Origin of the sequence: Streptomyces europaeiscabiei, from assembly GCF_001550375.1 — a bacterium.
GTDB classification, from domain to species: Bacteria; Actinomycetota; Actinomycetes; order Streptomycetales; family Streptomycetaceae; genus Streptomyces; species Streptomyces europaeiscabiei.
The window spans coordinates 1-57,671 of record NZ_LRTR01000820.1; the positions used below are offsets into that span (position 1 = coordinate 1).

The 57,671-nt window shown below is 68.8% G+C and carries 37 protein-coding genes, 1 other RNA gene and 5 pseudogenes (1 of these 43 running past the window's edge); 21 read left to right on the forward strand and 22 right to left on the reverse strand.

The genetic code is table 11. The features are described 5' to 3' along the window. The first annotated feature begins 25 nt into the window (after window positions 1–25). The gene (locus AWZ10_RS54625; RefSeq protein ID WP_341846117.1) at window positions 26–1,171 is read left to right on the forward strand and encodes a bifunctional RNase H/acid phosphatase; all 1,146 of its coding nucleotides are present in this window, start codon (window positions 26–28) and stop codon (window positions 1,169–1,171) included. Here the strand turns inward: AWZ10_RS54625 and eda are convergent. Both eda and yaaA read right to left on the reverse strand, forming a co-directional pair. Next, on the reverse strand, window positions 1,146–1,820 hold the full coding sequence (gene eda / locus AWZ10_RS40825) for a bifunctional 4-hydroxy-2-oxoglutarate aldolase/2-dehydro-3-deoxy-phosphogluconate aldolase (protein WP_060893603.1): 675 nt from the start codon (window positions 1,818–1,820) through the stop codon (window positions 1,146–1,148). The two genes, AWZ10_RS54625 and eda, sit on opposite strands and share 26 nt — an antisense overlap. A 91-nt stretch (window positions 1,821–1,911) precedes the next feature. Then, window positions 1,912–2,694 (reverse strand): peroxide stress protein YaaA, encoded by a 783-nt coding sequence (yaaA, locus tag AWZ10_RS40830; protein ID WP_060893604.1) that lies wholly within the window; start codon window positions 2,692–2,694, stop codon window positions 1,912–1,914. A gap of 200 nt (window positions 2,695–2,894) precedes the next feature. On the opposite strand from yaaA, the gene AWZ10_RS40835 reads away from it, so the two are divergent. Next, complete coding sequence (locus AWZ10_RS40835) at window positions 2,895–4,370, forward strand: RNB domain-containing ribonuclease (protein ID WP_060893605.1); 1,476 nt, start codon at window positions 2,895–2,897, stop codon at window positions 4,368–4,370. Here the strand turns inward: AWZ10_RS40835 and AWZ10_RS40840 are convergent. Together AWZ10_RS40840 and AWZ10_RS40845 are read right to left on the reverse strand one after the other, a co-directional pair. Then, a complete protein-coding gene (locus AWZ10_RS40840) occupies window positions 4,321–4,947 on the reverse strand; it encodes a hypothetical protein (protein WP_046705441.1) in 627 nt (208 codons plus the stop codon). The genes AWZ10_RS40835 and AWZ10_RS40840 overlap by 50 nt on opposite strands. After that, window positions 4,944–5,723 (reverse strand): MerR family transcriptional regulator, encoded by a 780-nt coding sequence (locus tag AWZ10_RS40845; protein WP_060893606.1) that lies wholly within the window; start codon window positions 5,721–5,723, stop codon window positions 4,944–4,946. Before AWZ10_RS40845 ends, AWZ10_RS40840 begins: the two co-directional genes overlap by 4 nt. Before the next feature lie 182 nt (window positions 5,724–5,905). Between AWZ10_RS40845 and AWZ10_RS40850 the strand changes: the two genes are divergently transcribed. The 4 genes and pseudogenes from AWZ10_RS40850 to rnpB all read left to right on the forward strand — a co-directional run bounded on the left by AWZ10_RS40850 (window position 5,906) and on the right by rnpB (window position 8,780). After that, complete coding sequence (locus tag AWZ10_RS40850; RefSeq protein ID WP_046705439.1) at window positions 5,906–6,487, forward strand: Uma2 family endonuclease; 582 nt, start codon at window positions 5,906–5,908, stop codon at window positions 6,485–6,487. Between the two features lie 63 nt (window positions 6,488–6,550). Then, window positions 6,551–7,381 carry a helix-turn-helix domain-containing protein gene (locus tag AWZ10_RS40855; RefSeq protein ID WP_060893607.1) on the forward strand — a complete coding sequence of 277 codons (831 nt, stop codon included), beginning with the start codon at window positions 6,551–6,553 and terminating at the stop codon, window positions 7,379–7,381. A gap of 133 nt (window positions 7,382–7,514) precedes the next feature. Then, window positions 7,515–8,231 (forward strand): annotated as a pseudogene (locus tag AWZ10_RS56075) (DMT family transporter); the annotation flags it as partial. A 136-nt stretch (window positions 8,232–8,367) separates the two neighbouring features. Continuing rightward, an RNA gene (rnpB, locus tag AWZ10_RS40865) (RNase P RNA component class A) lies at window positions 8,368–8,780 on the forward strand. Window positions 8,781–9,025: 245 nt separating this feature from the next. On the opposite strand, the gene AWZ10_RS40870 is transcribed toward rnpB, so the two are convergent. After that, window positions 9,026–10,201, reverse strand: a complete 1,176-nt coding sequence (locus AWZ10_RS40870; protein ID WP_060893609.1) for a DUF6907 domain-containing protein — start codon at window positions 10,199–10,201, stop codon at window positions 9,026–9,028. A gap of 473 nt (window positions 10,202–10,674) precedes the next feature. Here AWZ10_RS40870 and AWZ10_RS40875 point away from each other — a divergent pair, with 473 nt between their 5' ends. The 6 genes from AWZ10_RS40875 to AWZ10_RS40900 all read left to right on the forward strand — a co-directional run bounded on the left by AWZ10_RS40875 (window position 10,675) and on the right by AWZ10_RS40900 (window position 17,566). After that, a complete protein-coding gene (locus AWZ10_RS40875) occupies window positions 10,675–11,064 on the forward strand; it encodes a DUF6507 family protein (RefSeq protein WP_060893610.1) in 390 nt (129 codons plus the stop codon). Continuing rightward, window positions 11,064–13,562, forward strand: coding sequence for a hypothetical protein (locus AWZ10_RS40880; protein WP_159058540.1), 2,499 nt, complete (start codon window positions 11,064–11,066; stop codon window positions 13,560–13,562). Before AWZ10_RS40875 ends, AWZ10_RS40880 begins: the two co-directional genes overlap by 1 nt. 13 nt (window positions 13,563–13,575) lie before the next feature. Beyond that, entirely contained in the window at window positions 13,576–14,442 is an 867-nt protein-coding gene (locus AWZ10_RS40885; RefSeq protein WP_244172718.1) for an immunity 49 family protein, read from the forward strand. Next, window positions 14,439–15,884, forward strand: a complete 1,446-nt coding sequence (locus AWZ10_RS40890) for a DUF6177 family protein (protein WP_060893612.1) — start codon at window positions 14,439–14,441, stop codon at window positions 15,882–15,884. Before AWZ10_RS40885 ends, AWZ10_RS40890 begins: the two co-directional genes overlap by 4 nt. A gap of 144 nt (window positions 15,885–16,028) precedes the next feature. Further along, window positions 16,029–16,781, forward strand: coding sequence for an IS5/IS1182 family transposase (locus tag AWZ10_RS40895; protein WP_060893613.1), 753 nt, complete (start codon window positions 16,029–16,031; stop codon window positions 16,779–16,781). Window positions 16,782–16,864: 83 nt separating this feature from the next. Beyond that, the gene (locus AWZ10_RS40900; protein WP_244172719.1) at window positions 16,865–17,566 is read left to right on the forward strand and encodes a hypothetical protein; all 702 of its coding nucleotides are present in this window, start codon (window positions 16,865–16,867) and stop codon (window positions 17,564–17,566) included. 41 nt (window positions 17,567–17,607) lie between these two features. On the opposite strand, the gene AWZ10_RS40905 is transcribed toward AWZ10_RS40900, so the two are convergent. Then, a complete protein-coding gene (locus AWZ10_RS40905; RefSeq protein WP_060893615.1) occupies window positions 17,608–18,546 on the reverse strand; it encodes a hypothetical protein in 939 nt (312 codons plus the stop codon). Window positions 18,547–18,674: 128 nt separating this feature from the next. Here AWZ10_RS40905 and AWZ10_RS47005 point away from each other — a divergent pair. Next, a pseudogene (locus AWZ10_RS47005) lies at window positions 18,675–19,186 on the forward strand (transposase family protein); the annotation flags it as partial. Next, window positions 19,132–19,806 (forward strand): annotated as a pseudogene (locus AWZ10_RS40915) (SWIM zinc finger family protein); the annotation flags it as partial. The pseudogenes AWZ10_RS47005 and AWZ10_RS40915, both read left to right, overlap by 55 nt. A gap of 47 nt (window positions 19,807–19,853) precedes the next feature. Here the strand turns inward: AWZ10_RS40915 and AWZ10_RS40920 are convergent. The 4 genes from AWZ10_RS40920 to AWZ10_RS40935 form a co-directional block, all read right to left on the reverse strand. Further along, window positions 19,854–22,133, reverse strand: a complete 2,280-nt coding sequence (locus AWZ10_RS40920; protein ID WP_060893616.1) for a UvrD-helicase domain-containing protein — start codon at window positions 22,131–22,133, stop codon at window positions 19,854–19,856. Beyond that, complete coding sequence (locus AWZ10_RS40925; RefSeq protein WP_060893617.1) at window positions 22,130–29,083, reverse strand: DEAD/DEAH box helicase; 6,954 nt, start codon at window positions 29,081–29,083, stop codon at window positions 22,130–22,132. Before AWZ10_RS40925 ends, AWZ10_RS40920 begins: the two co-directional genes overlap by 4 nt. 98 nt (window positions 29,084–29,181) lie before the next feature. Further along, on the reverse strand, window positions 29,182–29,790 hold the full coding sequence (locus AWZ10_RS40930; protein WP_060893635.1) for a hypothetical protein: 609 nt from the start codon (window positions 29,788–29,790) through the stop codon (window positions 29,182–29,184). A 38-nt stretch (window positions 29,791–29,828) separates the two neighbouring features. After that, complete coding sequence (locus tag AWZ10_RS40935; RefSeq protein ID WP_244172720.1) at window positions 29,829–31,013, reverse strand: AAA family ATPase; 1,185 nt, start codon at window positions 31,011–31,013, stop codon at window positions 29,829–29,831. Window positions 31,014–31,337: 324 nt separating this feature from the next. On the opposite strand from AWZ10_RS40935, the gene AWZ10_RS40940 reads away from it, so the two are divergent. Beyond that, entirely contained in the window at window positions 31,338–32,399 is a 1,062-nt protein-coding gene (locus AWZ10_RS40940) for a beta family protein (RefSeq protein ID WP_060893619.1), read from the forward strand. Window positions 32,400–32,460: 61 nt separating this feature from the next. On the opposite strand, the gene AWZ10_RS40945 is transcribed toward AWZ10_RS40940, so the two are convergent. Beyond that, the gene (locus AWZ10_RS40945; RefSeq protein ID WP_159058541.1) at window positions 32,461–34,521 is read right to left on the reverse strand and encodes a hypothetical protein; all 2,061 of its coding nucleotides are present in this window, start codon (window positions 34,519–34,521) and stop codon (window positions 32,461–32,463) included. A gap of 444 nt (window positions 34,522–34,965) precedes the next feature. On the opposite strand from AWZ10_RS40945, the gene AWZ10_RS54640 reads away from it, so the two are divergent. Together AWZ10_RS54640 and AWZ10_RS40955 are read left to right on the forward strand one after the other, a co-directional pair. Beyond that, on the forward strand, window positions 34,966–35,940 hold the full coding sequence (locus AWZ10_RS54640; RefSeq protein ID WP_244172721.1) for a matrixin family metalloprotease: 975 nt from the start codon (window positions 34,966–34,968) through the stop codon (window positions 35,938–35,940). 16 nt (window positions 35,941–35,956) lie between these two features. Then, complete coding sequence (locus tag AWZ10_RS40955) at window positions 35,957–36,385, forward strand: DUF6281 family protein (RefSeq protein WP_060893621.1); 429 nt, start codon at window positions 35,957–35,959, stop codon at window positions 36,383–36,385. A 136-nt stretch (window positions 36,386–36,521) separates the two neighbouring features. On the opposite strand, the gene AWZ10_RS40960 is transcribed toward AWZ10_RS40955, so the two are convergent. Beyond that, the gene (locus AWZ10_RS40960; RefSeq protein ID WP_060893622.1) at window positions 36,522–36,980 is read right to left on the reverse strand and encodes an ATP-binding protein; all 459 of its coding nucleotides are present in this window, start codon (window positions 36,978–36,980) and stop codon (window positions 36,522–36,524) included. 147 nt (window positions 36,981–37,127) lie between these two features. On the opposite strand from AWZ10_RS40960, the gene AWZ10_RS40965 reads away from it, so the two are divergent. Continuing rightward, entirely contained in the window at window positions 37,128–37,991 is an 864-nt protein-coding gene (locus AWZ10_RS40965; protein WP_060893637.1) for a helix-turn-helix domain-containing protein, read from the forward strand. Continuing rightward, window positions 37,988–38,188: a DUF397 domain-containing protein gene (locus AWZ10_RS49235; RefSeq protein ID WP_079104645.1), complete on the forward strand. Its 201-nt coding sequence runs from the start codon at window positions 37,988–37,990 to the stop codon at window positions 38,186–38,188. The genes AWZ10_RS40965 and AWZ10_RS49235 overlap by 4 nt, the downstream gene beginning before the upstream one ends. Before the next feature lie 80 nt (window positions 38,189–38,268). On the opposite strand, the gene AWZ10_RS40970 is transcribed toward AWZ10_RS49235, so the two are convergent. The 7 genes and pseudogenes from AWZ10_RS40970 to AWZ10_RS54645 form a co-directional block, all read right to left on the reverse strand. Then, window positions 38,269–43,419 (reverse strand): Eco57I restriction-modification methylase domain-containing protein, encoded by a 5,151-nt coding sequence (locus AWZ10_RS40970; protein WP_060893623.1) that lies wholly within the window; start codon window positions 43,417–43,419, stop codon window positions 38,269–38,271. Between the two features lie 13 nt (window positions 43,420–43,432). Further along, the gene (locus AWZ10_RS40975; protein ID WP_060893624.1) at window positions 43,433–46,420 is read right to left on the reverse strand and encodes a DEAD/DEAH box helicase; all 2,988 of its coding nucleotides are present in this window, start codon (window positions 46,418–46,420) and stop codon (window positions 43,433–43,435) included. A 108-nt stretch (window positions 46,421–46,528) separates the two neighbouring features. Further along, window positions 46,529–47,836 (reverse strand): serine/threonine-protein kinase, encoded by a 1,308-nt coding sequence (locus AWZ10_RS40980; RefSeq protein ID WP_060893625.1) that lies wholly within the window; start codon window positions 47,834–47,836, stop codon window positions 46,529–46,531. Between the two features lie 149 nt (window positions 47,837–47,985). Then, complete coding sequence (locus AWZ10_RS51980; protein WP_159058542.1) at window positions 47,986–48,156, reverse strand: hypothetical protein; 171 nt, start codon at window positions 48,154–48,156, stop codon at window positions 47,986–47,988. A gap of 231 nt (window positions 48,157–48,387) precedes the next feature. After that, window positions 48,388–48,840 carry a hypothetical protein gene (locus AWZ10_RS40985; RefSeq protein ID WP_060893626.1) on the reverse strand — a complete coding sequence of 151 codons (453 nt, stop codon included), beginning with the start codon at window positions 48,838–48,840 and terminating at the stop codon, window positions 48,388–48,390. A 94-nt stretch (window positions 48,841–48,934) separates the two neighbouring features. After that, complete coding sequence (locus AWZ10_RS40990) at window positions 48,935–49,147, reverse strand: NucA/NucB deoxyribonuclease domain-containing protein (protein WP_046707227.1); 213 nt, start codon at window positions 49,145–49,147, stop codon at window positions 48,935–48,937. Beyond that, window positions 49,120–49,353, reverse strand: a pseudogene (locus AWZ10_RS54645) (maleylpyruvate isomerase N-terminal domain-containing protein); the annotation flags it as partial. The pseudogene AWZ10_RS54645 and the gene AWZ10_RS40990, both read right to left, overlap by 28 nt. Before the next feature lie 165 nt (window positions 49,354–49,518). On the opposite strand from AWZ10_RS54645, the gene AWZ10_RS40995 reads away from it, so the two are divergent. Beyond that, complete coding sequence (locus AWZ10_RS40995; protein WP_060893627.1) at window positions 49,519–50,751, forward strand: TolB family protein; 1,233 nt, start codon at window positions 49,519–49,521, stop codon at window positions 50,749–50,751. Between the two features lie 80 nt (window positions 50,752–50,831). Here the strand turns inward: AWZ10_RS40995 and AWZ10_RS49250 are convergent. Then, window positions 50,832–50,967 (reverse strand): annotated as a pseudogene (locus tag AWZ10_RS49250) (VOC family protein); the annotation flags it as partial. Between the two features lie 422 nt (window positions 50,968–51,389). Continuing rightward, window positions 51,390–52,820: a glycoside hydrolase family 43 protein gene (locus tag AWZ10_RS41005; protein ID WP_060893629.1), complete on the reverse strand. Its 1,431-nt coding sequence runs from the start codon at window positions 52,818–52,820 to the stop codon at window positions 51,390–51,392. Between the two features lie 677 nt (window positions 52,821–53,497). Here AWZ10_RS41005 and AWZ10_RS41010 point away from each other — a divergent pair. Further along, window positions 53,498–56,860, forward strand: coding sequence for an alpha-L-rhamnosidase-related protein (locus AWZ10_RS41010; RefSeq protein WP_079104647.1), 3,363 nt, complete (start codon window positions 53,498–53,500; stop codon window positions 56,858–56,860). Window positions 56,861–56,931: 71 nt separating this feature from the next. Here AWZ10_RS41010 and AWZ10_RS41015 read toward each other — a convergent pair whose 3' ends face one another. Further along, window positions 56,932–57,671, reverse strand: partial view of an LLM class F420-dependent oxidoreductase gene (locus AWZ10_RS41015; RefSeq protein ID WP_060893630.1) — the 3' portion only. Its footprint extends 118 nt past the window's final position; only the last 740 of its 858 coding nucleotides appear in the window; its start codon lies off the right edge, out of view; the stop codon is at window positions 56,932–56,934.

The following is a 57,671-nucleotide window of genomic DNA, read 5'->3' on the forward strand; positions in this document are numbered from 1 at the left end:
CGGTGCCGCGCGGGCGCGGGCGGCGCTGGCGGGAGCGCGAGGCGAGACCAAGGCCAAGGGTCACGCGGCGACGTCGCCCCCGGCGAGCGCCGTCGAAGCCGCCCCGGACCCCCGTCTGTTGCCCGATGTTCCCGACGTTCCCGGCGACGCCTCGGCTGCTTCCGCCGGCCTGCCGGGTGATGCCGAGGTTCCGGCTGCCCCGCCTGGTGTTGGTGAGGTTCCGGCTGCCTCGCCGGGCGCCGCCGAGAATCCGGCTGCCTCGCCGGGCGCCGCCGACGCTGTGAGGGCCTCCCCCTTCTCGGCTGCGCATCCTCGCGACGCGACGTCTTCCACCGGTTCGTCCGCTGCACCTGCCGGTTCGTCCGCTGCACCTGCCGGTTCGGCCGGTGCACCTGCCGTTTCGTCCTCGGCGCCTGCCGCCTCGTCCGCAGCTCCCGTTCCCACCCCGGCCGACCGCGCGGCGGAGCGCGGTGGTGGCACCCGGTCGGCCAAAGCCGCCGCCGACAGCCGTGCCGCCAGGAACGTCGCTTCCACCGCCCCCGACCTCGGAACCCCCGCCACCTTCGTGCTGCTCCGCCACGGCGAGACCCCCCTCACCCCGCAGAAGCGGTTCTCGGGGAGCGGCGGGTCGGACCCCTCTCTGTCCGACATCGGCCGTTATCAGGCGGAGCGGGTCGCCGCTGCCCTGGCCGCCCGCGGGACCATCCAGGAGATCGTGTCGTCGCCGCTCGCCCGCTGCCGGGAGACGGCGGGCATCGTCGCGGCCCGGCTCGGGCTCGGGGTGACGGTCGAGGACGGGCTGCGGGAGACGGACTTCGGTGCGTGGGAAGGGCTGAGCTTCGGCGAGGTGCGGGAGCGGTACGCGGACGACATGACCGCCTGGCTGACCTCCCCCGACGCCGAACCCACCGGCGGCGGCGAGAGCTTCGAGGCCGTCGGCCACCGCGTCGCCGCCACCCGCGACGAGCTGGTCGCGGCGCACCGGGGCCGTACCGTCCTGCTCGTCAGCCACGTCACGCCGATCAAGACCCTCGTGCGCCTGGCCCTCGGCGCACCCCCGGAGTCCCTGTTCCGCATGGAACTCTCGGCGGCGTCCCTGTCGGCCCTGGCCTACTACGCGGACGGCAACGCCACCCTCCGCCTCCTCAACGACACGTCACACCTGCGCTGAAAGCCGCTCGCGAAAGGCCCGCCGCCTGACGCGCCAAACCCTCGATCCGCCCCCAGTCCCGCGCGGCCACGGCAGCCTCCGGCAGCATCCAAGTGCCGCCCACGCAACCGACGTTGGGGAGGGCCAGATACTCCGGCGCGTTGCCTGCGCCGATCCCCCCGGTCGGGCAGAAGCGCGCCTGCGGAAGCGGCCCGGCCAGCGACTTCAGATACGCCGTACCGCCCGCCGCCTCCGCCGGGAAGAACTTCATCTCCCGCACCCCTCGCTCCAACAGCGCCACGACCTCCGACGCGGTCGACACCCCCGGCAGGAACGGCACCCCGGACGCCCGCATCGCCTTCAGCAGTACGTCCGTCCACCCCGGACCGACCAGGAAGCGCCCGCCCGCCGCGACGGCCTCCGTCACCTGCGCCGGGGTGACGACCGTACCCACTCCGACCACCGCCGCCGGAACGTCCGCGGCGATCGCCCGTACGGCGTCCAGCGCGCCCGGCGTCCGCAGGGTCACCTCGATCGCCGGCAGCCCGCCCGCGACCAGCGCCCGCGCGAGCGGCACGGCGTCGGCGGGGTCGTCGACGACCACCACCGGCAGCACGGGTGCCAGGTCGAGGACGGAGACGTACGACGACGGGGGCAGCGATGAGGGCATGCCGTCATCCTGCCCGGGAGCCACAGCATGCACAACGCGCGTTGCGCATGTTGCAACGTCGAGGGAGCGGGAGAGGGGCAGCGGGGGAGGGTCAGTGGACCTCGTCCACCAGCACGTCCAACGCCCACGCCTTCCCGGCCCCCGCCGGAGGCTCCACCTCCACCACGTATCCGAGGTCCCGCAGGGCCTCCACCAGCTCCGCCGGGCCCTTGGGCGCGATCCCGGCCGACAGCAGGCTCCGTACGATGCGGCCCTTGGTCGCCTTGTTGAAGTGGCTGACGACCTTCCGGGTGGGTGCGTGCAGTACCCGCACGGAGGCGGTCCGCCCCGCCACCTCGCCCTTCGGCTTCCACGCGGCCGTGTACGCCGAGGACCGCAGGTCCAGGACGAGTCCGTCACCGGCGGCCTCGGGGAGCGCCGACGCCATCGGCGTACGCCAGTGCGTGCCGAGCGCGCCGACGCCGGGCAGCTTGACGCCCATCGAGCAACGGTAGGAGGGGATACGGTCCGTCACGCGGACCGCGCCCCACAGCCCCGAGAAGACCAGCAGCGAGCGAGCGGCCCGCTGCTTGGCCGCGGTCTCCAGGGTGGCCAGGTCGAGGGCGTCGTACAGCACCCCCGTGTAGACCTGCCCGGCCGGCCGCGTCCCGGCCGTCAGCAGCTCCGCGTTCTTGGCGACCTCCCCGCGCAGCCCCTCGCTCAGCCCGAGCACCTCACGCGCCTTGTCCTCGTCGCCGGCACACAACTCCACCAGCTCACCGATCACCGCCTCCCGCGCCCCGGTGAGCGCCGGCAGCGAAAGCCCCTCCAGCTTCAGCGGAGCGCCACCCGCGGAGGGGGCCTTGCCTTCGGACGGGGGCAGCAGGACGAGCACGGGCACTCCTTGTTCTCGGGGGGTCTCGGGGCTGCGCAAAAGCGTACGGGGTGGGGAGAGGGGGACCCGCCAGGGCCAGGCCAGGCGAGGGCCAGGGGACGTGGGCGTGCGGGCCTCCGGCCAAGGTGCTCCTGGTGTGCGGCAGACCAGGATGCCGCCGCCGGGGTGCCGTGCCGCCCACCCCGCCCTACGCTCGACCCATGCCCAGCCGCCATCTCCGCGTCAAGGGCGCCGCAGACGCTCCCCTGCGGGCGGCCCTGCGCGCGCTGCGCGGGGACCTCGGTGTCCCGGACGTCTTCCCCCTCCAGGTCCTCGTCGAGGCGGAGCACGCCGCGAAGTCACCGCGCCTGCCGTCGTACGACGCCACGGACATCCCCCTCTTCACCATCGACCCGCCCACCTCCACCGACCTCGACCAGGCCATGCACCTGTCGCGGCGGCCGGGCGACGGAGGGCATGGCGGCTACCGCGTCCGGTACGCCATCGCCGACGTCGCCGCCTTCGTCACCCCCGGCGGCGCACTCGACGCCGAGGTCCACCGCCGGGTGACGACCCTCTACTTCCCCGACGGCAAGGTCCCCCTGCACCCCGCCTGTCTCTCCGAGGGCACGGCCAGCCTCCTCCCGGACCACACCTGCCCGGCGGTCCTGTGGACACTGGACCTCGACGCGGACGGCCGCACCGAGACCGTCGACGTCCGCCGAGCCCTCGTACGCAGCCGTGCCAAGCTGAACTACGCCGGCGTGCAGCAGCAGATCGACGCGGGCACCGCCGAGGAACCCCTCGCCCTGCTCAAGGAGATCGGCGAACTGCGCGAGCGCCTGGAAGTCGAACGGGGCGGCATCTCCCTCAACGTCCCCGAGCAGGAGATCGTCGAGCACGGCGCCCCGGGCGACGGCGGCGAGAGCTACGAGCCGGTCTACCGCACCCCCCTCCCCGCCGACGGCTGGAACGCCCAGATCTCCCTCCTCACCGGCATGGCCGCGGCCGAACTGATGCTCGCCCACGGCACCGGCGTACTGCGCACCCTCCCCGCCGCACCGGATGGCGCGGTAGGCCGCCTCCGCCGCACCGCCAAGGCCCTGCGCATCGACTGGCCGCACCACGTCTCGTACGCGCGGCTCGTCCGCTCCCTCGATCCGCACGACCCCCGCCACGCCGCCTTCCTCCTGGAGTGCACGACCTTGCTCCGCGGCGCGCACTACACGCCCTTCCGCGACGGCCGCCTCCCCGACATCACCACCCACTCCGCCGTCGCCGCCCCCTACGCCCACTGCACGGCCCCGCTCCGCCGCCTCGTGGACCGCTACGCCTCGGAGATCTGCCTCGCGGCGGCCACCGGCACCGCGACCCCCGACTGGGTCCTGGCGGCCTTCGACACCCTGCCCGACGAGATGGCCGAGGGCACCCGGCGGGCCGGACGCGTGGAGCGCGAGTGCGTCGACATCGTCGAGGCAGCGCTGCTCAGGGACCGCGTGGGGGAGGTCTTCGAGGGGTGCGTGGTGGACGTGGAGGAGGACCGGCCCACCATCGGAACGGTGCAGTTGGAGTCTCCGGCCGTCATCGGCCGCGTGGTGGGAACCCCCGGCGGCCGGCTGCCGCTGGGGGAGCGGCTGCGGGTACGGCTCACGCAGGCGGAACCGGGAGTGGCGAAGGTGCGGTTCGTTCCGGCGTGAACTCCCGCAGCAGGCGTACGAGCTGATCGGACTCGTCGGCGTGGAAGCGCACCAGGCGTACTTCCCTGCGACGGCCGAAGAAGGTCAAGTACGCGACGGGCTCGTCCAGTTCGACGGTGACGGTGGTCTGGGAACCGACCTCCATGTTGAGCTCGCCGTCCCGCTTGTCGTGCGTCGTACGCAGCTCACGGCGCACCGACGCCACAGCGGTGAGCGGTACGCACAGATCCACGGTGGCGAAGCGGCGCAGGCGCAGGGTCGTGCCGGCGAGGACGTGGGGGCGGGTCACGGAGGCCGCGTGGAGCCCGACGACGATGAGGATCGTGTAGAGGTCGAGGACGAGGAAGACCTGATGTACAAGGGGAAAGCCGTGCAGCAGGACGGACATGGTCACGGTCTCGACGACACACACGAAGCCGAACCCGAACATCATGGCCCCCTGACCCCGCGCGTACCCGAACGCCCGCCCTCCTTCGCCGAGCCCGTGCGGTCGACGCGCGATCCAGCGCAACACGCTCCCCAGCAACAGGAGTTCATGACGTACGAGAGAGCGGACGATCCGGTGGGCGCTTCTCATCGGCGGTCCTCCATCAGTATCCGGAGCGAGCGGCGGATGGCCTCCGCCTGGGCCGGGGCGAAGTCGGCGTAGAAGGCGCGCAGGAAGCTGCCGGTGCCGCTGTTGCTGCTGTCGAGGTCGATGTCGGTGCCCGGCGGGACCATCTCCGGCGGGATGAGACCGGCCAGCACGCGGGCCGCCTCCGCCACTCGGGGGTCGTCGGGCTCGGCGTCGGCGAGCGCGTCGAGCAGCGCGTACGCCTCGTGCGCCCGCTCCACCGCGCCGGGGACCGCCACCATGCTCTCCAGTCCGGCGAGCATCCCCGCCCGTACCTCTGCCGTAGCGGTCGTCTCCAGGAACGCGAACACCTCCCGGTCCCTGGCGGCCATCGGGGACTGCGGCGCGGGCCCGAACTTCCCGAAGAGGGCGGCGAGTTCCGGGGACACAGGGCCCTCGGCCGGCAACCGCCCGGCACGCGCGTCCTCCATCAGGACACGCAACCGCCCCCGCCGCTCCCGGATCTCCGTCTCCTGTCGAGCCAGATCCTCGTCCAACTCCCCGAGCACCTCGACGAGTTCACGTCCGGCATCGTCCGCGAGCACGTCCCGCACCTCTGCCAGCCCGAGCCCCAACTCCGTCAGCCGCCGAATCCGCGCCAGCACGACCGCGTGCCGCAACGTGTAGTCCCGATACCCGTTCGCCCGCCGTTCCGGTTCCGGCAACAGCCCGAGGTGGTGGTAATGCCGCACGGCCCGCGGGGTGACCCCGACAGTCGCGGCGAGTTCTCCGATCCGCATACGACCAGTAGAAACGTTGACGCTGCGGCAGGGTCAAGCGACGGGCCGGGGGACTGATTGGTGACCGCGATCAGTCACCACGGTGATCAGGTGCCACGTTCGAGGGAACGGTCCCGATCTCATGGCCAAAAGATCAACCGATGTCTCAGTCTGGCGAGCGACAGAGGACGGAGGGATGTGACATGGCTGCCGTGGCCCGCAAGCCGCTCATGCAGGAGGCGGAAGTCCTGTTGGAGGGCTTCCTCGCCCTACGCACCCCGGAGGGTCTCCGGGCAGAACTGATCGAGGGGGAGATCGTAGTGACAGCGCCGTCGGACGGGGACCACGAGGACTGCATCGGTCTGATCGTGAGCCAGGTGATGAAGCGGTCGCGGACCGAAATGCAATTCTCCGGGAACAAGGGGCTGCGGCTGGGGAAGGCGGACGGATGCCCGAAGGACTACGTGATCCCGGACGGCACTTTCGCTGTCCAGGCACTGCGGCTCTACCGGGGCGCGGACCCCTGGATGCCTTGCCAAGGCGTGTCCATGGTTCTGGAAGTGACCTCCACCAGGCCCGAGGTCGACCGCGAGGTCAAGCGCCGCTGCTACGCGCGCGCCGGGACCCCGTTGTATCTGCTCGTCGACCGCGACGCCTCCGCGGTGACGCTCCTCAGCGATCCACGTCAGGGCGACTACCGTGAGCGCCACACCGTCCCCTTCGGCAAGCCGATCGCCCTCCCCGAGCCCTTCACCTTCGACCTGGACACGGCGGACTTTCTCTGAGTCTCTGACCACGGTATGGAAGCGTGACCCCCAGGTGTTGCCCCCTTACAGTCATCGGAAGGGGTGCGTCAGGTGGGCGGCGGCGGACAGGAACAGACCCGGTGGACCCGTGCCACCCTCGGCCGCCCCGACCGCCCCCTCGACCTCCTCACCGCCCGCTTCGACCACCACCGCTACGCCCCGCACACCCACGAGGAATTCAGCATCGGCATCTGCGTCCTCGGCGCCTCGTGCATCGACTACCGGGGCGGTGGCCTCAGGGTCGGGGAGGGCTCGATCGTCGTCCTGGCCCCCGGCGAGGTCCACACCGGAGAGTCGGCCTACGGCACCTACGCCTACCGCGCCCTCTACCCGGCCCCCGCCCTCCTCACCGACGGCATCCTCGGCGGCACCCCGCACTTCCGCGACCCCCTCGTCCACGACCCCGAACTCGCCGCCGCCCTGCGCACCACCCACACCGAGCTGAGCACCTGCCCCGACCCCCTGGAGGCTGAGTCCCGCCTCCCCTGGCTGCTCACGGCCCTGGCCCGCCGCCACTCGACGTCCCGCGCAGCCCCCGACGCGATCCCCGGCGCCGGCACGATCGCCCTCGCCGTACGCGACCGTCTGGCCGACGAACTCCTCGCCCCACCCTCCCTCGCCGACCTCGCCACGGACCTGGGCCTCTCCCGCTACCAACTCCTGCGAGCCTTCCGCACGACGATGGGCATGCCCCCGTACGCCTGGCTGGCCCAGCACCGGGTGAGCCGGGCCCGGGGGCTGCTGGAGGCCGGCGCCCGCCCGGCGGAGGTCGCCGGCCAGGTGGGGTTCGCGGACCAGGCCCACATGACGCGCTGGTTCAGACGGGTGCTGGGGGTGACGCCGGCGGCGTACCGGACGAGCGTGCGGCCGTAGAGAAGCCGGGGGCAGTGGGCGCGCAACAGCGTTCAAGACGGATGGCGCCCCCTGCCTAGAAACTCACCCCATGACTGCACGCGGCTGGTTCCTCTTCTCCCTGATGGGAGTCCTCTGGGGCATCCCCTACCTGATGATCAAAGTGGCGGTGGACGAGGTCTCCCCGTCCATGGTCGTCTTCGTACGCTGTGCCCTGGGCGCGGCCCTCCTGCTCCCCTTCGCGATGCGCCAGGGAGGGCTGATCCCCGTGGTCAGGCAGCACTGGCGTCCGATGCTCGCCTTCGCCGTGATCGAGGTCATCGGCCCCTGGTGGACGCTGACCGACGCCGAACGCCACCTCTCCAGCTCCACGGCCGGCCTCCTGATCGCGGGCGTACCGATCGTGAGCGTCCTCCTGGCCCGCTTCTTCGGCGACACGGAACGGCTGGGAGCCCGCCGCACGACAGGCCTGGCCCTGGGCCTGGCGGGCGTGGCGGTCCTGACCGTCCCGCACCTCACCGGCGGCAACGTCCTCTCCCTCACCGAGGTCCTGATCACGGTGATCGGCTACGCCACGGCCCCCCTGATCATGGCCCGCCACCTCAAGCAGGTCCCCACCCTCCAGCTGATAGCCCCGGTCCTGCTCCTGTCGGCCGTCGTCTACGCCCCGGCGGCCGCCCTCACCCGCCCGTCCACCCTCCCCTCGACCTCCGCCCTGGTGTCCCTCGCGGCCCTGGGCGTGATCTGCACGGCCCTGGCCTTCGTGGGCTTCCTGGAACTGATCCGAGAGGTGGGCCCGACACGGGCGACGGTCTTCACGTACGTCAACCCGGCGGTGGCGGTGGCGGCAGGCGCGCTCTTCCTGGACGAGCGCCTCACACCCGGAATCCTGGCGTCCTTCGCCCTGATCCTGGCGGGCTCGTTCCTGGCGACGGCCTCGACGGCCTCGACGGCCTCGACGGGACAGAGGACTGGTGGGCGCCGGGTAGCATGGTCGACACGGCAGACGAGCCGGGCGGACGGCCGCGTGAAGGTCCTCACGGACCTCCCCGAGGAACGTCCGGGCTCCACAGGGCAGGGTGATGGCTAACGGCCACCCGGGGTGACCCGCGGGACAGTGCCACAGAAAACAGACCGCCCAGCGCTCAGGCGCTGGGTAAGGGTGAAACGGTGGTGTAAGAGACCACCAGTGCCCAGGGCGACCTGGGCAGCTAGGTAAACCCCACCCGGAGCAAGGTCAAGAGGGGCCACCTCTTCGCAAGAAGGGTGACCCTGCGCGGACGTTCGAGGGCTGCCCGCCCGAGTCCGCGGGTAGACCGCACGAGGCCGGCGGCAACGCCGGCCCTAGATGGATGGCCGTCTCCCCGGCCGCCGCGAGGCGACCGGGCGACAGAACCCGGCGTACAGCCCGACTCGTCTGCCGCTACCTGCGGCTTTGCCTGGGAAAGGGCCTCTGATCTGCGATGGAGGCCCTTTCCGATCTTTCAGGAGCTTGCCGTGTTAGGCGGCAAAAAGTCCCTCGGAAGTCCCTCGGACAGAGCTGAAAGTCCCTGAAAAGTCCCTGGAGCGGAGGGGCGGGCGACGCCTCTGAGCTGGGTGTTCGCGACAGCTGTTGGAGCATGGCGCTGGAGCCGCGGGCATCGTGGCGGTCCTGGCCCGGCGGGGTTACGCGGCCTCGGCGTCGGCCGTCGTGTCGTTCCGCGCGGCCCATTCGGCGCGGGCTGCGGTGAGCCGAGGGTGCATGGCGCGAAGCTCTTCCAGCTGCCCGGCCACCGTTTCGATGAACTCGGCCAGCTGGTCCGGACCCATCGGGCGGGTGTACATGTCGGCGGCTACTTCGACCAGTACGTGCGGGACTCGGTAGGCCGGGCTGCCTGTCGAGTCCGGACTTACGGCGAGGTGTGCGCAGAGCACCTGCCAGGACTCGTACTCCTCGGTGTATTCGGCAGAGGCCACAGCGCCGTACATCTGGTGGTGTACGTCGGCGGGGTGGGGCCTGCCCTTCATTTCAAAGGTGTGGTCCGTCGTGCACCAGGACGGGCAGGTGACGGTGTGCCGGGTGCCGTATCTGTCGTCGTACATCCAGGTGCGGTCAAGCGCTGCGGCCGTCTCGCCGGTCCGCCCGGATACCAGGCACGCGAGCTGCGTACGTGCGGCCCGGAGCTTCGCCAGGTGCGCGCTCATGTCGCTGATCAGTTCGTCGACCTCTCCGAGGTCGAGCGTCGGCCAGTCGCCGCCGGCCACGAAGTCCTGGCCGGGCGTTTCGTCGTCGACCTGGGACAATTGGAACGCCATGATGCCGTCCCTGCGCTGACAGGCGTAAGGGCGGTGAGCACCCATGGCGATTAGCGGGCCGTGGTGAAGGTGTTCGCGCGGGTCCTCGTGGTCCCTGGGGTTTCCATCGCAGAACGAGACGCCGGCGGGGCAGGCGGTCATCTGCGGAGTGCCCGATGGCTCGTGGCTGGCGGAGACCTCCACCTTGTCCGCGAGGGTCTCGAGCTCGTCGGCGAACCTGCGAAGCTCCGTCGCCTTGACGCGGGCCTCGGCCGCAGTCGTGTCCGTGTCGCCCAGACCGATGATCGGCTTCGAACCAGACAGATCCAGAAGGTACGCATTCAGCAGCTCCCGGCCGTCATTGCCCTTGACGGTGTGCAGGGTTCCGAAGTGGTCGTAGTGGTTGCCGGTTTCTGTGCACCAGTCTGGGTGGACAGTGCACGGCTGCCGGTCACTGGGCTCGAGGCTTGCCTCGGTCGGGGGCATCGAGGGGGCGTCGGCAAGTTGGAGGGCCCGGGCGGGGAAGTCCTCGTCGCTCTCAGTGGCTGTCGTTGCGATGATGCTCACGCTTCTCTCCTTGTTGCGGAAAGGCTGGGGCAGAGACGTTGGCCTGTGGGCGCGACTGTCGAATGCACGGTTGCTCTGCTGCTTCGGTCCTCGTGGTCGCCCAGCCTCGCCAAGGTCAGGCACCTGCCTCTCCGTTCGGGCGGCACTTGCCTCAGAACTGGCTGCTCGGCGGTACACTGCGCGGCTTTTGCGGCGAAGCGGAGCACGGTGGGGCGCTGTGTAGACAACGTGATGTCGGCGAAGTAGTGGCGACGCTTCGGTTGAAGGGGGGCGAGCAGGCGCCCGTCCTCGCCGTGTGAAGTGACTGGTTCCAGCCTCATGCCGCAGCACGATGTTGTGTCCGCAGTGGCGTACGCGAGAGCATGTTCGATGATCGATGAGACGTTCGTCTTGTCGGGACAGTCGGTGCGGCGGCAGGGGCTGACGCTCTGTATCGGGTGGCTCTTGGCGTGTACGGGGGTTGGGAGAGCGGTGTGACGGGGTGGGACATAGACCCGGTCGGGGTGCGCGGTGTTCTGGAGACGTCGGGTACGCATGGGAAGAACCTGTCGGAGGCGGGTTCGGCGATGCAGGGCAACCTGGAGGAGGCCGCCTCGGCGGCGGGGATGATCACCAGTCAGTACGGGCCCTACACCAGCACCGTTGGCGTGGTGGGCGCGGCGCTGGGGGAGTTTCTGCAGCAGTGGAGCCATGACCTGCTCTATATCGCCGAGCGGGCGTCCAAGTCGCTGAGCGGGGCTGCGGAGGCCACCGGGCACTACGTCGAGGGCGACCTGACTCTGGCGGCCAACGCACAGCGTGAAGCGGCCAAGGAACCGAAGGTCGAGCTGCCTGGGGTCGATTCGCCGGCCAAGGGTCAGTGATGGCGGACGAGGCGAAGCTGATCGACCCGTCGGGGATACCGCAGTTCCTCGGGGATCTGTCCACCCTTGGCATCGACGTGATGTTGCTGTACGCGAACGCGGGTCAGTTCCGGGCTTCGGGCGCGGATCTGCACACCGCCTTCCAGGGGTTGTCGGCCTTCTACCGTGCCCCGGAGGCCCATGACCTGTTCTCCTCCACGCAGCCGGTGAAGGCGAAGGCGGACGCGTTCGCGGACGATCTGGAGAAGGTCGCTGGCGCGTTGGATGAGTATGGTGTCGAAGTCAGGCCGCTGGTGGAGAAGTTGGCCACCCTGAAGGCGGACGCGCGGACGTTCGTGGACTCGGTCGCGGGGGACGACGACTGGCGCAAGGACAAAGACAAGGTCGACACCAACAATGGCTTATGGCGCGAGGTCAACCAGACAGTCGCCGCCTTCCAGGCCGCTGAACGCGCCTGCCACAACAAGATCACCGCCCTCGTCGGCGGCACCACGCTCACCGTCGATGACGGTTCGCACGGCGAGAACATGTACGGCTATCGCGCCGAGGACCTCGATCACGCCGGGGAGACCCCGTGGGGCGCGGCTGTCGAGCAGGAGTACGAGGGCTGGGACTGGTTCACGCACACGTCCGGGCAGGTCTGGGACGGTTTCTGGACCGACGGTGTGATGGGCACGGTCCATGGCGTGGGCACCCTGTTCGGCGCGGACGGCTCGGACGCGGCGGGCGAGGCGTGGACGGGCCTGGCCAAGCTCGGCACTGCCTCCTTCCTGACCAGCGCCACCCTCGGCACCTGGTGGCTGGTGCCCGACGACAAACTCCCCTCGTGGCTGCGCGATTCCCGCACCACCTACAAGCAGACCGTCAAGGGATTTGTCGCCTGGGACACGTGGGAGAGCAACCCGGCCCGGGCTGCTGGCGCCGTCAGCTTCAACGTCCTGGGCCTGCTGGGCACCGAAGGGGCGGGCGCGGCGGCCACCGGTGCCGGCCGGACCGGAGCGGCCGCTCGTGCCGTGTCGGTCGTGGGCAAGGTCGGCCGGGCCGTCGACCCGTTCACGTATGTCGGCAAGGCGGGCAAGTTCGCCTACGTCAAAGTCGGTGACGCCTTCAGCACATTGAAGAGACTGGACTCCGGGGCAACACTGGACCTGCTCGAGCGAGGCGATGCCCTCCGGTCGCCCAAGGTTCCCGACAACGCGATCCCGTACGTCGACGACGCGACCGGAAGGGTCGTCTACCTCACCGACAAGGGCCACCTGCTCAACGCCGACGGCACCCTTCACCAGCACGCCTCCCAGGCCAAGGCCGAGCCGTCGGCCGCCGCCCGCGCCGGGGACGACTCCACGTCTCGCGCCCCGGTAACAGGAACCCGGGAGCCAGAACTCGTCGGTGCTCACGCGGGGACGAATTCCGTCGCCGACGTGGGCCGGACGGGCGAGCGCGCTCCGGGCAACGGTGTCGGGCATGGTTCGGGAGACGGTCCGGGAACGGGCAGGGGGACCCCAACCGGTTCCGGTCCTGGACATGGCGGGCCGCATGACCGCGCCACACGGTCGGCAGGGCCCGATGAGCATCGGGCGGACGGCGACGGCTCCCGGGACGAAGGACAGCGGAAGCTGACTCCGGCCGAGCGCAAGGCCATTCAGGACGAGCATGTCCGGAGGGCCAACGAAGACCCCGAGTGGCGCAAGAAGCACTACGACACCCTCGGACGCAGGAGACCCCATATCGGGCTGGTGGACGGCGTCGAACTTCCCCAGCTCGCGAAGGATGCTCAAGGGCGCTTCGTGGCCAAGCACGACCTGCCGAGTGGTCCGTCCGAAACCCGGTTCGGCGCGAAGCCGCTTCCGCGGAGTACCGCCCCCGACGACGTTCTTCCGAGGCTCGACAGAAGGACCGCCGACCGTCGCGCCTATATGGACCTCATGAACGCGCAGAAGGCCTTCGACGAGACGCCCTCGACATCGAACCGCGAGGCCCTTGCCGCTGCTCAAAAGGCCTACGGAAAACAGCTCGGAGACGTGCCTCCGAACAGCAAGATCTCCGAGAAGCTGGGTGAGGACGCCTCCAGGCTCCACGCCATTCGACGCGAGTTCCCGGCCGCTCAGGAGATCGACCTCCCCAAGACGCCCACCGGGGCCCACATGTTTGATGGCGCATACAGGCTTGAGGACGACAAGATCCTGATCGTTGAGGACAAGGCGCCGGGAAACGATCTCCAATGGCGACAGGGGCGAGCCGACCCCGAGGATCCTGCGCGACCGCACGTCGGCGACGACGGCGGGGCGGCCGGTATGCGAGTGAAGCAAGGAACGCATCTGTACCTGCGGACCATCCTGGGCGAGATGACGAAACGTGGCGGTCGGGACGCCGAACTCGCGCGAGAGTTCAGACAGGCGCTCAAGGACAGGAAGTTGCAGTACGTCCTGGTCAAGGTCCAGGAGCCGGACGGCACCCTCTATGCTGGCGTCGTGATCGAACACATGAAAATCAACTGAGAAAGGGAGGCGCGTGGTCATCCATATTCCCCGTCACGACTTCCCCGTGGACAACGTGGCCGAAGCCATGGCGCCGATCGTCCAAAGCAACGACGAAGCACTTGCTGAACTCGAAACATCAGAGTTCGACCGCTTCGACGCCTTGGACTATTCACTGACTGTCGCCAAATGGAACTGCCTGACGGATCCCTCGGGCGAGGAATTTTCGACGTGGGAGACCTGGGTCACCGCGATGCAGGTCGGATCGGGCCTGTTCATCTCTGGAGCGGCTGCGGAAGGCCCTGTCCCATGCCGTATCGGAAGCAAAGGTGAGACCAAGAACCTTCCAGCAACCGGCCCGCAGGAATATCTGCACGCCGGCAACTGGCTCACCACGTACTACTTGGCGGTGATCTGCCGGGAGAACGAGCGTCTCGACCAACTCGCCCGTGTACCCGTCTCATTCCTGCGCGCATCAGGTGTGGAGTTCGACGAGTACATCTACGCCTGGGTGGAGACCCTGCAGAATGCCTGGTTCGGCCGCCCGGAAACCTGGAACACCCTGGCCGCCGCGATTGATGGGACGGACCCCGAAGCCCCCCACATTGCCAGTGCCGAACTGATGCTGAAAATTCTCTACCCGCCGCTGGAGATCTTCCACCGCTACCAGCGGCAGGAGCCGGAGCCGTTCAACACCGCTCTTGCGGAAGCACTCACCTGGCATCGCGAGTACTGGACCGAGAACGAGACACGGTCAAAGAGCAGCGAAGGCCTGGTGGCTCTGGCCCCATTGGCCGTCGCCTGCATGGCGTTCGACGCGGACATCCCGGTCGACGTCGAATCCGCGTACCTGCCCAAGCACCTCCTCGAACGTTCCTGGGTGGGCGAGTTCCCGACGTGACCAAAGACGTCATAGCCCTCACCCCGAAGATGCCGGACACCCGCTCCTTGATCGCCGGCCTCTCAGCAGGCGGCCTCGACCTGGGGCTGACCTCTACCGGTGACGGCGGCGTCCTTCAGCTGTGCACAAGCGTTGGCCGTCCGCTGGTCTCCGTCGAGGCGCCGCTCCTGGTCCACATACCCGGCGAAGCGGAACGCCTCCTCGGCCCCGATGTGTCAGCGCCCCCGCCGCCGTACTGGTGGACCGAGACGCGCGCCTCGACCTCGGTACCCGAAGCAGAAGCTCTCGCTGAATCGTTGTGCGGACGCCTGACCACGCTGCTCGGCGGGACAGTGTGGCCACGCGCCGCAGGTACGACACGCGTGGTGGCCATCCCGCAGGACCAGTCGGCCGATGACGCACAGGAGGTCGTCGCCCCCTCCGCTCCCACCGTTCCCTCGGTCGACGTCCTGACCGACTCCACGGCGGTCGTCATCTCCGACCGCCCCGTCCTCGCCTTCACCACCTGGCTCTCCGAAGTACTCCGCACCACGAGCGCCACCAGCCGAGCCCTGCACCTGGTCACCCCGCCCCAAGCCCGGCTCACTCTCCCCCTGCGCACGGCGCTGCGGGGCGCCCCCAACCGGTGGGTGGTCCAGGACCCGGCCGGCGGTTACTACGACGGCCTGTCCGGTGTCCCCCTCGCCTGGCAGCAGGGCACATTTCTCCCGACCGGCACCACGGTCGCCGACGCGTTCACCCGCCACACCGAGCCCACCCCGGAACGCCAGCTGACCCTCACGTTCCGCACGCTCCACGCCCCCACCGCCGACCTGGTCCTCGGCCGCGGTCTGGAGACCGCCTGGCGCCATCTGACGGGCTCGGCGCCGTTGGGGTGGAGTACGTCGGAGCCGGTCAACCTGCCCTGGTCACCGCGCCAGTTGACGGATCTGGCCCGCGACCGGTCGCCTGCTCCGACTCATCTTGTCGCGATCGGCGCAGCGGATCATCCGTCCATCGCCACCCTCCGCACGGCGCGTACGAAGGCCGGCGTCGCCCAGGACATCACGCTCACCCTCGGATACACGTCCGCTGCGGACGTCCCTCTGGACGCCGTCGAGTCCCTTGCCGCCGCGCTGGTCGACGAGGACGGCCTGGTGTCGATGCTTACCACGCTCCGAGCAGCGCGCGCGGACCTGACGCTGACCCCGCGTCTGGAGGCCCCGCCCATCCCGGTGTCCTTCACCCTCGGCGCCCGAGACCTCAAAGCGATCGGCCTCATCCACGCCCGAAGACCACCCCTCGCCCCGCGCCCGCGACAACTCGGCACACACACGCACCCAGCCCTCTACTACCGCTTGGGCGACGGAACCGACGCCGACGCATGGACTGTGCTCCAACATCTCACCGCCCACCTCAAGGCCACTCCTGGAGCGGAGCGAATCGGCCTGATGTTGAAATGAGTGAGCGCGACCGAGCGCAATATAGGTAGTGAACCTCTTCCAACCTCACGGGTGGTTGGGCCGGCAGCCCCGGCGGCGGACATGAAGAAGGCTCCTGGTAGACGGGTTCACGACCAAGATCACCAGTCCGCCAGGAGCTTTCGCGTGCTTGTCTACCCGTCCGGCATCGATCTGTCCAGCCGCACTCTGGGGCATCTCTCCGGTCTTCTCGCAGGTCACCGTCGTCGGATCGGTTCACGCTGGCGTCGCCTGACCTGTGGCCGGCAGGCCCTGCTCGTCCTGGCACACCTGCGCTCCGGCGACACCTACGCTCGCCTTACCGCGGGCTTCCGCATCGGGATCGCCACGGCCTACCGCTACATACGTGAGGCCGTCGACCTGCTGGCCGCCCTCGCGCCCACGCTGGAGCAGGCCATGACGATCGTCCGGAAGAAGGCGTACGTGATCCTCGACGGCACCGTGCTACCAATCGACCGCATCGCCGCCGACCAGCCGCACTACTCCGGGAAGAAGAAGCACCACGGGATGAACGTGCAAGTCCTCGCCGATCCCGCGGGACGCCTGATCTGGGCCTCGGACGCACTGCCGGGAGCCACACACGACCTGACCGCGGCCCGCACCCACGGCATGCCCGCCGCCCTCGCCGCAGACGACATCAAGTGCTGGGCCGACAAGGCGTACCAGGGCGCTGGCTCTGCGATCCGTGTCCCGATCCGTGGCAAGCACCTGCGCGGCTGGCGACGACGCCACAATCGCGATCACGCCAAGATCCGCAGCCTTGGCGAACGCGCCATGGCCATCCTCAAGTCTTGGCGGCTCCTGCGGAAACTCCGCTGCAGCACCCCCCGGATCACAGTCGCTGTCCGTGCCGTCGTTGCCCTCGAACTCGCCACCTGATCAGGATGGGAAGGGCTCCCTGCGCCGATGGCTGGCCGGCGCGGCGACGGTCCGCTCGCAGGATGCTCGTAGGCTTGCATGCCATGACGACGCGGATAGCGGGGGATCAGGTGCTCAATCCGTGGACCCGCACGACCAGGAACGCACCGTACGCGGTCCCCGAAGACCTGCCGCACTTGCAAGCCCTCGCTGACACCCAAGTCCACCCCTCGCACGCGCCGTACCAGCTCAACCTGACACTCCCGCCGGAACCGTTCATCGGCCTCCACGACGCGCCCCTGGTCATGCTGCTGGCCAACCCGGGCGTGAGCGACGCAGACCCGGCCGCCTACGCCCGGCCCGGCGTGACCGAGCGAACCCTGCAACACATCGCGAACGCCGGCGGGACCCCCAACCACTTCCTGACGTACCCCGACAAGGACCATCCAGGACTCCGGTGGTGGTCCCGGACCCTGAACGGCCTGACGAAGCAGGGGCACAGTCACGACGAACTCGCCCGGCAGATCCTTGCCGTGCAGTTCCACGGCTACCATTCGCAATCGTGGTGGCCGATCCCGTACACACTGCCCTCCCAGTCCTTCGCCTTCTACCTGGTGCGCCGCGCCATGTCCCGTGACGCGGTGATCGTCCTCGGGCGCATCGCGGCCACCTGGAAGATCGCCGTGCCGGAGTTGGCGTCGTATCCGAATGTGGTGACGCCGAAACAAAACCGGAGCGTGCAGATTAGCCGGGGCAACTTCAGCCCTGAGGACTTCGAGCGGATCGAGCAAGCCCTCAAGAGCTGAGCACGCGCCGCGGTGCGGTGCGCGCCCAGCGGGAGGGGCGGTCAGAGGTTGGCACGCGCTTCGGCCAGCTTCACGTCCGCCGCCCGCATCTCCCCGCATGCCTGCGGGTGCTTCTGCTCCATCTCCTCAAGCCGTACCGGGGACTTGGACAGAGCCGTGGTCGCCTTCAGGTCCAGTTCGGCGTCGAACTCGTACGGCTTTTGCGAACCGGCCGGCGCCGGTCGCGGCGGCGACTTCACATGCGCCATCGCCGCGATCTTTCCTTCGACCCCGCCGAAGTAGATCCACAGCCGGTCGCCGTCCCTCATCCGCTTCAGCGGCTTCCCGAGCCACCACTCGGTCGGACCGGAGTCTTCGCGCGCCAACCTCGCGACCCGCGCTGGGGTGGAGGGGCCGTTCTCGATCGTGTCGCGCTCCGGGTCCAGGCAGTACAGCCAGTCCCGAGGGCCGACGACCTGGTAGACGGCGCGTCCGCCTCGGTTCGGAATCTTTTCCAGCACCTCCTGCTCGGTCAGCATCCGCAGCAGTGCGCGGGCCCGCTTGTCGTCGGTCTCCCAGCCGTAGCTGTTCATGGTGGCGACGACGCGGGCCGGGTCCCACTCTCCCTCCTCGCCTGTCACCCGGCTCTCCAGCACCTCCACCTGGGTCAGCCGTGTCTGATTGCGTGGCCGGCCGTGCCGTTCCAGCAGGTCGTACAGCTTTGCCGCGCCCATGCTCGCGGCGATGCCGAGGGCGCTCCGGTCCACGGTGCCGCTTTCGTCGACCGCCACGATGGCCCTCTCCCGCCATTCCTCCAGGCCCTCCAGCAGTCTGGTCACGGCTTCGATGTCCCGCCACAGGTCATGAGGCGCGGCCTGCTCCGACAGCAGCACCTTGTCTTGCAGTGCGGCGCGCACCACTCGGGCGAGCTGGTCGGAGGAGATCACGATGCTCTCCTGGCTTCCGTCGTCACCGAAATTAAAGTCAACCCGCGTCGCCATGGCGACTCCTCTTCTCTGGATTAGAGAGGAGGTTACATCCTGCTTCTGTCGGCGCGCCACCGCTTTGACAGCATTGGGCAGTTGGGCATACCGAAGCGTCCGGTCAGGTCGTGGGCGTGGCCCGGCGTGAGGCCATCGAGGTCCTGGCCGCCGCCCCGACCCTGGCCGAGGCCATGAAGACCGCCACAGCCAAGGCGTGCGTCATCCTGGACGGCACACTGCTGCCGATCGACAAGATCACCGTCGAAACCCCGTACTACTCGGGCAAACACAAACGGCACGGCATGAACGTTCAGGTCCTCACGTTCGGCCGACTGCTGTGGGCTTCCCCGGCCCTGCCCGGCTCCACCCAAGACCTGACCGCTGCCCGCTAGCGCGGGATCGTCGACGCACTCGCCGCCGCGGGACTGAAGTGCTGGGCGGACAAGGCGTACCAAGGCGCCGGACGGCACATCCGAGTCCCCTTCCGGGGTCGTCGGCTCAAGCGCTGGAAGCGACGGCGCGCAACAACAGCCACGCCAAGATCCGGGGCGTCGGCGAGCAGGCCATGGCCGTCTTGAAGGGCTGGCGCCTCCTGCGGAAGCTCCGCTGCTCATCGCCCGCGAGCTGGACACTGCCCGGCGCCCCGACGAGGCCCTGACCTGGGCTGAGCGTGGCGTCCAGGAGATCCAGGACCTCGCCGCCGTCGACACCGCCCTCGTCGACCACCTCTGCGAACGCTACGCACAGGCGGCCCGGCTCCCCGACACCGTCGCCCTGCGCCGCGACCACTTCGGCGCCCGCCGTTCCCTGCTGACCTACCAGCAACTGCGCGCCGCCGCACGGGCCGCCGACTGCTGGCCGGCCGAGCGCGAGGGAGCGCTGGCTGTGCTGCGCGCCGACGCGGAGCGGCAGCAACAGGGCCGGTACGGCGGTTCCGTCCTGGTCGACGCCTTGCTCGACGACAAGGACGGGGCCGCCGCGTGGCAGGCCGCCGTGGAGACCGGCGCCCACGACAGACAGTGGCTCACTCTCGCCGACCAGATCCGTCCCAACCGCGCCGCCGACGCACTCGACATCTACCTCCGCCTGGCCGAGCCGCTGTCCACGCAGACCGGCAACACGGTCTACCAGCAGCTCGTCGCCCTGCTGCTGAGCATCCGGGACTGCCACGACCGCCTGGGCACACCGGACATGTTCACCGCGTACGCCGCCGCCCTGCGCGCCTCCCAGAGACGCAAGCGGAACCTGATGGGGCTGATGGACGATCAGGGGCTGTGAGCTGGGGCCCCGCAACGGCGGAGCCACCCGTGGTGTGTGGCCACAGCTCACGTCGCCGATGTGTTGGGGCCCGCCTCTTCCCACGACTCGTTGAGAAGCGGGCTCGGCTTTCCATGCCAGAACACGTCCACACTGTCGCGTGCTCTTGTCGCCGCCACGAACAGCAGGGACCGAGCCCGTTGGATCTCCTGCCGGTGGCGGACCGGGTCCGTATCACGCAATCTGTTGACGGCCTCGCGGGGTACGAGTCCGGCCGCGACGCCCGCGATGATCATTCGCTGGTACTCCAGCCCCTTGAACCGGAACATCGTGCCGATGTGTACGCCGGTAGAGCCGTGCGGGCCGTCCGAACGGATCTCCACCGAGTCGATACCGTTCAGCTTGAGGGTGTAGGCCATCTCGGCCGCCATCTGATTGGTGGGCACGCAGATCGCGATCTGCTCGTGCGGAATGGCCAGGTCCTGGCCGGCGTCCCACTCCTTGATGAGCGCGGCCACGCCTTCCCGCTCGGCGGCCCAGTCCGGGAACGAGTGCCCGGCCGGGGGCTTTCCGCTGAGCACCGACCGATAGCCGGCCAGCGTTTCCTCGCTGCCGTCGAGGTCGTCGTACTTCGTCTCGCCCAGCACGCCGAGGGCGGAGCGCAGGATCTGTCGTGTCGTGCGGTAGCTGAGGCTCAGTTTCGAGGACCGGCCTCGGATGTTGATGCCCAGGCTGCCCAGCGTCACCTGGTTCTTGTAGATGCGCTGGTGGGTGTCGCCGACCAGGAACAGGTCGTCGGCGCCGCGAGGGGCCATCGCGCGCAGCATCTTCCAGTGGGCGGGGCGGAGGTCCTGCGCCTCGTCCACCACGATGTGCCGGTACCGGTGGCGCAGCCAGCCTCCTGAACCGTCCTGGAGGTGGATGTTGTCGAGGCCGCCCGCCTCCTCCTGCTGTCGGGCGATGTTCTGGATGCGCTGTTCGCGGCCGATCTCCAGCCGTGCGGCACGCTCTGCCACCTGGTCCCAGGTCTGCCGCCCGAGCCGGTCCAGCCGCTGGGTGAAGCGCTCGGCGAGCTGCCAGATCTCGGCGCGCTCGGCGCGGCCGATGCTCCTGCCGCGTCCGGCGCGCCGGGCCCTGAAGTAGTCGGTGCGGGTACCGACGGCCTGGCCGAGGATGACCTGCGTCCACTCGTCGTGCAGGAACTCCGCGTCCCAGCCGTCCTCCCCCAACTCGTCCAGCAGCCCGCGCCATTCGCGTACGGCCTGGCTGTCGTCGATGGCCTGCTTGCCGCTGCCCGGTTCTGCCTCGCGGACGATGCGCAGCGCCAGCTGGTCGACGTGGCTCACCTCCACCCGGCTCAGCAGCTCCTCGCCGCCAAGTTCCAGAAGCCGGGAGCGCAGGTCGGCGGCGAGGTTCTTGTTGTACGTGGTCAGCAGGACCGGCTTGTCCCGGCCCGGGGGAAGCTGCCGTACGAGATGCCGCACCCGGTGCAGGGCGACGATGGTCTTGCCGGTGCCGGGGCCGCCGCCCACCCGGGCGGGGCCGTTGTAACGCCGTTCCACCAGTCTGGCCTGGGTGGGGTGGAGGAAGACTTTCCAGCGGCCGAAGTCGCCGCTCTCCAAAGCCTCCCGCAAGGCGTCGTCGGTTGTGGTGACGACCGTCGCCGGCCGCCCGGCGGCGGCCTCGAAGTCGTCCGGGTCGACCGGCTCGGTGGCGGAGACCGGCCGGGTCACCTGGTCGAGGACGTCGTCGTACGACGCCCCGTCGAACAGGGCGAGGAGCACTTCGCCGGTGAGCTGCGGTGCGTACTCGACGAGTCCCAGCAGCTGGTCCTCGGTGGCGAGGGTGCGGATGACGGGCAGCAGGGGTTCGGCGACACCGAGGTCCGACAGTTGCTGGTCGGACCAGTCCGCGAACAGGGGACGGGTCGGCTCGGGCCGCGCGGGCGTGGATGGTTCGACGGTCGTCGGGGCTTGTGCGGGCGGGGCGGGGAGGCGGCGCAGGACGCTGTCCTCGACCACCTCAAGGTCCACGTACTCGATGCCGCCGGTGACCTGGTTGACGCCGTACGACAGCCGGTTGTAGACGTCCTTGCGGTGCTTGACGGAGACGATCAGCCAGTCGTCGTCGGCGAGCCGCAGCAGCAGCGCCCGGTACTCGTCGTTGACGCGGGCCGACCAGAGCCTGCTGTCGCCCTTGAGCTGCTGGAGTTTGAGCCCGGTGGTGTGGGGGTTGCTCCGGAACTTGTGCTGGAAGTCGAAGAACGCGCCTTTGACCGTGCGGGGGAGTTTGAGAATTTCCTTGTCGGCCTTGTCGAGCAGGCGCAGTGTGACGCCCGAGGTGTTCATCGCTTCGGCTCCCCGTCCCTGATGGTGTCGCTGTCGTGCTGTCGTTCCGTGAGCCGGGCGATCATCGCCGCCGGGTCCCATTCGGCGGCGGTGTGGACTGTCCAACCCGCCGCCGAGAACGCCTTGTCCCGGTCCTGTGCCTCGTAGTCCGGCTCGTGGCCGTCCGCGCGGGGTGCGAGGACCACGCCGATCCGGGCGGCGGGCCACGCCAGTTCGGCCTGCCAACCGTGGCCGTCGAGTTCGTAGCCGTCGTGAGGTGCCGACACCGCTGCGGTGGCCAGTGCGTGGGCGAGGTCGGCGAGCCCCGGCTCCTCCGGGTCGAGGTGTTCGATGACCCGGTCCCAGCCGGGATCCCGTACCGGTTCCACATCGCCGGCCACCGCGCCTGTCGAGTGCGTCGGTGGGACCGCCGCACCGCTTCCCATGGCAGGCACCGAAGGCGCGGGGACGACGCCGACGGAGGTGAGGTCGTCCACGGGCGAGGGCACCGGCGTACGTGTCGACGTCAGCCAGCCCTCCCCACCGGTCACGGTGAGCACCTCGGGGGCGAAGCCGTCGAGCATGCTCGACGTCAGCTGGGCACTGTCACCACCGCCGTGCTCCAGGAACTGCAGCACGTTGCTCCAGTACAGCCAGGCACGCCAGCGCCGCTTGTGGGTCGGCTCGTCGGCGAGGGCCGCGTCACCGTCGTCCAGGACGGTGAGCCCCGTCCACACGGGCGGGGTGCGTCTGCCGTCGGCGGCCAGCACCAGACGGCAGCCCGACGCGTCGGGGCCGGACAGCAGCCGAATGGGTCCGGTGCCCCCGGCGGGCATGCCGCCGCGCAGCGCTGTCCGGAGGCTCTCGCCGACGCCTTCGCCGGTGAGCGCGGTGGCACGGATCCCGTCCGCCCCGCTGATTCCGGCGGCAGCCGCCTCCGCTCGCCGCCTCCAGCGCTCCGGTTCGGGAGAGCGCAGATAGGCCAGCAGCAGCCGGGCCGGATTGACCCACACCGTCTCGGCGAGTTCACCGGGCAGGCCCCGGCCCACGCGGTCGTAGTAGTCGCGGGCCCGCTGCTGTCCGGGCGTGCCATAGGGCTCCCACACGGGGTCGGCCGGTCCGGCCCCCGCGTACCCCGTGTCCTTGATCCGCTGACGCCACTGCTTGACGTCGTGGTAGGTCAGCTGGAACACGCGAAGGCCGTCCGCCCGGAGCCGGGTGCGCTTCGTCGCATCGTCCGCAAGCCGGTTGTGCTCACGGGTGGCGTGGTACGCGTAGCCGTCGAGGTACAGGGCTACGCGCGGGCCGGGGGTGTCCAGCCGTTCGAGGAGTATGTCGGGCCGGGTGCCGTCCAGGGCGCGCTGCTGGGAGACACGCCAGCTCACGGTGGACCCGTCGGCCGCTGTGAGCCGCAGGTCGAGGGCGTACGTACCGGCGGAGGTGGTGTACGTGTCCGCCGCGGCCTTCGACTCGGCCAGTTTCGCCCAGTCCTGGAGGGTGTCGATGAAGAGGATCTCCAGGTCGCTCTCGGCCTGTCGTTGCAGCGGGATATGACGTGTCGTCGCCACCGGCGAGGTGCGCCACCCCTCACCGTCGGCGCCCAGCAGCTCGTCCAGCATCTGGCGGACCTCGCCCCGGCTGACCTTGTCGTAGTCGGCGGCAGGTACGCGCCGCAGCAGGCACTGGTGGCAGCCGTCGAGCCCCTTCTCGCGGCACGCGCAGCCCTCGATGACGTCCCGAGCCCTGAGCAGTACCTCCCGGAAGCCGTCGGCGGAGGCCAGCCGGTGCAGGTAGCCCGTGCCGCCCGGCAGCCGGTCGTAGACGACGAGGAAGCGCCTCGGCCAGTCCGCGTCCAGGTCGCCCGCGTGGTCGGGCATGGTCGCCTCGGCGATGTCGATGTGGTCGGGATCGCCGCCGTAGCGAGCCGCGATCCCCACGAACAGGGCGGCGGTGAACGACGCGAGCCGCTCCTTGACGCGTGCCACCGACGCGGGCAGCAGGATGCGCACGGCCTCGGTGGTCAGCTCGTGGGCGAGCAGCAGCGGCACGTCCTGGCCCTTGCCCTGCTGTTCGCCCGCACCGGTCACCGGCTTTCGGACGCGGCGGCGCGGGCACCACAACTGATGGTGCTGGGCGGCCGGCGTGCTCGCCGCCACAGACTCGGTGAGCGCGTGCTGCGGCATGTCCACCACCGGTCGGCCGTCGGCCGTGGCGCCGCCGCACTCGGTGCAGACGTAGAACGGGTTGAGCCGTACGTCCTGTCCGGCGAGCGGCACCGTGCTGCTGCCGTCCTCGCGGTCCAGCCCGAGGTTCAGTGTCCGGATCGTGGCGTGGCGGGTGAAGTCCACGCCGAACACGGCGGTGTCGTGCCGCCAGGAACCGGGCGCCAGACGGTCGGGGTCGATGTCCACGGTGGTGAGGACCGCGTAGCGCCTGCGGTCCCGTTCGTCGTGGTCGTCGCGGACCCGGGCGTCGTCGCGTTTGTCGCGGGACAGGACCCGCCTGGGCCGCAGCACACGCTGGACGCAGCCCGCGTCGGCGATCTCCCGGCCGTTGCAGCGCGGGCACGGGGCGGTGTTGTGCTCGGCGTTCTGCTCCTCGGTGCGGACGTATCCGCAGGCGGGGCAGAGCCGCCACACCGACCAGGCGCGGCGCTCGGGACTGCCGACGTCGAGGGCGCGCACCACGTGACGGTAGCCGTTGACGTAGAAGGCGTTGCCGGGGGCGAGTTCGGTGAGGGCCAGTTTGCGGGACCGCTCGTAGTCCCGCGTCTCACTGCGGTACACCTTGCGGACGGCGCCCTGCTCGGCGGCTCCCGCCCCGTCGGTGTCGTCCTCCTCGTCCGGGGTCTCCGTCCAGTACAGCGTCGCTTCCAGCTGGGTGGTGGTGTCCGTCAGGCTGTAGTTGGGCAGCAGCCCGAGGTCCACCAGGGTGGCATGGGCGCTGGACTGGCTCAGCTCCCGCAACAGGTCCCCGGCACCCCGCCGCTCGGCGAGCAGTTCGCGCCGCTCCCGGGCCTGCGACTCGTCGGACAGGGCCAGCTGCTCCGCGGCCTCGTCGATCGCCGCGATCCTGCGGCGCAGCTCCTCGCGCCGCCCCGTCCAGTCCTCCTCGGCCTCCTGCAACGCCCGCGCGATCCCGCTGGTCGCGTACGCCCGGAGTTCCTCCGCCGCGTACGCGGAGACGCCCGCCCCGTCCATGATGTCGGGGTCTTGCCCGCCGCTGTCGTCGGGAAACAGGGCCAGGAACTCCTCCACGAGCAACGCCCCGCGCGTTCGCGCGGCGTCCGCGAGGTCCTCGCACCACCCACTGGTGCCGAACAGGGCGGAGGACAGCCGGGGGAGCGGCGCCAGTACCTCGCCGTCGGAGGTCCGCAGCTCGCCACGGGCCGCCAGGTCCAGCAGCCGCGCCGTGTACTGGCGGCGCAGGATCTCCACCGCCGACAGGTAGCAGCCCGGCGGCAGGATGGTCCCGGCGATCATCTCGCGCGGCTCGTCCAGGTAGTACAGGTCGCGTGCCTTGCGTCCGCCGAACGCGACGACCAGCGCGTTGCCCGTGCGGCGTCCGGCGCGGCCGGCCCGCTGCACGTAGTTGGCGGGACCGGCCGGCAGGGAGCCGAGCAGTACGGCGGACAGGTCGCCGATGTCGATGCCGAGTTCCAGCGTCGGGGTGCACGACAGCACATTGGGGTCGGTGTAGTGCGTGCCCGCCTTGAAGGCGCGCTCGACGCGCTCCCGCTCGGGGCGGCTGAGCATGCCCGTGTGCTCGGCGGTCACCACGCGGAACGTGCCGCCCGTCAGGTAGAGGCGACGGTAGTAGTCGCCGGTGTAGTCCCGTTCCGGCACGAGTGGGCCCGAGCCGAAGCGGGACACCTCGGCCTCGGCGGTGGACCGGTCGGCCTGGGGCGCGGTCAGCCGGCCCTTGCACCGGTAGCGGGGGCAGGGATGCCCGTACCAGCGGGTGCGGCGCTCGGGCGCCACGACCTGCTGCCAGCGGCAGTCCTCGCAGCTGACGAAGGCCTTGTTGACGACGGCGTCGTCGAGGAGCCGCACCTCGATGTGGCCGGGCTGCAGCCCGTAGACCCGGGTCTGGCGGTCGCGGGCGGTCCGCACCGCGAGGACGCCCGCGTCGGCGAGGGCGGGCAGCAGCCTGCGCAGGTACTCGGTGGCTCCGGCGGCGTCCAGATCCAAACATCTGCGGGTCCAGTCCTGGTACCACCCCAGGCGTCCTGTGATCGAGTCGAACTCGGTCTTTTCCTTCTGCCCGTCCAGCAGGAATCGCGGCGGGGCGACTCCTTCGGGGAAGGCGGGCATGCCGTCCGGCCTGCGCCCGGAGATGAGATAGCGGTCGGAGCCGACTTCCCTGATCCAGGTGTCGAGCCAGCGGTGCCGTACCGCGCCGCGCAGCCGCAGCCGCTCCAGCAGGCCCCGGACGTAGGCGAGATAGCGCTCGGGTGTGGGCAGTCCCCCGACCGCCAGCAGTTGGCCGGGCAGTGTCAGGTGCACATCCCGCGCCAGGTCCGTGACCCGGCCCGGGTCCGCCACGGCGACCTCGGCGGCGGCGGTCCGGGTCAGCTCCAGGGTGCGGCCCATGCGGCTGCGCAGCCCGAACTCCATCACCGTCGCGAACGCCAGCCGTTCGCCGATCAGCCGCCAGGTCCGCGCGTCGCCGGTGCCGTGCCCGGACAGCAGCCGGTCGACGCCCGGCTCGTCGTGCAGATCGGGGGGCACCACGGCGGCCAGCGCCTCCGGGTCGTCCACCGAGTCCAGGACATGGCCGATCAGGTCGTTCAGCGTGGTCGGCGCACCGGACTCGTCCAGGTTGTGGGCGAGCAGCGAGCGGAGCGAGAACTTGTACGAGGCGTTGGCGACGTATCCAGCCCGGTGTGCCGCGTCCTGCGTGGAGTCGTTGAACAGCAGCGTCTTGCGCTCCTCCGGCAGGAGAGCGATGTCGCCGCCGGTGAACAGCTGGGTGACCGCCGCGGAGGCGAGGGCCGCCCGGGCGGTACCGAGGAAGCGGATGCTGTTGTCGGTGTGGCAGGCCGGGCACCGGTCGTCCTTGGCGGCCCGGTCGGCGGTCTTCTTGTCGAGCACGGCCAACGTGAACCAGGCGTCGACGAGATCTCCGTCGTCCCCGGTGGTCGGCAGTCGGTAGGTCCCCTGCCCACCGTCCAGCACCACCACCGACAACGGGTCGACGCCGCCGTCCGAGGGCCGTGCCCCGGTCAGGGCGTCGAGGGCCTGCCGTCGCTCGCGGGCGGTGGCGGAGATGAAGTAGCGGACGCGCCGCTTGTCCCGGCCCACCCCGGCCCGCCAGATCCGGTCCTGGGCCATCACGAGCTGCTGCGGGTCGGTCTCGGGGGACAGGGCGGCCCAGCCGGAGCGCCCGCAGTTGCGGCAGTACACGGCGGGCAGGTGCACCTGGGCCGGGCGGGGCGCGGTGTCGGTGCCCGGCAGCGGCTGTCCGCTCGCGGACGACGGATAGCCGCCGGACGAGGCGTCCGGGTCCTCGTCACCGGGCGGCGCGGCGTTGAGCGCGGCCCGGCGGGCGGCGGTGCGGTCGTCCTCGTACCAGCGGAACTCGGGGGTGCGGCCCACCCCGCGCAGCACCCGTGTCACGGGCCGCACCCACAGGTGTGCCTCGATGTGCAGCAGCGGCCGGGGCCTGCGCTCGTCGGAGTCCGGGTCACGGGCGGCCGACAGCAGTGCCACGAACCGGGACAGCGCCTGGAGCACCAGCCGCGGGTTCTCCCGCGCGGTGCGGCCCCAGGAGTAGCCGAACCGGGCGAGCCGGTCCCGCAGCGCCCACTCGTCGAGCGGCTCCCCGCTGAGGAGCGACAGCACACCGTGGGTGAAGTCGTGCCGCTTCAGCAGCCGACCGACGCGGAAGGCGTCCAGGCCGGAGCGGCCCAGCATCCGGGTGGCGAGCGCGTCCAGGTCGAGCAGGTCGGGCCGGGCCTCCACGTCCGGTCCGCCGGACACCGCCACGACCTCCTGCGGGGTCGGCGGTTCCGGCAGCTCGTAGTCGACGGTGCCGGTGAACTCGTCGGCGGTCATCCGCTCCTCGCCGATGACCGCGTCCGCCGGGAACGGCATCCCGAACACCCGCGCCGCCACGTCGAGGATGCCCTCGCCCTCCTTGCCCGGCGCACCCTCACCCAGCGTCGCCGAGGTCGCCACCGGGCAGATCGACCCCAGCGGTCTGCCGGGCCGGGACGCGCCGGTGGCGGCGGCCAGCCGGCGCAGCAGCATCGCCACGTCGGTGCCCTGCGCGCCGTCGTACGTGTGGAACTCGTCCAGCACGACGTACTCGGGCTCGGCGCCGTCCCACAGGCTGCGGTCCTCTCCCCGCTGCAACAGCAGGTCGAGCATCTTGTAGTTGGTGATCAGCACGTCGGGCGGCGAGTGGCGCATCTCCTCGCGTCGCGTCATCACCCGCCGGAAGTCCGTGTCGGGCCGGTCTCCGATGTACAGGCCCGCCGTCACCTGGGCCAGCTCCGGCCGCGCCAGGTACTCCCCGATGCGCCCGGCCTGGTCCGTGGCGAGCGCGTTCATCGGGTACAGCAGGACGGCCTTGATCCCGGCCCGCCCCTCGGCTTTCCGCCGCCGGCAGTGGTCCAGTACGGGGATCAGGAACGACTCGGTCTTGCCGGAGCCGGTGCCGGTGGTCACCAGCGTCGGCCTGGCGGGCCCGTGCAGCGTGGACAGCCGCGCCCAGGCCTTGGCCTGGTGCCGCCACGGGGCGAACCCCGGGAAACCGGCCGACCACTCCAGCTCCCGCCGCCAGTCGTCGTCGGCGACGTGGAACGGCGTCCTGATCCGCAGGTAGGGCCCGCGGAAAATACCGGTCTCGGGATGCCCGAGGAAGCGTTCGAGTGCGCCGCGGGTGTCCTCGTCGGCGAGGGCGTACGTCGTCGTGAGGTACTGCGTCAGACTGCCGCGAAGCTGCGCGGCGGCCATGGTGGGCTTCACGACGGTCCCCCTTGCGATGCCGGTGCCCTGGTGATCGATACCACCGTATAGGGGGTGGCTGACAGCCCCCTTACGGTGGTGAACCGGGCCTGACCTGGCTAGCCGGCCTTCTTCCAGTCGGCCAGTTCGTCGGCGAAGTCGCGGAACGACCGGTTGTTGCCGGTGGGGCGCGCGGTGACATGGCCGCCCTTGACCGCCTCTTCCATGATCTTGGGAGCGTGGGACTCGCTGTACGGAGGTTTCCCGAGGCTTTTGGTGAGGTGCTCTTTGGCCTTCATTATTTGGCCGAGATCGCGGCGGCGTTCGGCCTCCTTGAGCTGCCAGCCTGGTTTGACCTTGGGGAACGCTTCAGGGAAGAGCATCAGCCAGGCCTCCATCTCGTAGGCCGACAGGGCCAGAGCGGAAGGGCAGCACTCTTTGAAGGCGCCGCGCATCTCCTCGGTGATGCGCCGACGCACGCTGTCGTACTTCTCGTCGGCTACCGCGTCGAAATCGACGTGTATGACGACCCCGGCCAGTCTTGCCTTGTCCGCAAGGCCCTGAGCGAATCGCCTGATCTCCTGAAGGCGGGGAGAGAGCGTTGCCTGGGCACGTGCCAGCCGGACGGGCTTCCTCATGAACTTGACTTCCGGACATGACCCCGGGTAGAGCGCGGGAATCAGGTGCTGGAGTACCTTGCAGTCGTTCGGGTCCTCGCCGGCGACCACGATGACCGAGCGTTGACGGCCGCGTACGGGCTTCGGACTCACAGGGCACCCCCGAGAGCGCCCGAATACCAGAGATCGCCCAGCGGCTCGTACTCGGACTTCTCGACGACCCGCTGAATGTCCTCCAGGCTCCGAGCCGGGATGTGGGAGGCACCGCTCGCGAGCCGTTCGCACACGATCAATTCCTCGGGCTCCAGATCGTTGACGAGGACCGGGGAATGTGTGGTCACCAGAAACTGGCCGCGTGTACTGGCCTCGCGGAGCCTGAGCGCCAGAAGACTCAGTACATGTGGGTGGAGCCCGTGATCGATCTCTTCGATACATGTCAGCAGCGGAGGCTCCGGATCATGAATGACCGCGAGCATGCACAGGGCTCGGACTGTGCCCCAGGACGCGTCTGCCAGGCGGGTGCGCCCTCGCAGGCGATTCTCTTCCAGTTCCACTTCGACCAGGCCGGAGCCAGGCAGGAGGGACATATGGATGTTCCGGATCTGGGGGACCGCGCTCCTGATGTCCTCCAGGAGAAGCTCCCACGCGTCTCCGTGTTCCTGGAGGCCCAGCAGAAAGTCCGCCAGATTGGAAGCGTCGCCCTTGAGGTGCCGCCCCGACTCACTGATGGGGGAGGGCCGTCGGGCGGCCCTCACATCCGGGTCGAAGACCCGAATGCGGGAAAGGTGGTGACTCACTTCGCTGATGGCCTGGGCGGACGAACCGCCTTCCGGCCAGGGGACGATCTGGTTCTGGTGAAGGGCGGACACCATTCGGCCGACAGTGACCCGAACGTCCTCGCTGCCGGTCTCCGAAGGGCTGTTGATCACACAGGCAGTGCTGGTCAGTTCGGCTGACGACTCCGCGTTCGGACGCGGATGCTGGGTGAACCGCTCCTGTCGGTAGAGCACGTGCTCACGGTGTCGAGGTTCGGGGAGTCGGCGCTGCGAGACGCTCAACTCGTAGCAGTCCGGAGCTTCTTCCGATGCGAAGTCCGACCAGATGCCTTCGACTCCAATAGTGATCTTCGACATCGGACTCCGGCCGCCCCGGAACGCCAGGGCGTCGAACCCTCCGCGTTCCTCCAGCGCCGGCTCGATCCCCTTCCGGGTCACGTCCCCCAGGAACTCCAACGCGTGCAACACATTCGACTTGCCCGCCGCGTTCGGCCCGACCATGACGGTCAGGGGCCCGAGCGGCAGCTTCGTGTCGGTCAGGGTGCGGAAGTTGCGCACTGTGAGACCGAGTATCCGGTGGTTCAAGCCTCGCGCCCATCGTGGACCGGCCGGGTCACGAGGACCCGGGCATCGAACTGGTCGGCGCACGGCGGACGGTTCCTGAGGCAGGCTGCTGAGTGCCGCTCAGTTCCCCACGTGTGTCGTCCACTTGGCGCGTCCGACCACCGAGCATCACGAAGCGTACAACTTGCGTCACACCGTCACCAGGTACTTGCCCACTTCAGCCATTCGGACTGAAAGGGCTCTCTTTCCACACGCCGTGGCGTGAGCGGACCCTGGCGGGAAGGGAAAGCGCGCGGGCAGTGCCGAGGGGGAGCCGCGATGTCCGAACCGCTCTACGTTCCCGTTCTGCCGGTTCGGCAGCATGCCCGGATCGCCTACGAACGCCTCCGGCCCGACATACAGGCGGCGGTCGCGCCCCTCTGGAACCTCCCACCCACTCCAGGGACGACTCCGGCGCAACTCGAGAGGGCCCACTGGCAGAAGGAAATGCGTCGGGTGAGGGGCGTGCACCGGCGCCATCCGGGCTGGATCGACGCCCCGTTCGCCGAGGCCGCGCAGATACCGGCGCTCGCCGTGATCCTGGACGAGTGCACCGCACTCAACCGCCTGCTCCGCCCGGTGACCGGCCCCGAGCGGAGCGAGGCCCAGCAGACGGCCGTGGTGGAGACCGCCCGCCGCTGCGGCTGCGGAGTCGGTGTCCGTGTCCGTATGCCGGGCGAGTGGGACGGAGCCGTAGCCGAGGCCGTCGGCACACTGCTGGACCGGGTCGACCGGGAGGTGCCCGTCGATCTGCTGCTGGACCTGGGCGCCGTCCTGCCCGGCCGCCCCGACGCGGGAAAGGAAGCGCTGCGCGCCCTGGACGCTCTGGTGGCACTGGCTGACGACTGGCGGACCGTCGCCGTACTCGGCGGGGCGTTTCCCCACGTCGCGGACGACATGATGCAGTTCGGTGAGCCGCACGAGGAGCCCCGCGCCGACTGGGACATGTGGCACGAGATACGGGCGGGCCGCCGGGAGCGCCTCTCGCGGCTGAGATACGGCGACTACGGAGTGCAGCCTCCCGCAGCCCTTGCCACGGAGCCGGGGGACGGAGGCCCGCCCTGGGGCGTCCTCCGCTACACCACCGACCGCTCGTTCGTGCTGTGCAAGGTGGTGAACGGAGGGCCGGACCGAACGGCGGGCATCCGGGCCGCCGCCCACCGGATCCGCGATCTGCCCGACTTCCGGAAAGCGGTCGCGAGCGCCGGGGAGACTTGGCTGCGCGACTGCGCCGACGGGCCCATGACGGACAGCGAGGGCACCGGCACCCACACCCAGTGGCTCTGGGCAGGAAACGTCCAGCACATGACGTACGTCGTCCGGTCCCTGCCCGGCACCTGAACTGCCCTGGCGGAGGTGGCTCTCCGCTCGGTCCGATCCTGCTCAGCTCCACGAGCCGGTGTTACTGATCCATCGCTTCGGCAAGCGCATCGATGACAGGGGTCCATACTTCACGCTTGCCCTCGAATGTCAGCACACCCTCTCTTTCCTTTCCTGAGAAGCGGTGCGGCATCCAGTCGGGAGCCAAGTGGATCATTGGGCCATCAAGGGTCACGACTCCACGCTTCTGCAGCACGGTGATCACCTTCCGGAAATCCGGTCCTTTTATTGACTGTCGCCCTTCGAGCTTCTTGTCGAAGACGGCCGGGGTTCCCTTGTGTCCATGATTCCGGAGGAGGTTCATCAACATTTTGATGAACCGGAGGGCGCGTTCGTCCGGCTCGGCCCCGGGTAGCTCCATCGTCTTTTGGTGGGCGTACCACGGGTAGCCGAGAGAGATTCCTTCGGGAAGCCGGATCTCGAAGCTGTCGTCCGGTGGATTTCCGACGAGTTCCCCTTCGCACAGAAAGTGACCCGCCAGTTCGAATGTCACGTTCGCCCACCCGTCGGCCGGGCTGTTCGCGGTTCCGGTTTGCCGCAGGGAAACCTGTACCGTATCCGCAGAGACTTTCAAATCTCTGCATCGAATGAAGCAGTCCGGTCCGAAGTTTGCAGTTCCTGAAGAGGAAGCGACCGTGACCTTTGAGGGGAAGGTGAGTGAGAGGGAGGCCAGTGGGCCCTTGAGATCAATCACTCCGGTCTGGTCGAGGAAAATCTCGAAACTGAGACTGTGGCTTTTCCCGATACTCTCCCAGAGGGTCAACTCGCCGTTGACGGTGAGGATGTCGAGGTCGTCCTGCGTCGCGAGATGGGGGTCCGGCCCCGAAATGCTGGCTGAGACCTCTACGTCGTGGCGCTCGGAAGCCATCAGCGAAGAATGGAGCGCCGCGAACTGCCACTCGTCGATCATGAGATCGGCATCCTTGGCGGAGACGAAATCGAAGAGCAGGCCGGTGGACACGCCGACTTCCTGCAGCTTTTCACGGATTGCGGTGTCCGAGAAAAGCTGGGCGGCGATGTAGGCCGAGAAGACGGGGCTCGCCCAGTCCTGCTCGGAGCGGAACGGGTGGTCTTCGATGAATGGGCGGATCTTGTTCGCGTACTCGCCCCGCAGGGAGTTGTCGCACCAGGACAGGGAGGGCGGTGCCGTACCCATGAGGTGATGTGCGAGCCAGTCGATCTGCTCGGTCGGTGTGTAGACCTCAACGGGCGGAAGATTGAGTTGCTTGGCGAGTTCCTCGGCCTTTCTCTGCTCACGTTTCAGCAGTTGCTGAATGATTTGAGCGAGGACTTCGATCCTGCGTCCGTTTCCAACCTCTGCTTCGAAAGCGGTGCGAACCTTCAGGAGGTTTCCCCTCTCCAGGAGAAGGGAAACGGCGTCAAGTACCGGAGCGTATCCGACGAAAGATTCGGACTCGCTTCCGTCCACGGCTCCGGCAAGCGCACCGATAACGGTGTCCCGTGCCGTGATGTACGCCTCGCTCTCCTTGTTCTGCGCTTCACCCACCCGGATGTCAACGTACTTGTTTCGCTGCCCGGCGTCAAAATGAGAGATTTCGAACCAGTTGACGCCGCCTCCGGGGAGCTTTGCCCAAATATCCTCAAGGACTCGCTCCCGGCCGAACAGAATCAGTGAATGACTGCCGGAGGAAGCTTCGAAAAGTGTTTGAATGAATTCATGCCAAGAGGGCCCGGAAACCCTCATTCTCGCTTCGTCCAGAGCGTCGATCAGAATAAAAGCATTCGGATCCTCCGTGAGTTCCTCCAGAGCATTCGCTGACTTTCTGTAGTCGCGCAGTCTCGCTCGTAGAGCGTCCCCACTCACTGCCATGTCCCTGTTGAGCAACCACAAGGGGACCTTCTTGACGGCCGAAATCTGCTCCGCAAGTCGCGACTTTCCGGTGGCGCCTCGGGCGGAAATCAAGGTGATCTCTGGTGAATCGCTCCGATCCACCACCTTCAAGTTGGGTGGGACGAACGAGTTCCGTGATTCTGCAACATCAAAAGACTTACTTCCCTGGCCGACGAAGTTGCCGCCGGGCAGTAAGGTCAGGAGTTCATCGAATGAAATGATCTCGCCCATGATCTCGCCTATCTTTCCGTGATCGCATTTCTGTCATGTGGGGGCAACAGTTCGACCGGCTGGTGGTCCTCCGCCTCTCGAAACCGCGGCGACTTTGCTGATGCCGCGTCAGGGCTGAGCCTGCCATGACGAACGAGTCTTTCAGAAGGAGGAGAGCGGCATCAGTCGGTTCCCGGATCCGCAGACCGACTTGGGCTCGTCTGCCGCTGGCCCCCGCCCCGGCTCTTCGTCACCGGGCGGCTTGTGGGCGGTGGGTGGCGGTGCGCGATCGGCATGGGTGTCGGTGGCCTCGGTGCGCAGGATGGGCGGGCTGCTCTCGGTTTGAGTCACATGCCGTTCGCAGGGTGTTTGTAAATGTCTTGACTTGTCATCCGTGTGACCTCTAATTTCCCAAGAGTGATCAGAATATTACGCAGCGTGCGCAAGGGGTACCGGAGTAGACCGGTGCCCGGTGTCGGTCGGGCGGTTGTCGCCGCGTCCCTCCTCCTGCTGACGCAGGGGCAAGTGGCCGTCGCCACCGCATCCGAGGCGACGTCCTGTCCCTCCGCGACGGGTACGACCGAGTTGACCGTCTCCGACGTGCCGGAGGGGACCTCCGCGACCGACTGTGGGCTGGTCGGACAGGTGGTTCGACTCGACGGTGTGGGTGTGGTCATTCCGCGGCCGGGTGTGGGTGTGGCTTTGAGCGCGGTCACCGTAGATGGCAGCGCGCCCGAGCTGACGGTCGAGGTATCCGAGTCGGGGGTGATTTCCTATGGATCGGAGCAGGCGGGGGATGCTTCGACCACGGAGGAGGACTCGACCGAGGCTCTTACCGCCGCGCTCGGCCAGTGCGAGGACATCTCCTACGACACCAAGTCCTATGCCGAGTGGGGGACGTACAACTGGTACGTCGGCGACGGAGGCATGCCCGGTGCTCTGACGAAGAGCGAGGCCGCGACCGCCTTCACCGACGCCATCAACAACATCACCGGCTCGTACAACACCTGTGGCCTCGACGACGAGGTGGGCGCTTCGGCGTCCTACAAGGGAACCCACACCTACGAGTCGGACGTCGACAGCAACGGCAACTGCACCGACTACGACGACGTGAGCACCTGGGACGCGGGGAACCTCGACACCGGCAGCCTCGCGATCACCTGCGTCTGGTACTGGCCCGTCACCTTAGACCTGTTCGAGGCGGACGTCCGGTACAACACCAACGACTACAACTTCACGGACAACGTCACCAGCAGCTGCTCGGACAAGTACGACCTGCGGGGCGTAGGCACCCACGAGGCCGGGCACGTCTTCGGCCTGGACCATGTCGAAGGCGCCGATCACAGCAATCTCACCATGTACCCGAAACTTGGCGAGTGCACGGAGAAGTGGCGCACGCTCGGCTACGGTGACGTGCGCGGCCTGCGCAGCCTCTACTGACATGAAAGGGGCACACATGACCACCGCGTCCCGTGCTCGCGGCCGGCGGGTGCCGCAGGGCATCCTCACAGCGTTGTTGCTCCTCTCGGTGTCGGCATGCTCCGCATCGAGCAACGACGGGGGTTCCGCCTCCTGCGCCGACGGTGTCCAGTTCCGCGGCGAGCTCTACACCCGGGTGTCCCACCAGGACTTCACCGTGGGCGACAAGGTCGAGGGCGTACAGGAGAACAGCTGCGACGACACCGGTGACGAGTCGTCGTCGGAGTCCACCGACGCGCAGTCGTTCACGGCCTTTCGCATCGGGGAACTCGACGCGGAGGTGGCCATCGCGGTGAAGGACACTCCTGCCAACCCGGACCGCGAGGACGGGCTCCACCTGTATGTCCTGCAGCAGGACGGCGGCCACCCGAAGAAGGCGAAGGAGTTCCTCGACTCGGGGCGTTGAGCCGGGTTCTCGGACAACTGACGGGGAGAGGTACGAGCCGGGGGTACGCAGGCTCGCCCTCCTCGTCAGAAGTCCATGTGTACGTCCATGTGTATGTGTGGGCCGCGGTGGCCTGGTGCCTGCCGGGGCCGCGTTCTCATCGCACGCGTACTTCCGCCCACACCGTCTTCCCCGGGGCGCCGGCACGCGGGTCGACGGCCCAACGGGTCGCCAGCTGGGCGACGATGAGCAGGCCCCGCCCCGACTCCTCGTCGCCGGGCGGCTCCTGGGCGGTGAGCGGCGGTACGCGTTCGGTGCGGGTGTCGGTGACCTCGACGCGGAGCGTGCGCGGGCTGCCGCCGGTCTCTGACAGCCGTACGTGGAAGTCCCGCCCGGTGACATACCCGTGCCGTACGGCGTTCGCGGCCAGCTCCGAAGTGATCAGCGCCAGCGTCTCGTTGGCGTCCCCCGTGTACGGGTGGCCCCAGGAGTCCAGCCGGTGCGAGACGAGACGACGGGCGAGGCGCGCCCCGCGCGTGGACGACGTGAACCGCATCGCGAACTCGCGGACCGGGCGCGGTGCGGCCCCCTGGGAGGGGGAAGTTTCGTTGTTCATGTGGTCCACGCTGACGTGCCGGTTTTACGGTGGCGAGATACGACGTGCACACGGGCGGTCGCTGTACGTGGCGGGTCGGTGGGTGTAGGCGGGGCGGAGCGTGACGGCCGGCGCGGGGGCGCGTTGGCCGGGGAGGCGGTGCGGGAGATGAGCGAGTTGTCTGGATCGGCCGAGGAGGAGTCCGGGGCGGAGGGGGATGAGCGGGAGCTGGGGGCGGGTTCCGGGATTCTGCGGGTCTTCGGGCGGCAGTTGAAGAGGTTCCGGGTACGGGCAGGGCTGGAACGGGCCGAGTTCGGTTCGATGATGGGCTACTCGGTGTCAACGATCGCCGCGTACGAACAGGGGCGCCGGGTGCCGCCGCCGAAGTTCATCGACCAGGCGGATGAGGTGCTGGACGCGGGCGGGGTCCTCCAGGAGATGAAGGAGGAGGTTGCGCGGGCGCAGTTTCCGGCGTTCTTTCGGGATGCGGCGCGGTTGGAGGGGGAGGCGGTTGAGCTGCATGTGTACGCGACCCAGGCGGTGCCGGGCCTGTTGCAGACGGAGGAGTACGCGCGGGCGGTGTTCGGGATGATGCGTCCGCCGCTGGACGAGGACTCCGTTGAAGAGCGGGTTGTGGCCCGCCTCGCGCGGCAGGAGGTCTTCGCCAAGCGCCCCGAGCTGCTGATGAGTTCCGTCATCGACGAGTCCGTGTTGCGAAGGCCGATCGGCGGCCGAGGAGTGTTGCGCGGCCAGTTGGAGCAGATCCTGCTGGCGGGACAGAAGCGGACGGTTGAGATTCAGGTAATGCCCCTGGGCAGCGAGGAGAATGCTGGCCTTGCTGGCCCATTTACCTTGATCGAGACGAGCGAAGGGCGCAGGATCGCTTACGTTGAGGTTCAGAACGTTAGCCACGTACACACTGAGCGACGGCCCGTGAAGGGGCTTGAGGTCAAGTACGGGATCCTGCGTGCGCAGGCACTCACGCCTCAGGCGTCGCTCGCCTACGTTGAGAAGCTGCTGGGAGAGCTATGAAAGCCAAGGTACGGGAGCACGAATCTGGGCTTGTTTGGGCCAAGAGCAGTTACAGCAGTGAGGAAGGCGGCGAGTGCGTCGAGGTCGCCGTCCGCCCTCACGTTGTCCGCGTCCGCGACTCCAAGGGCATAGCCCGCCGTGGCGTTGCGGTCGATGCGGCGGCTTGGACCGCGTTCCTTACCCTCGTCACTCGATAAGAGCTTGTTGTGATGGACCCCGAAGGCTGCCACCGACGCCAAGTGTCGGGGGCAGCCCCGTGCCCGGGTGCGTCTGCTGGCTACCTTGCTGTCCCCTCCTGCCGGGGCGGGGTCCATCGCCTAGCAGCGATCTCCGTGTCGAGCCGCTCCTGGAAGTACTTGTGAGCCTCTCTCAACTCTGTTTCTCGGTCCGCCTTGTAGAAGGGGGATTCATACCCTTCGGGTGGCGCGACATTTTGGGGTGTCTCGAGATGCGCCATGAGTTCGGTGTATGTCTCCTTGGACTGTCCGTGGCCCTGCGCCCGATGGTTGGCTGTGATTTTCCGCCGGCGCGCATCAAAGTACATTTCTGACTCGTAGTCGGACAGAACAGGATAGCGAGACTTACAGATAGCGACGAGCTGGTCAGCCGTGATGCCAAGCCATACGGAGACCAACGCGTCGATTTCGACAAGTGCGGCTCTCCGCTCATATTCGGAGCGCAACGGGGTGTCGTACTCCCAATCAGGGTTAAGGTGTTGGGAGAGAGGGCTCGCGTTAGGCCATTCCCTAGCCCAGCCTTCATGGTGGGGCCAGCTAGCGTGAAACTGTTCAGCCCATAGGGGTGCGTAAGCGTCCGTGAGGCAGTTCAGTAGTAGCGTGCGCACCAGGAGCGCTTCAGTGAGCGGGTGGTTAAGTTCGGGGGCTGGCATGCCATTAACCTCCGCTGGGTGGAGGTTCGCCTTGCCTGTGATGCGGAGCAAGTAATCCATCGGGATTCCGGCCCAGAATCCAGAATGTAGAATGGTCTCTCTATTGCTCGCCAAGGCCATGCTGTAGATGCCGTCAACGTGCATGACGCCGGGGGGAATTATTGAAGCGAAGAGGCTTCGATCTCCATCGAAGGAGATCATCTTACGCCATGCGAGTCGATACATTCCGAAGTGGGGAGAATCGACTTCCTCTGTCTTTTTCACCTTCTTGTAGTTCGTGCGCTGTGTTTCGTCGATTTGGGCCTTGGTGAGATCTACGGGAAGCCAGTCCTGCACACTTCGGCAGGGGATTTTGGGACATTTGTAGAAGGGGTTGGCAACGCCAATGTGGGCACCTTGCAGGACGACGTCAGTGGCGTGGTGCGGCCTCTCCTGCTGCCAACGGATTGTCCCGGCATCTCTTGCGGATTTCTCATTGAGGCCGGAACTGATAGAAGTTCTGTCAATCGAAATTCTGTGCGGGTGAGTGGCGAGCGCGTCGATAGCACCCTGCTCGGCTGAAGTGACTGGGTAGAGCAGGGGTGTGTGGTCGATCGGTGTTTCATCTTGGGCGGTAAGGGACCGCCAATGTTTGAGCAGGTCGTCGGACACTTCAATGATTCTGCTGCGATGGGGCCGGATGTCCCATTTTCCTTTGTACTTGATTCCAGGGATCGGACCATCGTCGACTTCGAGTGAAAGGGATCGAGTTAGAGTGTCTGGGGTGAAGATCCAGCTGGCGTTGTGGAATAGGATATCCCTGCGATGGCCATAGATGTGAACGCCAAATTGTCGTGTCCATTCGATATCTGTGAATAGAAGGAGTCGATTGGAGAAGTGTGCGTGAAGTCGTAGATGCTTGTAGGTTGCTGATCGTAGATACCCTTCTTTTGTGCCTCCGAAATGTGTATCAGGGTGAATTAGCCCTGAGATGCCAGTCTCATTGCTGTTGTTCCATGCTTTGCACATGAAGGCGCGATATAGGTCGGGCTGTGTGCCCGCGAGGATTGGGTACAATGCTGCGCTGCCCAGTGTCGATACCGCTCCGAAGTTGGAACTCAGCTCATGCAAGTAGTATCTGTTACTGGAGCTCAAGGTCTCGTGCTTTCGGAGTCGCCACTCCTCTGAGGTCGGTTTCTCTGAAAGAGCAAACCAGGGGTCAACCTCTGCCAATACGAGGTCCTCCTGCCACCTCGGCCTCACCCACGGCGGATTCCCCACCTGCAAATCAAACCCACCCCGCGCAAACACCTGCGCGAACTCCAACTCCCAGTGGAAGAACCCCTGAGCCTTCGCCACATCCTTCGCCATGCCCGCCCACAGGAACCGGTTCTCCAGCCACTGGAACCGTTCCATGCCCATCCACTCGGGCAACTCGTCCTCGTACACCGACAGGTCGTCCAGCGTCTCGAACGTCGACACCAGCGACTCGCTCGGCACATCCTGCGTACCCAGCAACGCCTCGGCGAAGTCGAGCCAGTCCTCCAGCGCAGCCAGCGGAATGACCTCCCGGCGCTGCCCCTTGACCTGCTCCGCGCGGCGCCCGGTACGGCGGCGCGACACCGAATCGCGCGTCAGCGTCATCTGTTGGGGCTCGGCCTCGAAGCCGGGAAGCGCATCCACATCCCAGGCCATCAGAACCCCGGAGTCCCCCGCACCAGCCTCCCCGGCCGCAGCCGAGACCCCCGCCGACTCGAACTCCGCCGCCCGCTCCGCCAACGCCTCGGCCCGCGCGTACCGCTCATCCGTACCGTCCAGCAGCGCAGCGCCCTGCACAGGCCAGAACCACAGCGCGCACCACGTGTCCATGAGCGTCTTGAGCCGCCAGTACGGCGTGTCCTCGGCCTGGAGGTCGGCCAGTACCTCGTCCCGCTCCACCACGACTTCCGGCTGCCGCAGCCAGTCACCCTCCGCGCCCCACACCCGGATGTGCCGCGAGATGTCCCGCTCCGACAGCTCCAGCCGCCGTACGACCAGCTCCCACAGGTACTCGGCCCGCCGGGCCAGCCCCTGAAGGCGGGCCGTCTGCCGGGCCGTCGGTGACTTGGTGATCGCCTTCCGCCACGCGCCCAGCGCCTTCGCGGCCTCCGGAGCGAGGGCCCGCGCCTCCTTCTCGGCGGCGACCGCGCCCCACTCCTTCGCCGGGAGGAGGAAGTGGTGCACCGAACCCTCCGGCAGCGTCGCACCCCCTACCGCGTCCGCCAACGCGAACCGCTCCGGAGTGGTCCCCAGCCAGCCGCCCTTCTTCAGACGATCGGCGTCGTACACCTCCCGCCGCCCCCCGATCAGCGAGTTGCCGCGCCGCAGGTGCAGGCCGAACCAGGGGGCCTCCATGCCGGGGTGCATCGTGTTGAGCCACAGCGACACCTCGGCCAGCTCCACGGCCGTCTCGTTGAGGTCGACGCCGTAGGAGTTGTGCAGCGCGATGTACGCCTTGGCCTTCTGGAGTTCGACGGCGTACTGCTCGGTGTCGATCGACCGGCCCAACTCACTCTGCCTGCGCCGCAGATACTCGGCCGAGACCTGGTTGATCGCCTCGTTGAGGAACGCGCCGGAGCCGAGCGCCGGCTCGCAGATCCGCCAGTTCAGCAGCTCCTTCGCCTCGGTCTCCTCGGTGAGCAACTGCTGGAGGGCCAGCTGCACGGTGACCTTCGTCAGCGACTCCGGCGTGTAGTACGAGGCGGAGGTCTGGCGGTCGCGGCCGGAGAGGCGGTACACGAACGAACCCGGGGCGTACCGCATCCGGACGTCCTCGCCCGTGTGCCGGTCCCGGCGCCGTACGAACACCGACTCCGGGTACTCGTCGATCTTCGACTTGGGGACCAGCCACGAGCCGTCCTTCGGGTCGCCGCCCTTGGCGACCTCGTACAGCTCCTCGCCCGCGATGAAGCCGCTGTACGACATCAGGCCCTCGTACACCGCGCCGAGCTGGTTGATGCCGAGCTGGGCGTACGAGATGAAGCCGCCGCGTTCGCCCCGCTTGCCCCGGGTGATCATCAGGCTGTGCAGCACCTGGTGGAGCGTGGCGTTGCGCAGCCGGGTGTCGAGGTGGCGGACGGACTCGCCCCGAGCGAGGGCCTCGTCGGAGTCGTGGCGGGGGTCGGGGAGGCTGTCGTCGCCGATCAGCCGGATGGCGTCTCGTTCGAACAGCTTGCTCTTCAGTGGTTCGAAGCGCAGGCCGACGTCCTCGCTGGTCTTCGCGTCGAGGTCGACTGGGGGCATGTCCACGCCGTGGGTGCGGCGCGGGCGGTAGCCGTCCTGGACCTTGCCGAAGAGCAGGTCCAGGGACTCGTATAGGTAGAAGCCGTTGCGGGCGGTGTCGCTGATCGGCTCCCGGTCGGCGATCAGCTCGGCGAGCCGGCCGAGGCCGTACCCCTGCTGGTACTCGGGGTAGTCGGCCGGCAGGATGCCCAGCTCGGGGCGGGCCTCCGCGTAGAGGAGGAACAGGATCCGGTAGAGGTAGCGCAGCGACTCGCGGGTCAACCGGCGGCCCAGTTCGGGGAGTTCGCCGATGTCCTCGGGGTGCAGGCCCTGCTCGCGCAGCCGTTCCAGCACCTCGTTCGCGATCAGCTCGACGCTCTTGCGCAGGCCGTCGCGCAGTTCGCTGGAGACCCCCACCGCGTGCTTCGCGGACTTGCCGACGAGTTCCGCGAGCGGGTTCTCGCCGCCCTCCTCCGGCGTGCGCAGCGAGTCCGCGCCGAACAGCGCGGCCACCGTGTCGAGTTCGCCGCCCGCCCTGGTGTCGTTGCGCTGGAGCGCGGTGTCGAGGGAGACGCCGAGGTAGCGGCCCTCGCCCCACACCGCGCGGTCGGCGAGGACGATCACACCGCCGCCGAGCAGCAGCACGTACCGGGGCGGCCGGTCGCCGTCGACCTCCTCACAGGCGAACAGGAACGAGGCCAGCTTGGATCCGGTCTCGACGGGTGCCGGGCCGTCGAGCGGTACCGGTTCCAGCAGGCGTCCCCGTCCCTTCGGGTCGAGTGCGGCGTCCGGTTCGGCGGCCCAGCCGCAGTCCACCGCGACGAGGCCCTTCTCGGCGTGCGCGACCGGGATCTCGTACGTCTGCCCCGCGCGCTCGACGGTGAGCGTGCGCGGCTTCGCGTCGTACCCGAGGGCGCGCAGTACCTCGGCGTTGAGGACCTGTACCCGCTCCCGCCACAGGGGGGCGTGGTACGTCAGCGTGTCGTCGTCGGTGTCGCGTACGGCGGGGATGCCGTCCTCGTCCTCGGGAAGGGCGAAGAAGGACCGGGCCCGGAAGTAGTCGCGGCGCAACTCCCGCAGCCCGGCGCGGGGGGTCACCGGCAGCTCGCCGCCGCCGGGCACCGCCGTGGCGAGCACATCGGCCTCCGGGGCGGCGGCGCCCCAGGCGGGCGGCTTCGCCGCCTCCTCGCGTTCCTTCCACGCCTGCAACAGGCCCGACTTGAGGTCCTTCGGCAGTACCTCGGCCAGATAGTGGGCCGAGAAGTAGTCGCCGCGGTTGACCAGGGAGTCGTACGTCATGGCAGAACTTCTCTCAGAACCGGGACGGGGACGCGGCCGGGGCGGTGAGGGAGACGAGCGGCGGGCCGCCGTCGCCGTCCTTGCGGTCCGGGTCTGGCACGAGCACCGCGAGGACCCGCAGCAGCGGCCGGCCGGTTGTCAGCAGGGAGTCGGCGAGATCGGCGAGGCGCTCCTTCGTGCGCTCCCCGGCGAGGGTGGCCTGCTGCCAGGTGCCGAGCCGTCGCTTGTACTGCTCGATGGGCTCGCGCAGCGGTTCGTCCCAGGCGTCGCGGTGTGTGTTGAGGAACGCCTCGGCGGTCTCCAGCACCCTGGGGAGGGCCTTGCGCAGCGGCTCGGGGTCGCGGTAGCGGAGCTTGTTCGCCATGGTGGGGCCGACACCGCAGCGGCGCAGCAGCGCCACCATGTCGTCGTCGACCAGGCCTTCCTTGCGTCCCTCCAGCCAGGTGACCCCCATCCACTTCACGACCGTGGGCCTGCCCAGCTTGTTCGAGTACACGCCCTGGACGAGATAGATGGGCTCGCCCACGTTTGCGGTGATCATCGGGGCCTCCTGGCGGCCCATTCCGACGAGGACCTTGTCGGTGAGCCACTCGACGACCGGGTGCAGGTCCGTCAGCAGGGAGATCTCCGGCCAGCTCGACGTGGACGACTCCCGGGCCCGCTGGAGGGAGTGTTCGGCGAGGCGGCGGTTGAACGTCACGAGCACGCGCTCGCGCAGTCGCTGCTCGCGCAGGTAGTCCAGGGGGAGCGCCTTGAGACGGTGGACGAGTTCCGTCGGCGGGCGGAACGAGAGCAGTCCCGACTGCTGGTCGCGGTCCAGGTCCAGCCGCTCGCGGGCGTCCGGGTAGACCTCGCGCAGCGCGTCGTCCAAGAAGTGGGCGGTGGAGTCGAAGAGCCGGGGGAGCACGGGGCTCGCGGCTGCCCGGCCGCCCGACGACTGCGTACTGGGAGCGGGGCCGTCCGTGTCCACGGGGCCCGCCGGTGGCGCCTCCTCGCCGACCGGGCCGAAGAAGTCCGCGAGGAAGTCGTCCAGGCCCGCGTCCTCGCCGTCCGCGCCGGAGCGGCGGGTGTCCAGGGACTCGTCCACGGTCCGGCCGCGCAGCAGATCCTGGATGAGGGACTTCTCCTCCGCCTCCGCCCGGTACAGGCCGGTCACCGCCTCCGCCGTGCCCAGGGACCGGTGGGCCTGGTCCTCGCGTTCCAGCAGCCGCTCGGCGACCACCGTGTCGTCCTTGGCGCCCTCGACCTCGCTGGTCAGGATCAGCGCGCGGAACTCCGGGGGACTGGCCTGCCCGTACCGGTCGATACGGCCGTTGCGCTGTTCGATACGGATCAGCGACCACGGCACGTCGTAGTGCACCAACTGGTGGCACTGGCGGTGCAGGTTGACGCCCTCGGAGGCCACGTCACCGGTCACCAGGACCCGTACGGGCGTGTCGGCCAGGCCGAACTCCTCGACACAGGCCATCTGTTGCTCGTCGGAGAGACCGCCGTGCATGATCCGGACGCAGTCACGGGCGGCCCGGCCCTTGAAGCCCAGGGCCGCGGGCAGCACCTCGGCCAGCCACTCCAGGGTCTGCACGCGCTCGGAGAACACCACGACCCGTTCGTCCGACCCGGGCCCGACACCGATCTCCTTGCGAAGCTGGCGCACCAGGGCGGCGAACTTCGCCGAATCCGACTCGGCCAGGTCGGCGGCCAGCTCCGACAGCCGGTAGAGGGCCGCCAGTTCGGCCGCGGTGGCGCGCGGGTCGTCCTTCTTCTCCAGGGTCCTGATCCGTGCGGAGACCGTGGCCCGCAGCGCCGCGTGGGAGGACAGGAACGACTTCAGCAGCGTGTACGGGAAGAGGGGCACCGAACTCACCGAGGTGCCCCCGTCACCGGGCAACCAGACGGCGGCCAGCTCCTCGAAGATCTTCTCCTCGGCGGGGGTGGCCGGGCAGCGCACGGAGTGGGAGGGGCCGCGGTTCGCCCACTGGCCCTTCATCTGCTCGCGTACCTCGGGGCTGATCTTCGTCCGGCGGATGAAGAGGTGCTCGATGTCGGCCGCGCGGTAGTTCTCCGGGTCCCGGATCGCCACCGGGTCAAGGAGGCCGATCAGCTCGGCGAAGGATTTCGCGTCGCCGTTGTGCGGGGTCGCCGACGCCAGGATCAGGGCGTCGGTGCGGGGGGCGAGGGTGCGCGCGAGCTGGTTGCGCAGGGAGCCGCGGTTGATCAGGTTGTGCGACTCGTCGATGACGACCGCGTCCCAGCGGATCTGCTCCAGATGGTGCCGGTACTGGTCGGTGTTCTTCAGGGTGTCGATGGAGACGATGACCCGCTTGAACGAGGTGAAGGGGTTGCGGCCGGCCGGGATCTCCCGCTGGATCCGCTCGATGCCGACCGAGTCCAGCCGCACCAGCGGGATCGCGAACCGCGTCCACAGCTCGTGCTGGAACTGCTCCAGCACGTGCTGCGGGGTGACGACCAGGATGCGTTCGCCCCGGCCGCGACGGATCAGCTCGGCCAGCGTCAGACCGATCTCCAGGGTCTTGCCGAGGCCCACCACGTCCGCGATCAGCAGTCGCGGGCGGAGGTTGGCGCCGGACAGGGCCAGCTCGGCGGGGCGCCGCTGATACGGCAGCGGGTCCATCAGGAACGAGTCGGCCAGGGCGAGCCGGCGCTCCGACTGGGGCAGCGCGGTGCGTCGCAGGACCGCCTCCAGGAACAGCCGTGAGCGGCGGTAGTTCGGGGAGTCGTCCATGACGAGAGTCGTCTCACGAGGGTCGAGCAGCTCGATGCGGTCCAGGCCGGAGAAGAACACGGCCTCCTGGTCGCGGACGAACTCCGACACCCCGACGACCTCGATCCGGGTGCCGTCGTCGGCCGTCGGCATCGAGCTTCTGACCAGCCACTCCTCGTCCCGCACGACCACCTGGGCACCGGCCGGGTACTGGTCGTGGTGCCGCTCCTGGCCGGTCGTGGCGCCGCTCTGCTCCGCACTGGTCTGGACGGCGGTCACCCGTGGCCTCCTGAGGCGGTTCGGTCGTACGTCGTACACGGTCGGGCACCCTTCAGGGCCCGCCCATTATCGCGGGTCACAGGGGCGTACGGGCCAGGAGGTGCGGGGTCAGAAGGGGCTACTCGCCGCGTATGCCTCGCGCAGCCGCTGCGCGGTGATCCTGGCCTGTGCGGAATGCCGTAGTGAGCGGCGTTGGGTGCTGCTGCTGCCACCGCCGCCGCTGCCCGTGTTGCCCGCGTTGCTTCGCGGCGCCGGGCGGGGCGAGGGCCGGCCGCGGTCCGGCTTCACCACCGCATCGTCCGCCGGCCGCGTCCCGGCCGTCGTGGTGTCGGTCGAACGGTCGGCGGGCGGCGGGGTGGGGGTGTCGATCCGGGCGAACAGCAGACGCGGATCCGTCGCAGGGGGCGCTGGGGCCGGTGGCGTCGGCGGAGCGTCGGTTCGACCGGCCGGAGCGTCGGCCGTCCCGGTACGCGCCCGATCCGTCGCTCCCGGCGCGGCAGGGCGGTGCACGGAGAGCAGGTCGTCCAGGACGTGGGCCGGAGCGGCCGTGAAGCTCGTGAGCCTGCGCCTCGCCTGGGCGACCTTGAGCCCCCGCGCCTCGATCAGCGCCCGGCACCGCCGTACGACGTCGTCGAGCGCGGGCCGGTCCTGGGGACGGTGGGCCAGCATCGCTGTCAGCAACGACACCAGCTCCTCGGGCGCTCCCGAGAGGTCGGGCGCGATCGAGGCGTCGACGACCTGGTGGAACAGGAGGTGGATGTTGTCGGCCCGGTAGGGGGCATGCCCCGAGGAGGCGAACAGCAGCACGGCGCCCAGTGCGTACACATCGACCGCAGGGGTCAGCGGCTTCTCGCCGTTCGCCTGCTCGGGCGGCATGCAGGAGGGCGTACCTACCACCGTGTTCGCCGCGGTCAGTGACACGCTGGACTCCGCGAACACCGCGAGCCCAAAGTCGATCACCTTCGGTCCGTTGGGGCCGAGGAGAACATTCGCCGGCTTCAGATCACGGTGCAGCAGACCCTGCTTGTGCACCGTCGCCAGCGCCTCAGCGAGCGTCGCACCCAGCGAGGCGGTCAGCAGGGCGTCCAGCGGGCCGTGACTGGCCACATGCCTGCTGAGGTCCAGCCCCTCGACGTACTCGGTGGCCAGCCACGGCGGGTCCGCCTCCGGGTCGGCGTCCAGGAGGGCGGCGATCCGAGCTCCCCAGATCGTCTTGAGGATCTCCACCTCCTGCGCGAACCTCTGCCGGGTCTCGGAGTCCACGATGGACGGCTTGATCACCTTCACGGCGGCCGGTTCCCCGCCCGGCGACTCACCCAGATACACCTGGCCCATTCCGCCCTGCCCGATCCGCCCGAGCAACTCATATCCACCAAGCTCGGAGGGATCGTCGGGGCTGAGGGGCGCGATGTGCACGTGGGGCCTCACAATCAAGGCGATCAGGGCGAGCAGTCGGGACAGACATTCAGCGTCACGCTAGACCACCCCTCGCGAGGAGAGGATGGAAGGTTCCAAGCGGTGGACGCCTGGCGGGTCACTCTTCGTCGGCCGTACCGGTGTCAGGCTCAGTGATCGGGGGAGAAGTGGGCGGAGCCTGCGTCGGCTCGGGTCGCCGGCCGACGTCCGTCACCGTTGCCGCCCTCTCCGCCGCCCGCGGGACTCACGGCCCCTCCACCGCCCTCGCCCGACAGGGCCGGCTCGTCCGGTCCCACCACCGCAGCCGTACGCTCAGTCATCGAACACCGCCTCCCTGGCCCAACGGCGACACAGGGATGCCGTCATGCCGCACGCCTCGTACCCGCACCCACCGCACGCATACAGCAGGCCGCGTCGGCACGTCACCACTCGTCACGCTACGCCACCAGAGCGCCCCTGTTCGGCACGACTACCAAGCCCGGCCGCCCCGTTGGCCCCACCGACACCACCCGCATCAGCAACGGACGCGGCTCACCGGCGTTGAGCGACACCTACGCGGGCCAGAACTGCAACACGTGTTCCTCCACCTCGTACGCGGCCACGAGAAGGCGACCGTTCCAGTGGTAAGGGGGCTCCAGGCCGGGCCGGTTGAAGAGATGCTCCGGCGGCAGGGGGTCCTCGAACATGTCGTCGGAGTCGGTGCCGGTGGTGAAGTCGGCCGGGGCGTCGGTCGCGGTGCACGTGAACGTCTCGGTGTGGGTGCATTCACCCGGCAGCGGCTCGGGTTCCCGGTCGTAGACGAGGAAGCTGATCTTGACTGGTTCCCACTCGTTCGATCCTGCGGTGACGGTGAGGCAACTCCTGCTGTCGGTGGCGGTCACGCGGGTGCGGGAGTCCGTGGACGGCAGGGCGATGCCGTCGGGTTCTCCCGTTCCGATGACGTAGAAGGCGTGGCTCAGGGTCGCCATCCCGGTGTACTCGTCCACCGGCAGGATCTCGGGCATGGATCGTCTTCCTTCGCTGCGTTCGGCACGGGGGCAGGCCCCCCACGCCCAGGGGGCGTGAAGGGCCTGCCGGTGTCGGGTCGGTCGGCGGTGTCTACGCGCCGGCCTGCACGTAGAACTTGTCTCCGGGCAGGATGTGGTAGCGGCCGAAGAAGGTGCGGATGATGCCGCCCTGCGTGCGGTTCTCCTTCAGCGGCACCCACTTGATGGCCCGGTTGGGCGGGTTGTAAGTGTTGCCGCCCTGTGTGGTCTCGGCATACGGGTACTCGTCACAGGAGGGCTTGGTGCCGTCGTCGTTGGGGTCCACGGTCCACTACGCGTCGCGTCGGCTGTGGGGTCCCCGTCGGCGGGGGTCGCCAGGGTGATCAGGACGTCCTGCGCGTCGATGACCCGGTGGCAGACAAGGTCTCTCACGAGCCGGCCGGCGCAGCCCTACGGTCGCTCGAAGTCCTCGTCCGCGAGGCCGGCGACCGCCGTGCGCAACGCTGCCCAGGAAGATGCGAACAGGTCCACCTCAACAAGGTAGTTCCATGCATTGACCCTTCGCCGGTCACACGCTTTCATCGCCTGCACCACCTCGTGAGTCCTCTGCGCCGGGCCGGGGCGATGGGGTGCCCGGGGCGGCTGGGGTCGTCCCTGGTCGAAGGGGGAGCCGAGTTGATGAGACCGTCCTTACGCATGCTGGTGAACGCCGTTCTGGTGGCTGCCGTCGTGACTCCCGTCTGGCCCGCGCAGGCGGCCGACGTGGACGAGGCGCCGGGCCTCGGGGCGAGGACCGAGCGGATCAGCGTGGCCCCCGACGGCACCGCCGGCGGCAACGGCCACTCCACCGACCCCGTCGTCAGCGCGGACGGGCGTGTCGTGGCCTTCGTGTCGTCGGCAACCAACCTGGGGCCCGGCACGGACGTGCGGAACAGCGTGTACTACCGGACCGGGCCCGGGGAGCCGTTGCGGCGCGTCGCCGTACCGGGGGAGACGACCTCGACTCCGCAGCTGTCCGAGTCCGGGCGGTATCTGACCTTCGGCTCGTATGCGGCTACGACCGCCACCTCCTCCGTGCATGTCATGGACCTGAGCACGGGGGACAGGCAGCGGCTGGCGCCCGCCATGGACGACGGTTACCAGGTGTCGTACGGCATCGCGCCGATCAGCGGGAACGGGCGGTACGTCGCCTTCGTCGCCCGGCCCGCCGTCGACCCGAACGGGGCGTTCGCCTGCCGGGTCATGCTGGTGGATCGACGGACGCAGGAGGTGTGGCGGGTCAGCCGGGAGTCCGACGGTTCCAAGAACTTCCATCGGTGCGATCAGATCTCGATGAGTGCCGACGGGCGCAAGGTCGCCTATCTGGAGGGCTACTCCGGGCCGTCCGCCGACGACCAGGGCGACATCCTGGTCTATGACCGGAAGAGCGGGCGTACCGTGCAGGCCGACGCCACCCATGACGGGGCGGCGGCGGACAAGTCGGCGATCGGTCCCGTACTGAGCGCCGACGGCTCCAAGGTGGGGTTCAACTCGGTGGCCACCAATCTGGTCCCCGGGGCCGATCCCAACGGGAACACCAGCACGGCGTGGAACGCCTTCGTCCGTGATCTGCGCACGGGCACGCTCCAGCGGTACGACGGTCACGAACCCGGTGATCTCACTCAGGTGTCGGACCTGTCGGTGAACGGTTCGAAGCTGCTGCTCAACACGGCGGACGCGAACCGCGCATCGCTCGGGCTGATCCTGCGGGATCTGTGCACCGGGCAGGAGGAGTTGCTGTCACCGGGGCAGGACGGCAACCCCCTCACCGTGGGGAGGGCGGCGCTGAGCGCGGACGAGTCCACGGCCGTCTTCGACTCGTACTACCCCGGCCTGGTGCCCGAGGACACGAACCTGATCGGGGATGTGTTCGTCCGCACCCTGCGCTGAGCCACCGGGTGGAGGACGCGGGGTCGGTCCGTGAGAGCCGCCCCCGCACGCCTTCCCTTCGGATCTTCGGATGACTCCGTTCAGACCACCGGCTCCCCCACCCCCAGCAGATTCCCCTCACTGTCCCGGAACCAGGCCGCGGGCTCGCCCCGCGCCCCCTGCTCGGGTAGCCCCCCCGATTTCGGCGATGCCGCCCTCCGTACGGAACCCGGGCAGAGGGCGATGGTGTTCTCGCCGTTGCTCTTGAACTGCCACAGGTAGTAGTTGCTGGTGTTCTGGGCGCGGAAGGTGACGCCTGCGTATGTGGCGTTGATGACGAAGCTGCGCTGGAACGTGTAGTCGGTCCACGCGGTCGGTCCACGCGGTCGGTCCACGCGGTCGGGGCGCCGCTCCAGACCGGGGTGGCCCCGGACCAGGTGGCGCCCGGCCCGGTGCCGAAGGAGGCGGCTGCCGACCAGGGGGAGATTGCCGTGCATTGACACCGCGCATTGGTGCTGTGCATTGATGCCATGCATTGATGCCGTGCATTCAGGGGGACGTGGCACCTCCGCGGAGGTGCCACGTCCCCCCGAATGACATCTGGTGGGGCGTCGCCCGAGGGCGCCGGCAGGTCCGGCAGGCCCGGCAGGCCCGGCAGGTCAGTTCGTCAGACGGAAGGTGGCGTCGCTGCGGCCTGTCGCGTTGGTGATCGTTTCGAGCTTCAGCTGGTAGGCGTAGTGGCGGATGTAGCGGTCGGGGTGGTTGTAGGACTGGAAGGACGACCATGACGAGTCGGCGAGCCCGGCGACCTGGCGGAAGGTGGCGTCCGCGGCGAACTGGGGGGTGCCGTCGTTGTAGACGAGCTGGAAGTCGGCTCCGTCGTGCCGCAGGTAGTAGCCGGGGAAGTTGACCGACTCGAAGGAGACGGTGCCGGTGCCGGTCAGGCCGGGCCGCGGCCGGAACTTGGCGTCCTCGTTGGTGACGTTCTGGTCGATGCGTACGTCGAAGTTGGCGTGGCGGACGTAGCGGTCCTGGTAGTTGAAGGACTGCAGTCGCTTGCCCGGGACGTTGGCCCAGCGGGCCTGGATCCGGGCGTCCTCGGCGGCCGTCAGGTTCAGGATGGAGCCGTGGCGCTTCTTCGTTCCGCCCAGGGAGTAGGTTCCCGAGGTCGGGAGCTTGTAGGTGCCGGAGGCGGACGGGTTGGTCGTGGTGACCGGCATGTAGCCCTTTCCGGCCGCGTACTGGTCGAGGTAGAGGGTCCACTCGTTGCGGTCGCGGAACTTCATCCACATCGGGCCCTCGACCTGGGAGCCGGTCAGGCCGATGCCGGAGAGGTTGCCGAGGTTGGTCCAGGTGCCGAGGATCGAGTTGCTGCCTTCGAGGGTGATCTGGCCGTCGCCGGAGGCCCGTACGTAGCGGTAGTTGCCGATCCCGGAGGGGACCTCGACGATCTGGGTGTCGATGATTTCCTGGGTGCCGGGGCGCTCGATGTAGATCTGCGGGGTGGTGGTCGTGCGGAAGTTCGTGGTGTGGGCGTAGTAGATGCGGTGCTTTGTCGCGCCGTTGAGGGGCTTGTTCGTCGCCCAGTACAGGACGTAGTCGTTACTGGCCGGATCCCAGATGGCTTCCGGCGCCCAGGCGTTGCGCCCGTCGGGGATCGCGCCCGCGACGTTGAGCAGCCACGGCGCCGACCAGGTGACCAGGTCCGTCGACTCCCACACCACGAGGTTGCGGCTGCCGTCGTTGATGGACTGACTCCACGTCTGCCCGCAGTCGATGCACAGGTCGGTGGCGATGATCCAGTACTTGCTGCCGTCGGGTGAGCGGACCAGGGCGGGGTCACGCACCCCTCGTGTGCCCACGGTGGAGCGCAGGGTCATCCCGCCACCGTTGAGGTCGGTCCAGTTCAGACCGTCCGCGCTGTACGAGAAGTACATCTGCTGACCGGTCGACCCCTCCCCGATGAAGTGCGTCATCAGGTAACCCGGATCCGCGGCGGCGGCCCGTTGAGGTGTGGTCACGACTTGGGCTGTGAAGAGCAGGCAGGCGGCGACGAATACCGCCGCCAGCCGAGCGAGAACCGCGGGCATATGCGTTCCTGTCTCTGTGGAGTGCCATGATCAGGTGCGAGTGAGGCGAGGGTGAGGCCCGGCCTCCGTACCGCTGGGGCAGGACCCTCCCGCGAGCCGTGGGGCAGGACCCGCTCCCGCGAGCCGTGGGACGTCGCGTCATGCGCGGTCAGCGCCCGCGAAGCCGCGGTTTCCGCAGGGGTGTGGCGGCGACCGGAGGCACCGCCACTGTGGCGGGCCGGTGGGCGGCGGAGGCGGCCGCCGAGAAGGCCGGCAGAGGAGCCGGATCAGGAGTGTGCCGGAGACGGATGCGCAACACGGGCGTCTCCTTTGACGGCCATGGTTCGAAAAATCGAACATTGTTCGCAAGTTCGAGCAGAAGATAGATGTCGGTCAGGGGTACGTCAATGGAACTGGCCGGTTCGGCCCCCGTCCTCGTGTCCGTGGCCGCTCGTGACGGCGAGGCCTGCTCTGCCCCCCACCCTCCCGAGCGGCGGAGGTCTCCCTGGGCGCACCTGGACACTCGCGCGAATCCGACTGCACAACCATTGACACAGCGCTGCGAACAGGACAAAGATCTCGCCTGCAACCACGTTATTGAAACGTTTCAAAAGGGCGGAGCCTATAATTCCGCTTCCTCCCCGTCCGCGCTGCCGACGTGTTTGCCGCCCTCCCCGCACATCTCCTAGGAGCCCGCGATGCACGACGTAACGCGCCGGTCCGCTCTACGCTCGGCCATAGCCGTGGCCATGGCCCCCACCCTGGGTTCCCTGATCCTGCCCGGCCTGGCGCCGACGGCGTCCGCGGCGGTCTCGTGGACCGCGAAGTGGATCTGGGCTCCGTCCAGCTCGACGAACCAGTGGGTGGCCTTCCGTAGAACGTTCACCCTGGACTCCGCGCCCTCGAAGGCGGTGACCCAGATCGCGGCGGACTCGAAGTACTGGCTGTGGGTCAACGGCACACTCGTGGTCTTCGAGGGCGGGCTGAAGCGCGGCCCGAACCGTACGGACACGTACTACGACGAGATCGACCTCGCCCCGTACCTGACCAGCGGCAGCAACACGGTGGCGCTGCTGGTCACGTACTTCGGAAAGCAGGGCTTCTCGCACAGCAGCAGCGGCAAGGGCGGACTGCTGTTCCAGTCCGACATCGAGACCGGTTCCACCACCACCCGGGTGGTCAGCAACACCGGCTGGAAGCACAAGGTCCACCCGGGCTACTCGAACAACACCAGCGGCACCCAGGTCAACTTCCGGCTGCCGGAATCGAACGTCTACTACGACGCCCGCAACGCCACCGCCATGGCCGACTGGCAGTCCTCCGGCTTCGACGACAGCGCCTGGAGCGCGCCCACCGACTTCGGCGCCGCCGGCGCCGCGCCCTGGAACGGCCTCGTCGAACGGCCGATCCCGCAGATCCGCTACTCGGGCCTGAAGTCCTACACCAACAACGCCTCGCTCCCGGCCACCGGCCAGGGTTCCACCGCGATCTGGGCCACCCTGCCGTCCAACATCCAGGTCACCCCCTACCTGAAGGTCGACGCCCCGGCCGGCACCGTGATCGGTATCCAGACCGACCACTACGACGACGGCAAGGGCCTGGTGGGCATCGACCAGGCCACCATCTTCAACGTCCGCGCCACCTACGTCTGCACCGGCGGAGTCCAGGAGTTCGAGGCGCTGGCCTGGATGAGCGGTACCGCCGTGCGGTACATCATCCCCGCGGGCGTGACCATCGTGGACCTCAAGTACCGGGAGTCCGGCTACGACACCGACTTCGACGGCTCGTTCACCAGCAACGACGCCTTCCTCGACACCGTGTGGACCAAGGCCGCCCGCACCATGTACGTCAACATGCGGGACAACTACATGGACTGTCCCACCCGCGAGCGTGCCCAGTGGTGGGGCGATGTGGTCAACCAGCTCAAGGAAGGCTTCTACACCTTCGACACCAACTCCCACGCCCTGGGCAAGAAGGCCATCGCACAGCTGGCGGCCTGGCAGGAGCCCGGCGGCGTGTTGTACTCCCCGATGCCCTCGACCATCTGGACCGCCGAACTGCCCAACCAGATGCTCGCCTCGATCTGGTCGTTCTGGACCTTCCACCTCTACACCGGTGACACCAGCACGGTCACCGCCGCCTACCCGGCGGTCAAAAAGTACATGGACCTGTGGAGCCTGGGCAGCGACGGTCTGGTGGCCCACCGCACCGGGGACTGGGACTGGCAGGACTGGGGCAGCAACATCGACACCCGGATCCTGAACAACTGCTGGTACTACCTGGCCCTGGACACCGCCGCCAAGCTCGCCGACCTCAGCGGGAACACCGGCGACGTCGCCGGATGGCAGGCCCAGCGCGCCAGCATCAAGGCCAACTTCGACACCCTGCTGTGGAACTCCACGAAGAACGAGTACCGCTCACCCGCCTACAACGGCGACACCGACGACCGCGCCAACGCCCTCGCCGTCGTCGCGGGCCTGGCCACCCCCAGCCGCTACCCGGCGATCACCGAGGTGCTGCGCACCCACCTCAACGCCAGCCCCTACACCGAGTTCTACGTCCTGGAAGGGCTGTACCTCATGGGTGCGGCCACCGTCGCCGAGGAGCGGATGCGCAACCGCTTCGCCGCCCAGGTCGCCGACCCCGCCTGCCACACCCTGTGGGAGGTGTGGGTCAAGTCCGAAGGCACCGACAACCACGCCTGGAACGGCGGCCCGCTGTACGCCCTGTCCGCCTACGCCGCAGGTGTCCGCCCCACCACCGCGGGCTGGAAAACCTACGAGGTCATCCCGCAGACCGGCACCCTCACGAAGATCAACACGGTGACGCCGACCGTCGAGGGTGATATTCGCTTCGGCATCACCCGCGACGGCACCCAGGCGACCCTCACGCTCACCTCGCCGAGCGGGACGACCGCCCGCGTCGGCGTGCCCACCTACGGCGGCTCCCAGCCCGTCATCAAGGCCAACGGCACCACCGTCTTCACCGGCGGCTCCTCCACGGGCAGCGTCAGCGGTCTGAGCTACGACGGCAAGGACTCCTCGTACGTCTACTTCAAGGTCCAGCCGGGCACGTGGACGTTCACGGCGACGGGCACCGGCCGCCTGGACAACCTGGCCCTGGGCCGGACGGTCACCAGCAGCAACAGCCTGGAGAACACCAACTGGGGCAGAAACCGCCTCACCGACGGCAAACTCACCAGCGTCAGCGGCGCCAGGGGCTACACCAGCAACGACTTCGCCTCCGCCGACGTCAGCGCCACCCCCGTCTGGGTCGAGATCGACCTCGGCGCCGACACCGACCTGGACGCCGTACGCCTCTTCCCCCGCACCGACACCGGGGGAGCAGGTGGTGGTACGGCGGGCTTCCCCGTCGACTTCACGATCCAGACCCGCCCCGACGGCTCCAGCACCTACACCACCGCCCGCACCGTCACCGGTCAGGCCAACCCCGACGGCAAGGTCCAGACGTACGGCTTCAAGACCACCACCGCCCGCCACGTCCGCCTGCAGGCCACCAAACTCGGCACCCCCGCCTCCGACGAAGCCACCAAGTTCCGTCTCCAGCTCGCCGAACTCACCGTCCCCACCGCCGCGACGGCCGTCACGGCCAACTACACGCTGGAGAACAGCGACTGGGGCAAGACCCGGATCCTGAACGGCACCACCACCAGCGTCGCCGGTGCCAAGGGCTTCACCAGCATCGACTTCCCCGCCGCCGACGTCAGCGGCACACCCGTGTGGATCGAGGTCGACCTCGGAGCCGACCGGTCCATCGGCTCCGTCACCCTCCACCCGCGCACCGACGCGAGCGGAGCAGGCGGCGGCTCGGCGGGCTTCCCCGCCGACTTCACCCTGCAGACCCGCGCCGACGGATCCGGCACCTACACCACCGCCCGCACCGTCACCGGCCAGGCCAACCCCAGCGGAGCCGCCCAGACCTACACCCTCACCTCCACCACCGGCCGCTACCTGCGCCTGACCGCGACGAAACTCGGTACGCCGGCCTCCGACGAGTCCACCAAGTTCCGTCTGCAGCTGGCCGAGATCGGCATCAAGTAGCTCGCCCCACGGCCACAGCGGCCCGTCCTGGCGCACACCCACGCGCCGGGACGGGCCGCCCCGGCGTCCGGTCAGCCCAGCAGACCGGCCAGGCGTCGCCACGCCTCGCGCGGCAGCGCGTCGCCCGGACCGTCGTCGATCACCTGCAACGCCACATGGTCCGCCCCCGCCGCATGGAACTCGTCCACCCGCCCCCGGATCCGGTCGTCGTCTCCCCACGCGTACACCGCGTCGATCAGGCGGTCGCTGCCTCCGTCCGCGAGGTCGGAGTCGGTGAAACCCAGGCGGAGGAAGGTGTTCGTGTAGTTCGGCAACCCCAGGTAGAAGGCGAGGTGGGCGCGGGCGGTCGTCCGGGCGCGATCCTGGCCGGTCTCCAGGATCACTTTCAACTCCGGTGCCAGCAACGGGCTTTCGCCCAGCGTCTCGCGGGCCTCCGCCGTGTGTTCCGGAGTCACCAGATTCGGGTGGGAGCCGGCCGCGCGGTCGCGGGCGAGGCGGAGCATGCGCGGGCCGAGGGCGGCGAGGACGCGGCGGCCGGCGGGGACTCCGGCCGTGTCCAGGGCGTCGAGGTAGTCGACCATCGCGGCGTACGGGCGCCGGTACTGCTCCGTGAGTTTCGCGTGGCTCACGCCCAGGCCGAGGAGGAAACGGCCGGGGTGGACGGCCTCCAACTCCGCGCAGCGTACGGCCGTTGCGGCGGCCTCGTGCTGCCAGATGCTCTGGATACCGGTGGCGACGGTGAGCCGCGAGGTCGCTTGGAGGAGTGGCGCGGCGTGATCGACGCCGGTGCTGCCGCCCAACCACGCCGTAC

Bases quoted from the DNA above. Each gene is read 5' to 3' on its own strand.
- eda (WP_060893603.1), bottom strand. From the start codon at position 1,820: ATGCCCTCATCGCTGCCCCCGTCGTCGTACGTCTCCGTCCTCGACCTG.
- AWZ10_RS40835 (WP_060893605.1), top strand. From the start codon at position 2,895: ATGCCCAGCCGCCATCTCCGCGTCAAGGGCGCCGCAGACGCTCCCCTG.
- AWZ10_RS40840 (WP_046705441.1), bottom strand. From the start codon at position 4,947: ATGAGAAGCGCCCACCGGATCGTCCGCTCTCTCGTACGTCATGAACTC.
- AWZ10_RS40845 (WP_060893606.1), bottom strand. From the start codon at position 5,723: ATGCGGATCGGAGAACTCGCCGCGACTGTCGGGGTCACCCCGCGGGCC.
- AWZ10_RS40850 (WP_046705439.1), top strand. From the start codon at position 5,906: ATGGCTGCCGTGGCCCGCAAGCCGCTCATGCAGGAGGCGGAAGTCCTG.
- AWZ10_RS40880 (WP_159058540.1), top strand. From the start codon at position 11,064: ATGGCGGACGAGGCGAAGCTGATCGACCCGTCGGGGATACCGCAGTTC.
- AWZ10_RS40900 (WP_244172719.1), top strand. From the start codon at position 16,865: ATGACGACGCGGATAGCGGGGGATCAGGTGCTCAATCCGTGGACCCGC.
- AWZ10_RS40905 (WP_060893615.1), bottom strand. From the start codon at position 18,546: ATGGCGACGCGGGTTGACTTTAATTTCGGTGACGACGGAAGCCAGGAG.
- AWZ10_RS40920 (WP_060893616.1), bottom strand. From the start codon at position 22,133: ATGAACACCTCGGGCGTCACACTGCGCCTGCTCGACAAGGCCGACAAG.
- AWZ10_RS40940 (WP_060893619.1), top strand. From the start codon at position 31,338: ATGTCCGAACCGCTCTACGTTCCCGTTCTGCCGGTTCGGCAGCATGCC.
- AWZ10_RS40945 (WP_159058541.1), bottom strand. From the start codon at position 34,521: ATGGGCGAGATCATTTCATTCGATGAACTCCTGACCTTACTGCCCGGC.
- AWZ10_RS40955 (WP_060893621.1), top strand. From the start codon at position 35,957: ATGACCACCGCGTCCCGTGCTCGCGGCCGGCGGGTGCCGCAGGGCATC.
- AWZ10_RS40960 (WP_060893622.1), bottom strand. From the start codon at position 36,980: ATGAACAACGAAACTTCCCCCTCCCAGGGGGCCGCACCGCGCCCGGTC.
- AWZ10_RS40965 (WP_060893637.1), top strand. From the start codon at position 37,128: ATGAGCGAGTTGTCTGGATCGGCCGAGGAGGAGTCCGGGGCGGAGGGG.
- AWZ10_RS49235 (WP_079104645.1), top strand. From the start codon at position 37,988: ATGAAAGCCAAGGTACGGGAGCACGAATCTGGGCTTGTTTGGGCCAAG.
- AWZ10_RS40970 (WP_060893623.1), bottom strand. From the start codon at position 43,419: ATGACGTACGACTCCCTGGTCAACCGCGGCGACTACTTCTCGGCCCAC.
- AWZ10_RS51980 (WP_159058542.1), bottom strand. From the start codon at position 48,156: ATGACTGAGCGTACGGCTGCGGTGGTGGGACCGGACGAGCCGGCCCTG.
- AWZ10_RS40985 (WP_060893626.1), bottom strand. From the start codon at position 48,840: ATGCCCGAGATCCTGCCGGTGGACGAGTACACCGGGATGGCGACCCTG.
- AWZ10_RS40995 (WP_060893627.1), top strand. From the start codon at position 49,519: ATGCTGGTGAACGCCGTTCTGGTGGCTGCCGTCGTGACTCCCGTCTGG.
- AWZ10_RS41005 (WP_060893629.1), bottom strand. From the start codon at position 52,820: ATGCCCGCGGTTCTCGCTCGGCTGGCGGCGGTATTCGTCGCCGCCTGC.
- AWZ10_RS41010 (WP_079104647.1), top strand. From the start codon at position 53,498: ATGCACGACGTAACGCGCCGGTCCGCTCTACGCTCGGCCATAGCCGTG.